The sequence below is a fragment of the Phyllobacterium sp. 22229 genome (genome assembly GCF_052056495.1).
GTDB lineage: Bacteria > Pseudomonadota > Alphaproteobacteria > Rhizobiales > Rhizobiaceae > Phyllobacterium > Phyllobacterium myrsinacearum.
The window spans coordinates 222,533-277,584 of sequence record NZ_JBQEPA010000005.1 but is presented as its reverse complement, the minus strand read 5'-3'; the positions used below and the strand labels follow the sequence as shown (position 1 = coordinate 277,584).

General features: G+C 61.0%; 59 protein-coding genes and 1 other RNA gene (2 of these 60 running past the window's edge). 24 read left to right on the top strand and 36 right to left on the bottom strand.

The window, feature by feature from the left end; translation table 11 throughout:
* The 16 genes from ftsH to ACTJJ7_RS08510 all read right to left on the bottom strand — a co-directional run.
* Positions 1-1,634: the 5' portion of an ATP-dependent zinc metalloprotease FtsH gene (gene ftsH / locus ACTJJ7_RS08585; RefSeq protein WP_105734455.1), read on the bottom strand. Its footprint begins 301 nt before the window's first position; the window shows 1,634 of its 1,935 coding nt (coding positions 1-1,634); it begins with the start codon at positions 1,632-1,634; its stop codon lies off the left edge, out of view.
* Between the two features lie 96 nt (positions 1,635-1,730).
* On the bottom strand, positions 1,731-3,095 hold the full coding sequence (tilS, locus tag ACTJJ7_RS08580; protein ID WP_440966554.1) for a tRNA lysidine(34) synthetase TilS: 1,365 nt from the start codon (positions 3,093-3,095) through the stop codon (positions 1,731-1,733).
* Positions 3,076-4,086, bottom strand: a complete 1,011-nt coding sequence (gene ybgF / locus ACTJJ7_RS08575) for a tol-pal system protein YbgF (RefSeq protein WP_105734453.1) — start codon at positions 4,084-4,086, stop codon at positions 3,076-3,078. Before ybgF ends, tilS begins: the two co-directional genes overlap by 20 nt.
* 164 nt (positions 4,087-4,250) lie before the next feature.
* Positions 4,251-4,754 carry a peptidoglycan-associated lipoprotein Pal gene (gene pal / locus ACTJJ7_RS08570; protein ID WP_105734452.1) on the bottom strand — a complete coding sequence of 168 codons (504 nt, stop codon included), beginning with the start codon at positions 4,752-4,754 and terminating at the stop codon, positions 4,251-4,253.
* A 233-nt stretch (positions 4,755-4,987) separates the two neighbouring features.
* A complete protein-coding gene (gene tolB / locus ACTJJ7_RS08565) occupies positions 4,988-6,304 on the bottom strand; it encodes a Tol-Pal system beta propeller repeat protein TolB (RefSeq protein ID WP_130270978.1) in 1,317 nt (438 codons plus the stop codon).
* 38 nt (positions 6,305-6,342) lie between these two features.
* On the bottom strand, positions 6,343-7,443 hold the full coding sequence (locus tag ACTJJ7_RS08560; RefSeq protein WP_130270980.1) for a cell envelope integrity protein TolA: 1,101 nt from the start codon (positions 7,441-7,443) through the stop codon (positions 6,343-6,345).
* A 6-nt stretch (positions 7,444-7,449) separates the two neighbouring features.
* Complete coding sequence (tolR, locus tag ACTJJ7_RS08555; protein ID WP_105734449.1) at positions 7,450-7,896, bottom strand: protein TolR; 447 nt, start codon at positions 7,894-7,896, stop codon at positions 7,450-7,452.
* Between the two features lie 33 nt (positions 7,897-7,929).
* Positions 7,930-8,640 (bottom strand): protein TolQ, encoded by a 711-nt coding sequence (gene tolQ, locus ACTJJ7_RS08550; RefSeq protein WP_105734448.1) that lies wholly within the window; start codon positions 8,638-8,640, stop codon positions 7,930-7,932.
* A gap of 365 nt (positions 8,641-9,005) precedes the next feature.
* Positions 9,006-9,473 (bottom strand): tol-pal system-associated acyl-CoA thioesterase, encoded by a 468-nt coding sequence (gene ybgC / locus ACTJJ7_RS08545; protein WP_440966550.1) that lies wholly within the window; start codon positions 9,471-9,473, stop codon positions 9,006-9,008.
* A gap of 62 nt (positions 9,474-9,535) precedes the next feature.
* On the bottom strand, positions 9,536-10,576 hold the full coding sequence (gene ruvB / locus ACTJJ7_RS08540; protein WP_105734447.1) for a Holliday junction branch migration DNA helicase RuvB: 1,041 nt from the start codon (positions 10,574-10,576) through the stop codon (positions 9,536-9,538).
* A gap of 40 nt (positions 10,577-10,616) precedes the next feature.
* A complete protein-coding gene (gene ruvA, locus ACTJJ7_RS08535; protein WP_440966547.1) occupies positions 10,617-11,234 on the bottom strand; it encodes a Holliday junction branch migration protein RuvA in 618 nt (205 codons plus the stop codon).
* A complete protein-coding gene (gene ruvC / locus ACTJJ7_RS08530) occupies positions 11,231-11,758 on the bottom strand; it encodes a crossover junction endodeoxyribonuclease RuvC (RefSeq protein ID WP_105734445.1) in 528 nt (175 codons plus the stop codon). Before ruvC ends, ruvA begins: the two co-directional genes overlap by 4 nt.
* 95 nt (positions 11,759-11,853) lie before the next feature.
* A complete protein-coding gene (gene rcdA, locus ACTJJ7_RS08525; RefSeq protein ID WP_105734444.1) occupies positions 11,854-12,384 on the bottom strand; it encodes a protease adaptor protein RcdA in 531 nt (176 codons plus the stop codon).
* Positions 12,385-12,743: 359 nt separating this feature from the next.
* Positions 12,744-14,390, bottom strand: a complete 1,647-nt coding sequence (locus ACTJJ7_RS08520) for an acyl-CoA synthetase (RefSeq protein WP_440966545.1) — start codon at positions 14,388-14,390, stop codon at positions 12,744-12,746.
* Positions 14,391-14,490: 100 nt separating this feature from the next.
* A complete protein-coding gene (locus ACTJJ7_RS08515; RefSeq protein ID WP_440966543.1) occupies positions 14,491-15,714 on the bottom strand; it encodes an OpgC family protein in 1,224 nt (407 codons plus the stop codon).
* Positions 15,715-15,854: 140 nt separating this feature from the next.
* Positions 15,855-16,622, bottom strand: a complete 768-nt coding sequence (locus ACTJJ7_RS08510) for a sulfite exporter TauE/SafE family protein (protein WP_130270990.1) — start codon at positions 16,620-16,622, stop codon at positions 15,855-15,857.
* Between the two features lie 235 nt (positions 16,623-16,857).
* On the opposite strand from ACTJJ7_RS08510, the gene ACTJJ7_RS08505 reads away from it, so the two are divergent.
* The 7 genes from ACTJJ7_RS08505 to ACTJJ7_RS08475 all read left to right on the top strand — a co-directional run bounded on the left by ACTJJ7_RS08505 (position 16,858) and on the right by ACTJJ7_RS08475 (position 23,623).
* Positions 16,858-17,514: a thiamine phosphate synthase gene (locus ACTJJ7_RS08505; RefSeq protein ID WP_105734441.1), complete on the top strand. Its 657-nt coding sequence runs from the start codon at positions 16,858-16,860 to the stop codon at positions 17,512-17,514.
* A gap of 4 nt (positions 17,515-17,518) precedes the next feature.
* Entirely contained in the window at positions 17,519-18,628 is a 1,110-nt protein-coding gene (locus ACTJJ7_RS08500; protein ID WP_440966541.1) for a sel1 repeat family protein, read from the top strand.
* A gap of 50 nt (positions 18,629-18,678) precedes the next feature.
* A complete protein-coding gene (locus ACTJJ7_RS08495) occupies positions 18,679-19,842 on the top strand; it encodes a M20 aminoacylase family protein (protein ID WP_105734440.1) in 1,164 nt (387 codons plus the stop codon).
* A 149-nt stretch (positions 19,843-19,991) separates the two neighbouring features.
* The gene (gene efp / locus ACTJJ7_RS08490; RefSeq protein WP_105734439.1) at positions 19,992-20,555 is read left to right on the top strand and encodes an elongation factor P; all 564 of its coding nucleotides are present in this window, start codon (positions 19,992-19,994) and stop codon (positions 20,553-20,555) included.
* A gap of 68 nt (positions 20,556-20,623) precedes the next feature.
* Complete coding sequence (locus ACTJJ7_RS08485; protein ID WP_105734438.1) at positions 20,624-21,415, top strand: inositol monophosphatase family protein; 792 nt, start codon at positions 20,624-20,626, stop codon at positions 21,413-21,415.
* Positions 21,416-21,566: 151 nt separating this feature from the next.
* Positions 21,567-22,589, top strand: a complete 1,023-nt coding sequence (locus tag ACTJJ7_RS08480; RefSeq protein WP_130270992.1) for a MotA/TolQ/ExbB proton channel family protein — start codon at positions 21,567-21,569, stop codon at positions 22,587-22,589.
* A gap of 2 nt (positions 22,590-22,591) precedes the next feature.
* Positions 22,592-23,623 carry a peptidoglycan -binding protein gene (locus ACTJJ7_RS08475; RefSeq protein ID WP_440966538.1) on the top strand — a complete coding sequence of 344 codons (1,032 nt, stop codon included), beginning with the start codon at positions 22,592-22,594 and terminating at the stop codon, positions 23,621-23,623.
* 3 nt (positions 23,624-23,626) lie between these two features.
* On the opposite strand, the gene ACTJJ7_RS08470 is transcribed toward ACTJJ7_RS08475, so the two are convergent.
* The gene (locus ACTJJ7_RS08470; protein ID WP_440966536.1) at positions 23,627-23,977 is read right to left on the bottom strand and encodes a DUF1304 domain-containing protein; all 351 of its coding nucleotides are present in this window, start codon (positions 23,975-23,977) and stop codon (positions 23,627-23,629) included.
* A 98-nt stretch (positions 23,978-24,075) separates the two neighbouring features.
* Here ACTJJ7_RS08470 and ACTJJ7_RS08465 point away from each other — a divergent pair, with 98 nt between their 5' ends.
* Positions 24,076-25,734 carry an FAD-binding dehydrogenase gene (locus ACTJJ7_RS08465; protein ID WP_440966534.1) on the top strand — a complete coding sequence of 553 codons (1,659 nt, stop codon included), beginning with the start codon at positions 24,076-24,078 and terminating at the stop codon, positions 25,732-25,734.
* Between the two features lie 3 nt (positions 25,735-25,737).
* On the opposite strand, the gene ACTJJ7_RS08460 is transcribed toward ACTJJ7_RS08465, so the two are convergent.
* On the bottom strand, positions 25,738-27,543 hold the full coding sequence (locus tag ACTJJ7_RS08460; protein WP_440966533.1) for an ABC transporter transmembrane domain-containing protein: 1,806 nt from the start codon (positions 27,541-27,543) through the stop codon (positions 25,738-25,740).
* A 206-nt stretch (positions 27,544-27,749) separates the two neighbouring features.
* Between ACTJJ7_RS08460 and rpmE the strand changes: the two genes are divergently transcribed.
* Both rpmE and ACTJJ7_RS08450 read left to right on the top strand, forming a co-directional pair.
* On the top strand, positions 27,750-27,971 hold the full coding sequence (rpmE, locus tag ACTJJ7_RS08455; protein WP_105734432.1) for a 50S ribosomal protein L31: 222 nt from the start codon (positions 27,750-27,752) through the stop codon (positions 27,969-27,971).
* Positions 27,972-28,057: 86 nt separating this feature from the next.
* The gene (locus ACTJJ7_RS08450) at positions 28,058-28,528 is read left to right on the top strand and encodes a GNAT family N-acetyltransferase (RefSeq protein ID WP_440966531.1); all 471 of its coding nucleotides are present in this window, start codon (positions 28,058-28,060) and stop codon (positions 28,526-28,528) included.
* An 85-nt stretch (positions 28,529-28,613) separates the two neighbouring features.
* Here ACTJJ7_RS08450 and ACTJJ7_RS08445 read toward each other — a convergent pair whose 3' ends face one another.
* The 6 genes from ACTJJ7_RS08445 to ssrS form a co-directional block, all read right to left on the bottom strand.
* Positions 28,614-29,363, bottom strand: coding sequence for a YebC/PmpR family DNA-binding transcriptional regulator (locus tag ACTJJ7_RS08445; protein ID WP_105734430.1), 750 nt, complete (start codon positions 29,361-29,363; stop codon positions 28,614-28,616).
* A 219-nt stretch (positions 29,364-29,582) separates the two neighbouring features.
* Positions 29,583-30,164, bottom strand: coding sequence for a biotin transporter BioY (locus tag ACTJJ7_RS08440; RefSeq protein WP_440966528.1), 582 nt, complete (start codon positions 30,162-30,164; stop codon positions 29,583-29,585).
* Between the two features lie 48 nt (positions 30,165-30,212).
* Positions 30,213-30,956: a TerC family protein gene (locus tag ACTJJ7_RS08435; RefSeq protein WP_105734428.1), complete on the bottom strand. Its 744-nt coding sequence runs from the start codon at positions 30,954-30,956 to the stop codon at positions 30,213-30,215.
* Positions 30,957-31,042: 86 nt separating this feature from the next.
* On the bottom strand, positions 31,043-31,867 hold the full coding sequence (locus ACTJJ7_RS08430; protein WP_130271008.1) for a TIGR00282 family metallophosphoesterase: 825 nt from the start codon (positions 31,865-31,867) through the stop codon (positions 31,043-31,045).
* A 61-nt stretch (positions 31,868-31,928) separates the two neighbouring features.
* A complete protein-coding gene (locus ACTJJ7_RS08425) occupies positions 31,929-32,516 on the bottom strand; it encodes a 5-formyltetrahydrofolate cyclo-ligase (protein ID WP_245421097.1) in 588 nt (195 codons plus the stop codon).
* A 54-nt stretch (positions 32,517-32,570) separates the two neighbouring features.
* Positions 32,571-32,727: non-coding RNA, 6S RNA (gene ssrS / locus ACTJJ7_RS08420), on the bottom strand.
* 663 nt (positions 32,728-33,390) lie between these two features.
* On the opposite strand from ssrS, the gene ACTJJ7_RS08415 reads away from it, so the two are divergent.
* Positions 33,391-34,230: an AAA family ATPase gene (locus ACTJJ7_RS08415; protein ID WP_105734426.1), complete on the top strand. Its 840-nt coding sequence runs from the start codon at positions 33,391-33,393 to the stop codon at positions 34,228-34,230.
* 82 nt (positions 34,231-34,312) lie between these two features.
* Complete coding sequence (locus tag ACTJJ7_RS08410) at positions 34,313-35,503, top strand: vWA domain-containing protein (RefSeq protein ID WP_440966526.1); 1,191 nt, start codon at positions 34,313-34,315, stop codon at positions 35,501-35,503.
* On the opposite strand, the gene phoB is transcribed toward ACTJJ7_RS08410, so the two are convergent.
* From phoB to ACTJJ7_RS08380, 6 genes are all read right to left on the bottom strand, one after another.
* Positions 35,504-36,190 carry a phosphate regulon transcriptional regulator PhoB gene (phoB, locus tag ACTJJ7_RS08405; protein ID WP_162700294.1) on the bottom strand — a complete coding sequence of 229 codons (687 nt, stop codon included), beginning with the start codon at positions 36,188-36,190 and terminating at the stop codon, positions 35,504-35,506.
* A gap of 20 nt (positions 36,191-36,210) precedes the next feature.
* A complete protein-coding gene (phoU, locus tag ACTJJ7_RS08400; protein WP_105734424.1) occupies positions 36,211-36,936 on the bottom strand; it encodes a phosphate signaling complex protein PhoU in 726 nt (241 codons plus the stop codon).
* A gap of 23 nt (positions 36,937-36,959) precedes the next feature.
* Positions 36,960-37,733, bottom strand: coding sequence for a phosphate ABC transporter ATP-binding protein PstB (gene pstB, locus ACTJJ7_RS08395; protein WP_223614121.1), 774 nt, complete (start codon positions 37,731-37,733; stop codon positions 36,960-36,962).
* A gap of 66 nt (positions 37,734-37,799) precedes the next feature.
* Positions 37,800-39,119: a phosphate ABC transporter permease PstA gene (gene pstA / locus ACTJJ7_RS08390; RefSeq protein ID WP_105734422.1), complete on the bottom strand. Its 1,320-nt coding sequence runs from the start codon at positions 39,117-39,119 to the stop codon at positions 37,800-37,802.
* The gene (pstC, locus tag ACTJJ7_RS08385) at positions 39,116-40,582 is read right to left on the bottom strand and encodes a phosphate ABC transporter permease subunit PstC (protein WP_105734421.1); all 1,467 of its coding nucleotides are present in this window, start codon (positions 40,580-40,582) and stop codon (positions 39,116-39,118) included. Before pstC ends, pstA begins: the two co-directional genes overlap by 4 nt.
* A gap of 90 nt (positions 40,583-40,672) precedes the next feature.
* Positions 40,673-41,719 carry a substrate-binding domain-containing protein gene (locus ACTJJ7_RS08380; protein ID WP_105734420.1) on the bottom strand — a complete coding sequence of 349 codons (1,047 nt, stop codon included), beginning with the start codon at positions 41,717-41,719 and terminating at the stop codon, positions 40,673-40,675.
* Positions 41,720-42,290: 571 nt separating this feature from the next.
* On the opposite strand from ACTJJ7_RS08380, the gene ACTJJ7_RS08375 reads away from it, so the two are divergent.
* The 9 genes from ACTJJ7_RS08375 (at position 42,291) to ACTJJ7_RS08335 (ending at position 49,254) form a co-directional block, all read left to right on the top strand.
* Complete coding sequence (locus ACTJJ7_RS08375) at positions 42,291-42,851, top strand: RNA polymerase sigma factor (RefSeq protein ID WP_105734419.1); 561 nt, start codon at positions 42,291-42,293, stop codon at positions 42,849-42,851.
* Positions 42,848-43,258 carry a hypothetical protein gene (locus tag ACTJJ7_RS08370; RefSeq protein WP_440966522.1) on the top strand — a complete coding sequence of 137 codons (411 nt, stop codon included), beginning with the start codon at positions 42,848-42,850 and terminating at the stop codon, positions 43,256-43,258. Before ACTJJ7_RS08375 ends, ACTJJ7_RS08370 begins: the two co-directional genes overlap by 4 nt.
* The gene (locus tag ACTJJ7_RS08365) at positions 43,259-43,729 is read left to right on the top strand and encodes a periplasmic heavy metal sensor (protein WP_440966520.1); all 471 of its coding nucleotides are present in this window, start codon (positions 43,259-43,261) and stop codon (positions 43,727-43,729) included.
* 75 nt (positions 43,730-43,804) lie between these two features.
* Positions 43,805-45,196, top strand: coding sequence for a DUF1800 domain-containing protein (locus ACTJJ7_RS08360; protein ID WP_440966518.1), 1,392 nt, complete (start codon positions 43,805-43,807; stop codon positions 45,194-45,196).
* A 2-nt stretch (positions 45,197-45,198) separates the two neighbouring features.
* Entirely contained in the window at positions 45,199-46,347 is a 1,149-nt protein-coding gene (locus tag ACTJJ7_RS08355; protein WP_440966516.1) for a DUF1501 domain-containing protein, read from the top strand.
* 30 nt (positions 46,348-46,377) lie between these two features.
* Complete coding sequence (locus ACTJJ7_RS08350; RefSeq protein ID WP_440966515.1) at positions 46,378-46,707, top strand: hypothetical protein; 330 nt, start codon at positions 46,378-46,380, stop codon at positions 46,705-46,707.
* Positions 46,708-46,809: 102 nt separating this feature from the next.
* Positions 46,810-47,487, top strand: coding sequence for a FadR/GntR family transcriptional regulator (locus tag ACTJJ7_RS08345; RefSeq protein ID WP_440966513.1), 678 nt, complete (start codon positions 46,810-46,812; stop codon positions 47,485-47,487).
* Positions 47,484-48,785 carry a CynX/NimT family MFS transporter gene (locus ACTJJ7_RS08340; protein ID WP_440966511.1) on the top strand — a complete coding sequence of 434 codons (1,302 nt, stop codon included), beginning with the start codon at positions 47,484-47,486 and terminating at the stop codon, positions 48,783-48,785. The genes ACTJJ7_RS08345 and ACTJJ7_RS08340 overlap by 4 nt, the downstream gene beginning before the upstream one ends.
* An 82-nt stretch (positions 48,786-48,867) precedes the next feature.
* On the top strand, positions 48,868-49,254 hold the full coding sequence (locus ACTJJ7_RS08335; protein ID WP_130271026.1) for a hypothetical protein: 387 nt from the start codon (positions 48,868-48,870) through the stop codon (positions 49,252-49,254).
* 74 nt (positions 49,255-49,328) lie between these two features.
* Here ACTJJ7_RS08335 and ACTJJ7_RS08330 read toward each other — a convergent pair whose 3' ends face one another.
* The 3 genes from ACTJJ7_RS08330 to ACTJJ7_RS08320 all read right to left on the bottom strand — a co-directional run bounded on the left by ACTJJ7_RS08330 (position 49,329) and on the right by ACTJJ7_RS08320 (position 51,737).
* The gene (locus tag ACTJJ7_RS08330) at positions 49,329-50,678 is read right to left on the bottom strand and encodes an MFS transporter (RefSeq protein ID WP_130271028.1); all 1,350 of its coding nucleotides are present in this window, start codon (positions 50,676-50,678) and stop codon (positions 49,329-49,331) included.
* A 223-nt stretch (positions 50,679-50,901) separates the two neighbouring features.
* Positions 50,902-51,333: a DUF3995 domain-containing protein gene (locus tag ACTJJ7_RS08325; RefSeq protein ID WP_440966509.1), complete on the bottom strand. Its 432-nt coding sequence runs from the start codon at positions 51,331-51,333 to the stop codon at positions 50,902-50,904.
* A complete protein-coding gene (locus ACTJJ7_RS08320) occupies positions 51,330-51,737 on the bottom strand; it encodes a hypothetical protein (protein ID WP_165401871.1) in 408 nt (135 codons plus the stop codon). The genes ACTJJ7_RS08325 and ACTJJ7_RS08320 overlap by 4 nt, the downstream gene beginning before the upstream one ends.
* An 88-nt stretch (positions 51,738-51,825) precedes the next feature.
* Between ACTJJ7_RS08320 and ACTJJ7_RS08315 the strand changes: the two genes are divergently transcribed.
* Positions 51,826-52,416, top strand: coding sequence for a TetR/AcrR family transcriptional regulator (locus ACTJJ7_RS08315; protein WP_440966508.1), 591 nt, complete (start codon positions 51,826-51,828; stop codon positions 52,414-52,416).
* Between the two features lie 93 nt (positions 52,417-52,509).
* On the opposite strand, the gene ACTJJ7_RS08310 is transcribed toward ACTJJ7_RS08315, so the two are convergent.
* From ACTJJ7_RS08310 to ACTJJ7_RS08300, 3 genes are all read right to left on the bottom strand, one after another.
* Positions 52,510-52,779, bottom strand: a complete 270-nt coding sequence (locus ACTJJ7_RS08310; protein ID WP_175540565.1) for a DUF2312 domain-containing protein — start codon at positions 52,777-52,779, stop codon at positions 52,510-52,512.
* A gap of 135 nt (positions 52,780-52,914) precedes the next feature.
* Entirely contained in the window at positions 52,915-53,220 is a 306-nt protein-coding gene (locus ACTJJ7_RS08305; RefSeq protein ID WP_440966506.1) for a DUF1244 domain-containing protein, read from the bottom strand.
* 2 nt (positions 53,221-53,222) lie between these two features.
* Positions 53,223-54,017, bottom strand: a complete 795-nt coding sequence (locus ACTJJ7_RS08300; protein WP_440966504.1) for an N-formylglutamate amidohydrolase — start codon at positions 54,015-54,017, stop codon at positions 53,223-53,225.
* Between the two features lie 176 nt (positions 54,018-54,193).
* Here ACTJJ7_RS08300 and ACTJJ7_RS08295 point away from each other — a divergent pair, with 176 nt between their 5' ends.
* Positions 54,194-54,697, top strand: a complete 504-nt coding sequence (locus tag ACTJJ7_RS08295; protein WP_425350453.1) for a DUF1036 domain-containing protein — start codon at positions 54,194-54,196, stop codon at positions 54,695-54,697.
* Positions 54,694-55,052, top strand: the start of a protein-coding gene (gene pyk, locus ACTJJ7_RS08290; protein WP_440966502.1) for a pyruvate kinase. The gene runs 1,078 nt beyond the window's last position; only the first 359 of its 1,437 coding nucleotides appear in the window; the start codon lies at positions 54,694-54,696; the stop codon falls past the right edge of the window. The genes ACTJJ7_RS08295 and pyk overlap by 4 nt, the downstream gene beginning before the upstream one ends.

The window sequence follows — 55,052 nt, the reverse complement described above, 5'->3', positions numbered from 1 at the left end:
TCCTCGGACACATTCTGCGTCCGGGCAACGGAGTGGCCGAGGAACACTTCCTCCTGGTTTTCGCCATAGGCGACCTGGCCGAGCTTGTCGGAGAAGCCCCAGCGGGTCACCATCGCCCGGGCAAGCTTGGTGGCCTGCTCGATATCCGACGATGCGCCCGAGGTGATGTTCTCCTTGCCGAATTTCAGTTCTTCGGCAATACGGCCGCCCATCATGATCGCCAGACGCGAGATCATCCACTTGTAGCTCATGGAATAGCGGTCGGCTTCCGGCAGCTGCATGACCATGCCAAGCGCGCGGCCGCGCGGAATGATCGTCGCTTTGTGCAGCGGATCGGCCATCGCCACGTTCAGCGCCACGATGGCGTGACCGGCTTCGTGATAGGCTGTCAGTTCCTTTTCCGCCTGGGTCATGGCTGTCGAGCGGCGCTCGGCACCCATCATGATCTTGTCCTTGGCGTCTTCGAATTCGAGCATGGTGACGAGGCGCTTGTTGCGGCGCGCGGCCATCAGAGCGGCTTCGTTGACCAGGTTCATCAGATCGGCACCGGAGAAACCGGGTGTGCCGCGGGCCAGAATCTTCAGATCGACATTGGGGGCGAGCGGAACATTGCGGGCATGAACCTTCAGAATCTTTTCGCGGCCGGTAACATCCGGGTTGGGCACGACGACCTGACGGTCGAAACGGCCCGGACGCAGCAGCGCAGGATCGAGAACATCGGGACGGTTGGTCGCGGCAATCAGGATGACGCCTTCATTGGCCTCGAAACCATCCATCTCGACCAGCAGCTGGTTGAGCGTCTGCTCGCGTTCGTCATTGCCGCCGCCCAGACCAGCGCCGCGATGACGGCCGACCGCATCGATTTCGTCGATGAAGATGATGCAGGGCGCATTCTTCTTCGCCTGTTCGAACATGTCACGCACACGCGATGCGCCGACACCGACGAACATTTCCACGAAGTCCGAACCGGAGATGGTGAAGAACGGCACATTGGCTTCGCCGGCGATGGCGCGCGCCAGAAGCGTCTTACCGGTGCCGGGAGGGCCGACGAGCAGCACGCCGCGCGGAATGCGTCCGCCAAGCCGCTGGAATTTCTGCGCATCGCGCAGGAACTCGACGATTTCCTCCAGATCTTCCTTGGCTTCGTCAACGCCCGCCACGTCCTGGAACGTCACGCGGCCGTGCGCCTCGGTGAGAAGCTTGGCCTTCGACTTGCCGAAACCCATGGCGCCCCGCGAGCCGCCCTGCATCTGGCGCATGAAGAAAATCCACACGCCGACGATCAGGATCATCGGCAGCCAGTTGATCAGCATGCCGACAAACGACGTCGAGCCATCGGTCTCGGGCCGGGCAGCAATCTGGACATTCTTGCTCTCGAGGCGGCCGACAAGGCCGGCGTCCCCAGGCGAATAGGTCTGGAATGTCGCATTGTTGTCGGCATAGGTGCCGGTGATGCGGTTGCCGGCAATGGTGACGGTTTTCACGCGGCCATTATTCACATCGTTGATAAACGTCGAATAAGGCACATCACTGGATGCCGAACGCTGGGAAGGGCTTTGAAAAAGGTTGAACAACGCGATCAGCAGCAAAGCGATAATCGCCCACAGTGCGAAGTTCCGGTAGTTAGGATTCATTATCGGGTCCCATCAATCACAACCGCAAGGACGCGGAATTTACACGTAACATAGGTTCGAAGCGTGGCCTTGCCAAGGCTGGCAATCAAACTGAGATCAATTCTTATCAATCTGGTTTACAGAAAATCGCTTGTAATCCTGCAAACCAAACAATTTTGCCACGCTGGCGGCAAGTATTTCATCATAGCCTGAAAGGATATGATCGAACAGGGCGGCGTGCCTCGTCACTGCAACCCCCGCAGGCACATTCGCGTGATGCACCGCCGCCGGAACGGCAGCAATCCGGCCCTCGACCAGGAGAGCGGGGCTGGATCTGACCGAAGCCCGGTGGATTCCATCCCCGCAGCCGCCTGCCTGCAGGAATGCCACCCCGTCATCGCCCGCAGCCCTGATCCGCAGCGGCGCCTGCGCGCCATTCGACACGCGGTAGCGCCCGTCCCAGACAATGCCGGTTCCAGGCGCCACCGCGGCATCGGGAATCGAACGCATTTCACGGTATATGGTTACGCCTGTCTTAACCCGCTGGATGATGCAGCGGCCAAGGCTCATGCGCCGGGGGCCGTCCGTGGCGGTGAGATGCCGCACGGCCGTGCCGCACTCCTGCATGGACGGCAGGAACGGCAACCCGCCCATGACGGCGAGCAGAACCCCCATGGCAAGACGCTGGCCATCATCACCGGAGGAACTGAAACCTGCGGCATTCAACTCGGCCCTGATGCCGTCCGTCACCACGACATGATCCAGCAAGAGTGAAGCCGCCTCGCTGTTGACGGCAAGCCGCTGCGCGCCTTTGCGGGCAATACGCGCCGGAATATCGCCACTGCCCTGTTCCTGCAGCGCCGTCCTCACCTGCACCCGTTCGGATTGCGGATTGGCATTGGAGGGATCGTCGCGCCAGGCGATCCCCCGCATGCGCAGATAGGCGCGCAATTCCTCGCGCCGGATGCCAAGCAGCGGCCTGACCAGCCATATCTCCCGCTCAAGCAGGGTAACCGGGGCCATAGCGGCAAGGCCGCGTTCCCCGCCGCGCGCGGCGCGCATCACGAAGGTCTCGTTCTGATCGTCCAGCGTATGCCCGGTCAGGATCACGTCGGTTTCCGCTTCTCCGGCGGCGTCGCGAAGCAGCCGGTAGCGGGCCTCACGCGCCTTGGCGGACAGCCCGGTGGCGGGCTTGGCTCCGGTCCAGTTGACAATGCGGTGGCCAAGGCCCGCCGCCTTGCAGAGGCCGGCGACATACAAGGCTTCCTCCGCTGATTCCGCCCGCAACCCATGGTCGATGGTGACGGCAACAATATGCGGGAAAACCGCCCGGCTTTTGCGCAGATCGTCGAGCAGGAAAAGCAGCGCGAGAGAATCGCTGCCGCCGGAAACGGCGACGACGACCGCCGTCAGCCGGCCAAAATCGATTCCAGCGAAAATCTCGTCCGGATCGAGGCGATGGTCAGCATTTGTTGGCGGCACGTTCATTCTTCACGCGCTCTTTGAGCGCGACCGAGAGATTGGGATAGCGTGAGCTCACCGTTGCAAAGGTGGCGCAGGCAACGTCATGGTCCTTCATCTTCGCCAGCGTCATGCCAAGCTTGAGCAGATTTTCCGGGCTTTTCTTGGAATCGGGAAACTGCTTGTGATTGTCGATGAAGACCGATGCGGCTTCCTGATAGCGTTCCTGGCCGTACAGCGATTCACCGAGCCAGTAGCGCGCATCGGGATCGGAGGGGTCTTTCGGGAACCGCTCGATATGGCTGCGGAAGGCAGCTTCGGCATTGCGGTAATCGCCGGACAGGAACAATTGATAGGCCTGCCGGTACAGCGCATTGGGATCATCCGTCTGCGGCAGAGAAGCAAGGCTGGGATTGGCGGCCGGAGCCGGACTGTCGTTCTTGGTTTCACCGATTACGTTGCCATTGGCATCGAACTCAATCTGCCCGAGCGCGCGCGGCGGTTCGCCGACCTGCGGAGACTGCGGAGCGTTGGGCTGAGGGTCAATAGCAGCGGAATCGGTGCTGTCGGATGGGGATGTCTGCGACGGCGCCGCAGGGTAAGCGGAGGCATCTGGCGATGCCTCCCCCGTTGTCCGAGAAGGCGCGGCACCGGCGACCGTCCGGTCGCCCCTGCCGCCGGCATCGGTTTTCTTGCCGCCGCCCTTCTTTTCCAGTTCCTGAAAACGGAACTCATTGTCTTCCTGAACCTTGCGCATCTGCTCCTGCATTTGCAGCAACTGGAAATTAAGGTCTTCGATCTTGCCTGTCAGCTGCCTGATCTGCTCTTCCAGCTGGCTGACACGCGGATCGCCTGCCTGAGCCATAAGGATCGGCGCGTCACTTTTCCCGACATTTGCCTTCGGCGCAGCCGGAAAAAAGCTGCCATCAAGGTTCGAGGCATGGCTGGCGCCGGTTGCCAGAAAAGGCAGCACCGCCACAGCCATAACCAATCTTTTCAGTCGTTTGTTCATTCCTTTACCGCCCCTGATATGGGAATTTAACCACCGCAACGATTTACGGCGAACCTATCTAACACGAGCAACGCGACTTCGGCCAAATTTTGTTGTGATCAGGGGTGAGACAAAAAAAGCGGCCCGAAGGCCGCTTTTCTGCAATCAGATCATTGCGGTATGGCTTAGCTGCCAGCGCCGCCGAGAACCGTAACGGCACGGCGATTCTGCGACCAGCAGGAGTCGGCATCGCAAACGGCAACCGGACGTTCGTTACCATAGGAGACCGTCTTGATGCGGGCAGCCGGCAGGCCGCGCGAGGCAAGGAAGTTGCGCGCTGCAGCGGCGCGGCGCTGGCCGAGAGCCAGATTGTATTCGCGTGTGCCGCGTTCGTCCGCATGGCCTTCAACGGTGATGGTGTAGTTGGGGTAGCGCTGCAGCCACTGGGCCTGCTTGGAGAGCGTCTGCTGGGCATCCGCACGGATGACGGAGGAGTCGACATCGAAGAAAATGCGATCGCCAACATTGACCGTGAAGTCCTGGGTCGAACCCGGACGGGCGCTGCCGGCACCGTTCAGGCCGAGATCACCGGCACTGTTGATGGGTTTCTTGGCACAGCCCGCAATGGCAAGAGCCATGAAAAGGGCGACGACAACTGGACTGCGGGCGATCATTTCGAAGCGGCGCATAGCCTGGACTCCTTAAGAATTGAATTGTTTCGGTGAACAAGCAGTAACCATATCGAGGTTAAGGCCGGTTCAAGAAACAGGGTTAATCCACTCTTAACACCAGGATTAACAGCGAAATCAGTGAATGTCTTGCATCCTTAATGCAAACAATGCGGCGGAAAAACGACATTCGCGGCAATGTTGAGATAACATCGCCGCGAATGGTCTTAAATCATCGATTGATCAGGCTGCGGTCACTCAAGCAGCGGTGACCATGCCGGATCGGATGCCAGATTGGGTGTCTGGATCTGGCGCAGGTTGCGGCCCGTCAGATCGATCGTGAACAAATGCGGGCTGTTCGATCCGGGAGGGAAGCGGTAGAACATCAGGACACGGCCGTTCGGAGCCCAGGTCGGGCCTTCATCATGGTAACCGCTGGTCAGGATACGTTCACCCGAGCCGTCCGTCTTCATGACGCCGATGGAGAACTGTCCGCCCGACTGTTTGGTAAAGGCGATGAGATCGCCGCGCGGCGACCAGACCGGGGTGGAATAGGAACCGTCGCCGAACGAGATGCGCTGCGGGTTCGAACCATCCGCGCCCATCTTGTAGATCTGCGGCCGGCCGCCACGGTCGGATCCGAACACAACCTGCGCATTATCGGGCGAGTAGGATGCACCGGTATCGATGGCGCTGGTGCTGGTCAGGCGGGTTGTCGTGCGGCTGCGCACATCCATGGCGTAGATATTGGCGCTGCCATCGTCCTGCAGAAGGCTCATGGCCACTTTCTGCCCGTCGGAGGAAAAGCGCGGCGCAATCGTCATGCCGGGGAAATTGCCGACGAGTTCACGCTGTCCGGTCTCCAGTTGCAGGAGATAGACCTGCGGCTTGGCGCCTTCGAACGACATATAGGTGATTTCCTGGCGGCTCGGCGAAAAGCGCGGTGTCAGCACCAGGTCCTTGCCATTGGTCAGATAGCGCACATTGGCACCGTCCTGATCCATGATGGCCAGACGCTTGACGCGCTTTTCCCGCGTGCCGGATTCATCGACGAACACGACGCGCGTGTCGAAGTAGCCCTTTTCACCCGTCAGGCGCTGATAAATGGCGTCGGCAATGATATGGGCGACGCGGCGCCAGCTGTCGGGAGAGGTGAAGAACTGCTGCCCGTCAAGCTGCTGGCCGGCGAATGTATCCCACAGGCGGAATTCCGCCTTGAGCCTGCCATCCGGCTGCTTGGTGACACGGCCGGTGACAAGTGCCTGCGCATTGATGACTTTCCAGTCCTCGAAACGCGGAGCGGCATCGGGATTGGAAATCTTTTCGATGAACGCGCCCTTGTCGATCGGAGCGAAAAGGCCGGACCGTTCCAGATCGGCAGCAATGACGCCCGAAATATTGGCACCGAGCTGATCGCCGGACAGGAAATCCGTGATCGCGATAGGCATAGGCTCGACATTGCCCTTGCTGAAATCAAGTTTCAAGTCCGCGCGTGCGGACACGGTAGTTATTGCTGCGATCGCTATAATCACAGCAAAAGCTGAAAAAACTGTCCGGATCATTTTATTCATCAGTTCGGGGCCCTTTTGTTGCTGGCCAATTGCTTTTCTCAATCTTCTGCGCCTGGATGGAACGTGTAGTCATTTCTTGCCCAGTCTTGGTATTTATCCTGAGGCAAATTGAAGGGAAGCGATTTTAGTACGGCCCGACGAGCGCCCTCAATTGCGGTTCTCAGAAGAGTCGGATCACCACCACTTCCAGAGACTTCGGGCGCACCATCGATACTGCCATCTTGGTTGAGGCGAAACTTAACCCTAACGATCATGTCGGGATAATCTTGTGCGCCTACCGGTTTGTTCCAGTTTCCTTGTATTAGGGCACGTATCTGTTCAATCTCGCTATTGCTCAATTTTGAACCACCGGTTGCTTTGTTAGCCCCCAATGATGCCTGATCCGTTGAACGCTTTGCACCGCCGCCGGAGGCCTTTTCACGGTTGAGCAAATCTGCAACCTGATCGGCAATTCCGTTCTTCTCCTTCGAGGGAGTCGGAGCGGTCTTCGTTGGCTTTGGCGTTTCCTTGGTTTCCTTGCGCTCCGGCGTCGTCGCAGTCTGCGCCTGCGCCGGCTTGGGCTTGTCCTCGGGCTTCGCCACGTTCTGCGGAAGCTTGAAAGCTTCCTCGGCCGGCTTTTCCGCCTGCGGCGTTGGCTCGACCTTCGGCGCATCGGGTGTCGGCGCCGGTTTGGAATCATTGATCGCGGCGGTAATCGGATCCGGCGTGACGTCCTGCTTCGGCTTTGCCTCGGGCGCCACTTCCGTCGCCGGAACCGGAACCGGCTTCGTTTCCGGCTTTACCTCCGGCTTCGGATCCGGCTTGGCAACAGGCACGTCCGAAGGTTTCGGAGCCTCCGCCGACTCTACCACTTTCGGTTTGGTCGAGGGGATAGGCTTGGACTCGACATCATTTTCACTGTCCCCGATATTTTGAGCATCGGGTTTTGTCTGCGGCTTTTCTGTCGGCTTTGGAGCGGATTTCTCAGCTTTCGGAGCCTTAACGTCACCCTTCTGCAGTTGTGTCGTGTCAGAGATAAGCTCAACGGGCAACGATTCGGAATTGGCCAATTCCATCGGAGTTGGCGCAGAAAAGGTCAACAGCCCCCAGCCGAGGATAACGGCGTGGATAATGGCGGAGGATGTAACGCTCGCCCTCATGACTTATCAGCTGCCTTCCGGAAGGCTGACAAGACCGATATTTTTGAATCCGGAACCGGAAATGCGCGCCATGACCTTCATGATCGTGCCGTAGTCGGCAGCCTTGTCGCCTTTGACGAAAATGCGCTCTTCATAGCCGGTCTTGGCGATCGCCTGGAGTTTCGGGACGATTTCCTCGATCGGGATTTCGGTTTCCTGCAGGAAGACCTGGCCCTTCTGGTTGATCGTCACATAGATCGGGTTGGTTTCGCTGTTCAGCGCCTTGGCCTGGGTTTCCGGCATGTCGATGGGCACGCCCACCGTCATCATCGGTGCCGTCACCATGAAAATGATCAGGAGCACGAGCATGACGTCGACCAGCGGCGTCACGTTGATTTCACTCATCAACGCCTTGCTGGCACGGCCGCGCCGGCCGCGTCCCCCTGAACCCTTGTTACCAACAGACATGCCCATGGCATTCAATCCCGCACTTGTAAAATCAGTTGCTTAAGAACGCGGCGCCAGCTTCTCATCGATTTGCCGCGAGAGTATGGCGGAGAACTCGTCCGCAAAGCCTTCCATGCGTGCCGTCAGTTTGCCCGCATCGCTTGACAGTTTGTTGTAGGCGATAACCGCCGGGATGGCGGCAACGAGGCCAATGGCCGTCGCCAGCAGCGCTTCGGCGATACCGGGCGCGACAACCGCAAGGCTGGTGGACTTCGAACCGGCAATGCCCATGAACGATGTCATGATGCCGATGACCGTGCCGAACAGGCCGATGAACGGGCCAGCCGAACCGATGGTCGCCAGAAAGCCGAGGCGGGCGGCGAGAATATCACTTTCGCGTGAAAGGGCGACATCCATCGCCTTGTCGATACGCATCTGCAGGGCGATGGGGGAACGGGCGCCCTTTTCGAAGGACTTTTTCCATTCGCGCATGGCGGCGATGAAAATCGAGCCCATGCCGGTCGTACGCTTTTCGCCCAGATTGCGGTAAAGCTCTTCCAGCGACTGGCCGGACCAGAAAACCTGCTCGAAACGGTCAAAGGCGCGCTTGGCGCGGCCGTAGCCGAGAACCTTGTCGATGATGATCGCCCAGGTCCAGATGGAAGCACCCAGAAGGCCGATCATGACCAGCTTGACGATGAATCCGGCCTGCCAGAACAATCCCCAGAGGGAGACGTCCGATGTCTGAACAGCAACCGCTAAATTTTCCATATCCACTACCCTCGAATCCGAAAACCCGGTATTTCAACCGGGCTGCAATCGTCTCTCATACCCGTGCTTGGTCCACCGAAGTATAAATGGTCCGGCAATACGACCACGCGCCACTTTATTTCTTTGGAACCCGGCCGAACGCCTGACCGGCATCCATCGTCGCTCACTAAATTTCGAAAGCCACGTTCTGAGACCGGACTTTTTCCAGTATTCATACCGCGGCTTCTCACGGTTAATTTTGGTAAAACGAAGGCGTTAACGCAAAACGCCCCGTTTCATGGCCTTATTCATGGTTTGTTATGGTTAAGGATCCGTTATGATTCAGCGCCTGTGCATCATTTAGAGCGGTTTGCGGCCATATTGGATTAGGATTCCGGCTGAAACAGCTTGATCCATTCCGCCGGGAACCGGCGCGGCCGTCCGGCGCTGTTGATCAGCGCCGCTTCGACAGTGGCTGAAATCAGGAGATCATCGCCCCGCCTGATGGTCTGGGCCATCTTGACCCGCGCACCGGAGATTTCCGCCGTGCGGGTTTCGATGGTCAGCACGTCGTCGATGCGGGCAGCCCCCCGGAAATCGATTTCCATGCGCCGCACCACCCAGACAATGCTTTCGCCATGCTTGCCGTCGGCAAGTTCCGAGTGGTGAACCCCCAGCAGGCGCAGATAATCGGTGCGGCCCCGCTCGAGAAATTCCAGATAGCGCCCGTGATAGACAATGCCGGAGAAATCCGTATCGGCATAATACACCCGCGCCAGAAGACGGTGGCCGAAGGCAGTGAGTTCACCGGCAAGGCCGCCAGCAGGCGGCAGGGAAGGATTGTTTTCGCTCATGATCCCTCCTTTTGCCGGTACAGCCTGTGTTTTGTCCAGTGTGATGACGAGCAAAACCTGCGCTAATCCTCGTCTTCCTGGAACAGGCTGATCTGCTGGATGATGTCGGCCGGTGCGTTGAGACCCAGATGTTTCCAGGCATTGGCGGTCAAAACGCGTCCGCGCGGCGTGCGCTGGATAAAGCCCTGCTGGATCAGGTAGGGTTCGATAATATCCTCGATCGCATCGCGCGGTTCGGAAAGCCCGGCAGCGATGGTTTCGATACCAACGGGGCCGCCGCCGAAATTGTGCGCGATCATCGAGAGGTAGCGCCGGTCGAGCTGGTCGAGCCCCAGCGCATCGACCTCAAGACGCAAGAGCGCGGAATCCGCCGTCTGGCGGTCGATGGAATCCTTGCCGTCGACAATGGCAAAGTCGCGCACCCGGCGCAGAAGCCGCCCGGCAATGCGCGGTGTGCCGCGGGCGCGCCGTGCCACCTCAAGCGCGCCATCATCGGTCATGCCTATGCCCATGATGCGCGCACCGCGCCGGACGATATGCTCAAGCTCCTCGACCGTATAGAAATTGAGCCGGACGGGAATACCGAAACGGTCCCGCAGCGGCGTTGTCAGAAGCCCGAGGCGCGTCGTCGCCGCCACCAGCGTGAACTTGGCCAGATCGATCTTGACCGAGCGCGCCGCCGGCCCCTCGCCGATGATCAGGTCGAGCTGATAGTCTTCCATGGCCGGATAGAGGATTTCCTCCACCGCCGGATTGAGACGATGGATTTCGTCGATGAAAAGAACGTCGTTTTCTTCCAGATTGGTCAACAGCGCAGCCAGATCGCCCGCCTTGGCAATCACCGGCCCCGACGTCGAGCGGAAATTGACGCCGAGTTCCTTGGCCATGATCTGCGCCAGCGTCGTCTTGCCGAGGCCGGGCGGCCCGACAAAGAGCACATGGTCCAGCGCCTCGCCGCGTGACTTGGCGGCTTCGATGAAGACCTTCAGATTGGCGCGCGCCGCCGCCTGCCCGACGAAATCGTTCAGCGTCTGCGGGCGCAGCGACGTGTCGGCGTCTTCGCCGCGTTTGTCGGGGGTTATCAATCGGCTGACATCACTCATGCGGATGTCCTCGCACAGTGTGCGGCATCAGGCAACCGGATCACCGGGAAAGCTCCTTCAGGCCGAGCCGGATCAGCTTGGCGGAATCGGCCTCCTCGCCCGCATCGCGCAGCGCAGCGGCAATGGCATTGGCCGCCTGGTCACGCGAATAGCCGAGATTGGTCAGCGCCGACACGGCATCGGCCACCGGTGCCGGGGCGACGCCCTCGCCCAGTTCCTGCTTGAGGCCGATGCTGCCCATCGCCTCGCCGGCAAAGGCGGGCGCCTTGTTCTTCAGTTCAATGACGATGCGCTCGGCCACCTTCTTCCCGACGCCCGGCGCCCGGCTGACCATGGCGATATCACGCAGCGCAATCGCATTGGCGAGATCAGAGGGCGACAGGGTTCCCAGAACGCTCAGCGCGACTTTGGCACCGATGCCCTGCACGCTCTGCAGCAGGCGGAACCATTCGCGTTCCAGCGCCGTGCCGAAGCCGAACAGGCGGATCAGGTCTTCCCGCACATAGGTTTCGATGAGCAGCACCGCGGCTTCCCCCGGCCCCGGCATGTTCGACAGCGTCCGCGCCGAGCAATAGGCGACGTAGCCGACACCGTGCACATCGAGGATCACGTGATCCTCGGCGATTTCATCGACAGTACCCTTGAGTTTTCCGATCATAGCTGTGCCGCCAGTTTCCGTTCGATGGCAATGCGGCCGATGGCGCTTTGCCGGTGATGCGCGTGACAGATGGCAACTGCCAGCGCATCCGCCGCATCATCCGTATCGAACGTTGCCTTGGGCATCAGCACTTTCACCATCATGTGAATCTGTTTCTTTTCCCCGTGCCCGACGCCGATCACCGCTTTCTTGACCGCATTGGGCGCATATTCGGCAACGGGCAATCCCGCCAGCGCGGGAACAAGCAGGGCGATACCGCGCGCCTGGCCGAGTTTCAGCGTCGCCGTGGCATCCTTGTTGACGAAGGTGTGTTCAACCGCTGCCTCGTGCGGCATCTGGCCATGAATGATTCCGGCAAGGCCGTCATGCAGCTGGCAAAGGCGCGAGGCGAGATCAAGCTTGGCGTCGGAAAGGATCGTACCCGAAGCGACAAAGCGCAGCGAATTGCCGAGCGTTTCAATGATGCCCCAGCCCGTGCGGCGCAGGCCGGGATCAATGCCAATGATGCGAATCGCTTCTTTCATGTCGGGACCTTATCGAGCTGTCAGGGAACTTGACAGCAGAAAGGTGAACAAAAGAGAAACAAAACACGCCGTTGTGCACGATTATCGCGCATTCATCAGCGATGGGCGAAGGCTGTGGCCAGCAGACTGATCTGATCCGAGACCGGATTGGTCGTCAGCATCCGCCTCTGGCTGCTGCTGGCGCCTTCGTTATAAATCTCGTCATCCATCTGGCGGACACGGGCCTGCAGGCGCAGCGAACGGTGCACCAGATCGCAGTAATCAAAGGGAATCTCGTCCCAGCCTTCGACGGTTTCCGGGGCGGAATCCGTATCGAGCCGCACTTTCGCCTTTTCGGACAGCACCTGTTCCTGGGTCATTTCTCCGCTGCGCGATGCCCGCTGCAACAATAGCCACGAGGCGACCTGCATGAGACGCGTGGTCAGCCGCATGGATTCGGCCGCATAGAGCGTGGCGGCAACCCGGCTCAGCCGCTTGGCTTCCGCCCGGCCCTCGCCATCAAGATAGGCAGCCGCCTCCTCGACCAGGCCCATGCCTTCATCATAGATATGATTGAACGTTTCCGAGCGGACCATGCGGTCGGCCAGCCGGATTGTATTGTCAGCGTGGTATTCCTGTTCAACCATGTCATGCCCTGTCATTAAAAATCCGCTGATTCTCAAAGCAGCGCTCTCTTACTGGGACAGCAAGCGGATCACCACAACGGCCAACGGACTGTATTCCCCATCAACCTGCCCGTATGCACACATGAGCGCAAGTTTATCCTTAATAAAGGGTTAACGTCAGGGCCGCCGCAGAGATATGAACATAAAAAAAGAGCCGCAAAACGTGGCGGCTCTCAGGAGTCTAACAGGGAGGCGTCAAACAAAGTGGCCAAACCACTTGGTAAGAATCCAGAAAACTGGATGATCAATTTATAGCTTGTAATGCTTAACGAATGGTTAATGCCGACAGTACAGTTGCAATCAATCCGCCCCGCATGGCCTCAATCCCCCATCAGCCTGGCGCGTTTGCGCAGCTCGAACTTCTGGATTTTTCCCGTTGAGGTCTTCGGTATGTCTTCGAACAGCACGTGCCGCGGCACCTTGAAACGGGCGAGCAGGGTGCGGCAATGGGCGATGAGTTCCTCTTCCGTCGCCGCCTGGCCCGGCTTCAGCTCGACGAAGGCGAGCGGCGTCTCGCCCCATTTGTCGTCCGGCCGTGCGACCACCGCGCAGACGCTCACGGCCGGGAACTTGTAGAGCGCGTCTTCCACCTCGATGGATGAAATGTTTTCGCCGCCGGAAATGATGATGTCCTTCGAACGGTCCTTCAGCTGGATATAGCCGTCCGGATACATGACGCCGAGATCGCCGGAGTGAAACCAGCCGCCTGAAAAGGCCGCATCGCTGGCCGGGCGGTTTTTCAGGTACCCCTTCATGACGATATTGCCGCGGAACATCACCTCGCCGATGGTCTCGCCATCGGCCGGCACGGGCTGCATGGTTTCGGGATCGAGCACCGTCAGGTCTTCAAGCGCCGCATAGCGCACCCCCTGCCGCGCCTTCTTGGCGGTGCGCGAGGATGCCTCCAGCGCATCCCATTCATCCTGCCATTCATTGACGACGGCGGGACCGTAGGTCTCCGTCAAACCGTAGAGATGCGTGACGGCAAACCCGGCCTCGGCCATGCCGGCCAGGACGGATTCCGGCGGCGGTGCGGCAGCGGTGTTGAACGTCACCATCTGCGGGAAATCGCGCTTGTCCCTGTCAGCCGCATTGATCAGCACCGACATGACGATCGGCGCCCCGCACAGATGCGTAACGCCGAGATCGGCTATGGCATCGTAGATCTGTTTTGCCCGCACCCAGCGCAGGCAGACATGGGTGCCGAACTGCAGGGCCAGCGTCCACGGAAAACACCAGCCGTTGCAGTGAAACATCGGCAACGTCCACAGATAGACGGGATAGCGCCCCATGCCGGAGGCGACCACATTGCCATACCCCATCAGTGCCGCGCCGCGATGATGATAGACAACCCCCTTGGGATCGCCCGTCGTTCCCGAGGTATAATTGAGCGTGATGGAATCCCACTCGTCGTCGGGCATCGCCCAGGCATAATCCGGGTCGCCGCTTGCAAGGAAGGCTTCGTAGTCCACCGCGCCGAACGGTTCGCCCTGCAGATAGGGTGCATCGGCGGGATATTGCGTGTCGGCGAAATCAATGACCAGCGGCTTGACCCTGGCGAGCGCCAGCGCCTCGCGGAAGACGCCGGAAAATTCCGTATCGACAATGGCAATCCTGGTTTCCGCATGATCGAGCTGGAAGGCGATAACCGCCGCGTCGAGGCGCGTGTTGATCGAATGCAGCACCGCTTTCGTCATGGGCACGCCGAAATGCGCCTCCAGCATGGGCGGCGTGTTGGAGAGCATCACCGTGACCGTATCACCCTTGCCGATGCCGCGGCGCGACAGTGCCGATGCCAGCTGCCGGGTGCGCCGGTAAAACGTGCCGTAGTCAAAGCGCTGCGCACCGTGGATGATCGCCGTTCTCGACGGATAAACCCGCGCCGCCCGCTCCAGGTAGGTCAGCGGCGTCAGCGGCTGGTAATTGGCCGCATTGCGCTCAAGATCACGATCGAAGATTCCACCCATGCACGCCTCCCAACGCTTCGCTTGCGCAAAGCTTAGACCAACGCGGCAAAAGATGGCTATCGGTTTTTCCGAACCGCCCGGCAAAAGCCGGGGCGGGCGGTCAGGAGACCGCCGACTTGGCGGCTCCCGATTTCATGCCTGAACTCATCGCGGCGGCATTGACCGGCCGGCCGGCAATCACCAGCTTCGATTTCGCCGGCTGCGCCTGTTGCAGGGCGGGACGCTTGTTGCCCCATCCGATGCTCGGCAGCCATTCCAGATAATGCGCCAGGGCAAACTGCGCCATGATTCCGCTGGCGATCAGCAGCGTGTCATCCAGCTCGTCGCCGGGGTTCATCACCTTGACGATCTGCGCGACCATGGCAAGGATCGTTCCGGCAACAAACACCGGCAGTGAATGCTTGCCGAGAATGGCAAGCGGGTGATCTTCCGGTGTCCGCGCCAGGTTGGAAATGGCCGGTACAGAGACGATGACATAGGCAATCGCCAGGATATGCGCCAGGCGGGTCAGCGACAGGAAGGTTTTGTCGAAACCGGTGATCACCATGGGCAATCCCATCGATGTATTGACGCCCCACAGCGGCACCCGCACCCAGATCAATGCCAGCAGGATATAGCCGGCCGCAACGCCGAACAGGTATTTGTTGAACGGGATTTGCCCGCCCCGGCGCACATGCATCACACCGGCAATGCCGATGACGAACAGGAACTGCCATGACAACGGGTTGAGGAACCAGACGCCTTCGGTCGGGTAATTCGGCGGTGCGATCCGGTAGACACCCGACACCAGCCACAGGATCCCGGACACCCCAACCATCAACGACAGGTTGATATTGGCAAGAAACAGGAACAGCGGCAGCATGAGCAGCAGCACGCCGTACATGGACAGGATATTGTTGTAGCCGAGCTGATGCCCCATCGTCGCAAGGCCAATGAGCGCCTCGGCCGGACTGTCCATCAACGGCCCGATATTGATGAAGGACATGAATTCCGGGCGGTTGAGATAAAGCCCTGCGGCGCAGAAAATCGCCAGCGTGGCGACTGTCGTCAGGATATGGGCGCTGTACAGCGTCGCCGCCCGCCGCCATGCCTTCAGCGTGATCAGGAAGCGGCTGCCCGGTTCAAATTTGGCCCCATAGGCAAGACCGACGGAAATGCCGGAGATCAGCACGAAGGCCTCTGCCGAATCGGAAAACCCGAAATTCCTGTGGGTGAGATGCTCGAAAACGGTTCCCGGCACGTGATTGATGAAGATGGTCAGCAGTGCCAAAGCCCGGAAGACATCAATGCGGGTATCCCGCTGTTTGAGCTGCGTCTGTGTCATAGCGTTCACCCATTCCTGTCATGCAATATTCAATCACAGCACTCCCGGCCTCGTGAGGGAGCGGTACGTCCGACGGTTGCAGTTGATAATGTTTACATAGTCCGAAAGTTGCGATTCGGCTGATCAACTTTCGTTCATAATTATAACAAGGCGGCTAATCCATCGTAGGAAAGCTTCAATCCCATCAACAGGATCATGATGTACATGAAGGGATAGAACACCTCCGGCCGCATGCGTTTGACGATCCACGCGCCGGCGAAGGTGGCCAGCGGTGCGATGGGCACCAGGACCGCCGCCGCCTTGAGGTTTTCGGCATCGAACTGCCCCAGCGCAAAATACGGGATGACCTTCACGGCGTTGACGATCGCGAAGAAAATCACGCTCGTGCCATTATAAACTTTCGGATCCTGGCGCAGCGGCAGGGCATAGACCTGATAGGGCGGGCCGCCCGCATGGGCGACGAAACTTGTGAACCCGGCGATGGTCGACCAGAAGGTTGCCGCCGCCGCGTTGTGCGGCTGCGCGGCTGCACGCTTGGCCGCGCTTGCGAAGAAATAGCGGGCGAAAAAGATGATCGCGACAGCGCCGACAATGAGCTTGACCATGTCGTCGGTCACCACGGATGCGGTCAGCCAGCCAATGCCAATGCCGAGGAAGGCGCCCGGCAGCATCAGCTTGAGGGTTTTGGCATCACGGTAGCCGCGCCAGCTCCACAGGCTGGCGACATCCATGATGATGAGGATCGGCAGCATGATCGCGGCCGCCTGCACCGGCGGCATCACCAGCGCCATCAACGGCACGCCCACCTGCCCCATGGCCCCGCCAAGGCCGCCCTTCGACAGCCCGATCAGGATCGTGGCCGGAACGGCGGCAGCATAGAACCACGGGTTCAACAGGAGATCGTGCATGATGTAAATCCGCAAGGAGGGTCGCTCATCCTTACCCGATGCCATCGGCACTTGAAAAATGCTTTTTGCGGACAACCACCTGTTTGCTACTAAGTAATTACGTCGTAAGACTAATATGCAACAGGGTGTGATAGGCACGGCATTGAAAAGACTGTTCAAATGAACGGCCATCCTCTATGCCCGAATTCCATCACGATTGCCCATTCTATAGAGAACGATTGTAAGGTTGCAGCTCATGAACAACGAACAAACACCCCAACGCTGCCGTATCGTTCTGATCGCGCCTCCGGCCGCGACTGCCGACGAACTGGCCGGGAAACTCAGCGAAGCCTTGTCGGGCGGCGATGTCGCTTCGGTGCTGCTGCCTGCCTACGAGACGGACGAAACCCTGTTCCAGAGCATGGCCGAAGCCGCGGTTCCGGTCATTCAGAATGCGGGCGCTGCCGCCATCATCGTCGGCAACACGCAGATTGCCGGACGGGTCAAGGCCGACGGCCTGCATCTTGAAGGCCCAGCCGCCGACCTTGCCGCCAATGTCGAGCGCTTTTCGCCCAAATTGATTGTCGGGACCGGCAATATCAAGAACCGTCACACGGCGCTCGAAATCGGCGAAGCCCAGCCGGATTATGTCCTGTTCGGCAAGATCGGCGCGGACACGACACCCGAAGCCCATCCGCGCAATGTCGAGCTGGCGGACTGGTGGGCATCAATGATCGAGATCCCCTGCATCGTCCAGGCGGGCAACACGCTGGAAAGCATCGCCGATGCGGCCGCCACCGGTGCGGAGTTCATCGCCCTCGGCGCCGCGGTTTTCGGCAACGACAAACCGGCGGATGCCATCAGGGAAGCGAACCGGCTGCTCGACGAGCACGCGCCGCGATTTGAGGAATAGGCCCATGGGAGCAAAATCCGCAAACCTCGTTTGCGCCGTCGCGGCCGTGCTTGCAGCCTTCCCGCTCCTGATGCAGGGCGCGACAGCCCAGACGGTGCCGGCGCCGGCAGCCCAGGAATCGCCGGTTCCCCCCGCCCCGGCAACAAGCCAGGCGCCATCGGTGACATCCGCGCCGACCGACGCGCCCCAGCATCTGGAAACGCCGCAGACAACGCCCAAGCAGGACCGGCCGAAGCTTGCCAGCGATCCCGCCGCCGACATCGTCAACCCGACGCGCTTTGGCAAGGGAGCGGTGGACGAGGCATTCGGCGCCTACCAGCGCGGCCTCTACAAGACCGCCTACAATCTCGCCCTGCCCCGCGCCGAAAATGGCGACGGCGCCGCCCAGGTGCTGGTTGCCGATATGCTTGCCCGTGGTCTCGGCATACCGGTCAACCTGCCTGAATCGGCCAAATGGTACGGCAAGGCCGCCGACCAGGGCGTTCCGGAAGCCCAGTTCCGCTACGGCGCGATCCTGCTCCAGGGCAAATATGCGCCCAAGGACCCGGCCAGGGCCAAGACGCTCATGAAGGCAGCCGCCGATGGCGGCAATGCCATGGCCCAGTTCAATTACGGCCAGATACTGATGCAGGAGCATCCCGGCTCCACCGGTCTCGACAGTGCCTATCCCTGGTTCCTGAAGGCGGCGGCACAGGGTTTGCCCGATGGCAGCTATGCGGTCAGCCAGATTCTGGCCAACGGTACGCTCGCCGTTCCGCGCGACGACGCCAGGGCCCGCGAATATCTCGCCAAGGCGGCAAACCGCGGATACGACACGGCGCAGCTCGATCTCGGCCGCTGGCTGGTCGAGGGACGCGGCGGCCCGCGCGATTATGTGTCGGGTTTCGGCTGGACCCTGCGCGCTGCCGTAGGCGGTAATGTCGCAGCACAGGCACAGCTGGCAAAGCTTTACTATCAGGGCCTCGGCGTGGAAGGTGACAGCGTCAAGGCAGCCGCCTGGTACATGGTTGCCAGACGCGCCGGATTGACCGATCCCGAACTTGACTCTTTCATGGACGGCCTTGACGACGACCAGATAAAGGCTGCCCTGACCGAAGCCAATAAAATGCGCTGACCGGCAGCCGGGCTTTTAGTGCGCCACACGATCAGAAAGGGAACTTCACCATGCCGTTGATCAACCGAGTTCATGAAATGCAACCTGATGTCGCCGAATGGCGCCGGCATCTGCATGAGAATCCGGAAATCCTCTACGACGTGCATGAGACCTCCCGCTTTGTCGCGGAGAAGCTGCGCTCCTTCGGCTGCGACAGCGTCGAGACCGGCATCGGCCAGACCGGCGTGGTCGGGATCATCCGCGGCCGCCATGGCGACGGGCCGGTGATCGGCCTGCGTGCCGACATGGATGCCTTGCCCATCCTTGAAGCCAGCGGCAAGCCATGGGCCTCGAAGACCAAGGGCAAGATGCATGCCTGCGGCCATGACGGCCATACCGCCATGCTGCTCGGCGCGGCGCAGTACCTTGCCGAAACCCGCAATTTCAAGGGTTCGGTCGCGGTCATTTTCCAGCCCGCCGAAGAAGGTGGCGCCGGAGCGCTGGCCATGATCAATGACGGCCTGATGGACCGGTTCTCGATCAAGGAAGTCTATGGCATGCACAATGCGCCGGGCTTGCCCGTCGGCCAGTTCGCCCTGCGCAAGGGCTCCATCATGGCGGCGACCGACGAATTCGAGATCAAGGTCATCGGCCGCGGCGGCCATGCCGCCAAGCCGCATACCACAATCGACCCCGTGGTCGTCTCCGCCCATACGGTTCTCGCCCTGCAGTCATTGGTGTCACGGGAAACCGACCCGCTCAAATCGCTGGTCATCTCGGTGGCGATGATTCACGGCGGCGATGCGACCAATGTCATTCCCAACGCCGTGACGCTTTCGGGTACGGTGCGCACGCTCATGCCGGAAGTGCGCGACTTCGCCCGCAAGCGCGTGACCGAAGTGGCCGAAGCGACGGCTGCCATTTTCGGTGCGCGCGCCGAAGTCAAATATGATCAGGGCTATCCGGTGACGTTCAACCATGACCGCGAGACGGATTTTGCCACGGGCGTCGCACAGCTGATTGCCGGCGACAGCGCCGTGAACACCAACATGCCGCCAGTCATGGGTGCCGAGGATTTTTCCTACATGCTGGAAAAGCGCCCCGGCGCCTTCATATTCCTTGGCAATGGCGACACGGCGGCCCTGCACAATTCGGCCTATGATTTCAATGACGATGCCATTCCCTACGGCATCAGCTATTGGGTTTCCGTGGCGGAAACGGCGCTCGCAGCCTAGTCTTGGCGGTTTAGCCGCGAAAAGGGCCGCAACCGGCTCTTTTTGCGCTTTCTCTTGCCTATCGCGCGATTTTGTGGTCTTGGAGGCGCCAATATCGGCTGCCGCCGAGACGTCGGCGCCCGGTTTCCAACACCAATCCGGATAAACAAATGAAAATCAACGGCAATGAAATCCGTCCTGGCAATGTGATCGAACATGATGGCGGCCTGTGGGTGGCCGTCAGGACGAACGCGGTCAAGCCCGGCAAGGGCGGCGCCTACAATCAGGTCGAACTGAAGAACCTCATCAACGGCACCAAGCTCAACGAGCGCTTCCGCGCCGCTGAAACCGTCGAAAAGGTCCGCCTCGAACAGAAGGATTTCTCCTTCCTCTACGAACAGGGCGACGCGCTTATATTCATGGACACCGCCAGCTACGAGCAGCTCGAGCTGCAGAAGGATTTCGTCGGCGACCGCGCCGCGTTCCTGCAGGACGGCATGATGGTAACCGTTGAACTCTACGACGAACGTCCGATCGGCATTTCCCTGCCGGACTATGTCACGCTCGCCATCACCGAGGCAGACCCGGTCGTCAAGGGCCAGACGGCGGCGTCGTCCTACAAGCCGGCCGTGCTTGAAAACGGCATTCGCGTTCTGGTTCCGCCGTTCATTTCGTCGGGCGAACGCATCATCGTCGACACCAACGAACTGACCTACGTCCGCCGCGCTGACTAAGCCGGCTTTACCGGGCGCTGCATCGGCCAGCGCCCGCATCAACGAATTCAGACGGAGAATGACCTGAAATGGCGCGTTCAGCGATCCTCAATGTAATGGTGCAGGCTGCTATGAAGGCCGGCCGCTCCCTGGCGCGCGATTTCGGCGAAGTGCAGAATCTGCAGGTCTCGCTCAAGGGTCCCGGCGACTATGTCAGCCAGGCCGACCGCAAGGCCGAGGAAATCATCTATGCGGAACTGCGCCGGGCGCGTCCCGACTACAGTTTCCTGATGGAAGAAACCGGCGCGGTCGAGGGCAGCGACAGCCAGCACCGCTGGCTGGTCGATCCGCTCGACGGCACCACCAACTTCCTGCACGGCATTCCGCTGTTTGCGGTTTCCATCGCGCTCGAACGCCAGGGCCAGATCGTTGCCGGCGTGATCTTCAATCCTGCCATGGATGAGCTTTACACCGCAGAACGCGGCGGCGGCGCCTTTCTCAATGACCGCCGTCTGCGCGTCTCCGGCCGCATCAAGCTGGTCGATTCCGTCATCGGCACCGGCGTGCCGCATCTCGGCCGCGGCCATCACGGCGATTATCTCGTGCAGCTGCGCAACGTCATGGGCGAAGTCTCCGGCATCCGCCGCATGGGTGCCGCAGCGCTTGATCTGGCCGCTGTCGCGGCGGGCCGCTTTGACGGCTTCTGGGAAGACGGCCTGTCCCCCTGGGATACGGGTGCGGGCATCATCATGGTGCGCGAAGCCGGTGGTTTTGTCACCGATTTCGATGGCAGCCAGGATGTGGTTGAAAGCAAATCGATCGTTGCCGGCAATGAAGCCATCCAGCGGGCGCTGCTGAAGACATTGAAGAAGCCGATCTGAACAATATCCGGCCCTCCGGCCGCATTGTACCTTCCATTTTTACCTTGATTTCGGTTAGGGTCGCACAAACCGATTTGGGTTTGTGCGATTTCCGTTCGTCCACTGACGCGAACGAGGTTGCTTGGCGCGTGGCGAATGCGGAGACGATGCAATGGCTGATTTCAGTTCAACCCGCCGGGTCATGGACGGTGACGATTATGATCCGTACCGGCTTTCCAGCCCGCGGCTTGTGCTTTTGTCGATGGCGATCTTCCTGGCCATCGTCGCCTTTCTCGCCGCTATTCTCTTTCGCCAGATTTCCGTGTTCTTCACCACAAATCCCGGCCTCAACGGCCTGATCATCGGCGTTTTGGTCGTCGGCATTCTCCTCGCCTTCGGTCAGGTCATCCGGCTCTTTCCCGAGGTGCGCTGGGTCAATTCCTTCCGCCGCGGCAATTCCGATCCCAACACCAAGCCGGTCATGCTTGCTCCCATGCGTGCCCTGATCGGACGGCGCCAATCCATGGCGCTGTCGACCAATGCCATGCGCTCCATGCTCGACTCCATCGCCACGCGGCTCGATGAAACGCGCGATGTCTCGCGCTACCTCATCGGCCTTCTGGTGTTCCTCGGCCTGCTCGGCACGTTCTGGGGTCTTCTGGAAACCATCGGCTCCATCGGCCAGACCATCCAGTCGCTCGATCCGCGTGCGGGCGATGCGAATGGTGTTCTCGATGCGCTCAAGGCCGGCCTGCAATCGCCGCTCAAGGGCATGGGCACGGCATTCTCGTCGTCGCTGTTCGGCCTTTCCGGTTCGCTTGTCCTCGGTTTTCTCGATCTGCAGGCGGGCCGCGCCCAGAACCGCTTCTACACCGAGCTGGAAAACTGGCTGTCCAGCGTCACCGATCTCGGATCGGACCTGCATGCGCTCGATGGTCTTAACAGCGGCACCACGGACGAGCTGCGCTCGCTCTCCGAACGGCTGCAGAACATCCAGGAAACGGGCGGCTCCAGCCAGCGCACAACCGCAGCGCTCGCAAGCCTGGCCGAAGGCATCCAGGGTCTGGTCAAGAACATGCGCTCCGAACAGCAGATGATGCGCGACTGGGTGGAAAAACAGGCCGAAGAACAGAAATCCATGCGTGAAACGCTCGCCAGGCTTAGCGATAGCGTCGCCCGCCGCAGGGACAACTGAGAATGGCGCTCGGTCGCACCCGCCGCGCCATCCGCCATGTGGACTACTGGCCGGGCTTCGTCGATGCCCTGTCGACGTTGCTGCTGGCGATCATGTTTCTCCTGTCGGTTTTCGTTCTGGCGCAGTTCCTGCTCAGCCAGGAAATCACCGGCAAGGATGCCGTGCTCAACCGCCTGAACTCGCAGATCAATGAATTGACGCAGATGCTGTCGCTCGAACAGGGCAACAAGCAGGATCTGGAAGACACCATCGCCAACCTGCAGGCATCGCTGACCAAGGCGCAGAGCGAGCAATCGCGGCTGCAAGCGATGCTGTCGCAGGGTGCGGGCGCCGGTGCAGCCGCGGAAGGCAAGATCAGCGACCTCACCGCCGGTCTTGAAAACGAAAAACAGCTGAGTGCGCGTGCCCTGTCCCAGGTGGAAATTCTCAACCAGCAGATCCTGGCATTGCGCAAGCAGATTGGCGCGCTGGAGGAAGCCCTCAACGCTTCGGAATCCCGCGACAAGGAATCCAATGCCAAGATTGCCGATCTCGGCAAGCGGCTGAACGTTGCCCTCGCCCAGCGCGTGCAGGAGCTCAACCGTTACCGCTCCGACTTTTTCGGCCGCCTGCGTGAAATCCTCTCCGACCGCGAAAATATCCGCATCGTCGGCGACCGCTTCGTCTTCCAGTCCGAAGTGCTGTTTCCCTCGGGTCAGGCCGTGCTGAACGAAGCGGGCAGCGAGGAAATGAAGAAGCTGGCCTTGGCCTTGATCGATCTGCAGAAGGAAATTCCCGACGACATCAACTGGGTTCTGCGCGTCGACGGCCACACGGACACTGTGGCGCTTTCGGGCACCGGCCAGTTCAAGGACAATTGGGACCTTTCCGCCGCGCGCGCCATTTCCGTGGTCAAATTCCTCATCGCCAACGGCGTTTCCGCCAACCGCCTCGTGGCGGCGGGCTTCGGTGAATTCCAGCCGCTGGAGCCGGGCGATACGCCGGAAGTGCGCTCGCGCAACCGCCGTATCGAGCTCAAGCTGACCGAACGCTGATCCCTAAAGAAGGATGAGGGCCGCCAGCGCGACGATCGCCGGCAGGCCCTGCACGAAGAAGATGCGGCGGTTGACCGTGAGCGCGCCGACGATCCCGGCGACAGCAACGCAGCCGAGAAAGAAGACCTTGATGGCAAAGCCCGCTTGGCCGAGCCACAGCCCCCAAGCCAATCCGGCAACGAGAAAGCCATTATAGAGGCCCTGGTTGAGCGCAAGCGCTTTGGATGCGGCGGCGAATTCCGGCGTCAGCCGGAAGGTTTTCAGCCCCAGCGGCTTATCCCACACCATCATTTCCAGATACATGAAATAGACATGCAGCAGGGCAACCAGCCCGATGAGAATGTTCGCAATCATCCCTGTCCCCTTTTCGCCCCTTGCTGTCCCAATTTCCACCCTTGCGTGCCAACCTTAGCCGCGCAATCATGCCACGAGAAAAGCACTGGGAGGGGCGAATGGCAATGGATGCCGATGCGATCATCGTTGGAGCCGGGTTGTCGGGGCTTGTGGCCGCAAACGAATTGGCACAGGCGGGCAAAAAAGTCATTCTCCTCGAACAGGAGGGCGAGAATTCGGTCGGCGGGCAGGCCTTCTGGTCGCTTGGCGGCCTGTTTTTCATCGACAGCCCCGAACAGCGCAGGCTCGGCATCAGGGATTCCTTCGAACTCGCCCGGCAGGACTGGCTGGGTTCGGCACAGTTCGACCGGGCCGAGGACCACTGGCCGAAACAATGGGCCGACGCCTATCTGCAGTTTGCCGCCGGTGAAAAGCGCAGCTGGCTGCATTCGCTCGGCATGCGCTGGTTCCCGGTTGTCGGCTGGGCCGAGCGCGGCGGCGCGCTGGCGAATGGCCATGGCAATTCCGTCCCGCGCTTTCATCTGACCTGGGGCACGGGGCCCGGTGTGGTCGCACCCTTCGAACGCCTGCTGCGTGAGGCTATTGCCAAAGGCCTGATCACGCTCAAATGCCGCCACCGCGTCAATGCCCTGACGACAACCAATGGCGCCGTGACGGGGGTCAGCGGCGATATACTGGAACCATCGAAGGTGGAGCGCGGCCAGCAGTCGGGACGCGGGGCGGCGGGCAGTTTCGAGCTGTCCGCGCCGGCCGTGATCGTCACCTCAGGCGGTATCGGCGGCAATCCCGAACTGGTCAAGCGCAACTGGCCGCGCGACAGGCTTGGCAATCCGCCCGAAAATATGGTCGTGGGCGTTCCCCACCACGTGGATGGCCGCATGATCGATATCACGGTGAAAGCCGGCGGCAGCGTCATCAATGCGGATCGCATGTGGCACTATACCGAGGGCCTGAAGAACTGGAATCCCATCTGGCCGAACCACGGCATCCGCATTCTGCCCGGTCCCTCGTCGCTGTGGTTTGACGCCAAAGGCAATCGCTTCCCGGCGCCTTACTTTCCGGGCTTCGATACGCTGGGAACGCTCAAGCACATTCTGTCGACCGGATACGGCTATTCCTGGTTCGTGCTGACGCAGAAGATCATCGAGAAGGAATTTGCCCTGTCCGGTTCCGAGCAGAACCCCGACATGACCGGCAAGGACTGGAAACTGCTCCTGAAGAACCGCCTCGGCAAGGGGGCGCCGCCGCCGGTGGAGGCCTTCAAACAGCACGGCGAGGATTTCGTGGTGCGTGACAACCTGCAGGATCTGGTCAAGGGCATGAACGCGCTGACCGGCGACAATCTGATCGACCACGACCATCTCAGATACCAGATCGAGGCGCGCGACCGCGAGATCAGCAACAAATATTCGAAGGATGCCCAGATCACCGCGATGCGCGGCGCGCAGAATTATATCGGCGACCGGCTGACCCGCATTGCCAAGCCGCACCGGATACTCGATCCGAAAGCTGGCCCGCTGATTGCCGTGCGGCTCAACATCCTGACCCGCAAGACGCTGGGCGGATTGCACACCAACCTGAAATCGCAGGTCCTGGATGCGGCGGGCGCGCCTGTTCCCGGCCTCTATGCGGCAGGCGAAGCCGCCGGTTTCGGCGGCGGCGGCTATCAGGGCTACAACGCGCTGGAAGGCACGTTTCTTGGCGGCTGCATCTTTTCCGGCCGGTCCGCCGGACGGGCCGCCGCAGGCAGGGGCTGAACCCTACTCGGCCGCGCCCCTGAAGGCGTCCGCGCCCGCTTCGAACTGCAGCTTGGCAAGGTTCGCGTAGATCCCGTTCTTCTTGACGAGGCTCTGGTGCGTGCCTTCCTCGACGATACGGCCGTTCTCCATGACAAGGATGCGGTCCGCCTTGAGGACCGTCGCCAGCCGGTGCGCGATGACCAGTGTCGTGCGCCCCTGCATCAGGTGTTCGAGACCCTTCTGCACCAGAATTTCGCTTTCCGCATCGAGCGCCGACGTGGCCTCATCGAGCAGCAGGACCGGTGCATCGCGCAGGATCGCCCGCGCAATGGCGATGCGCTGGCGCTGGCCGCCGGACAGCGTCACGCCGCGTTCGCCGACCTGCGTCTCATAGCCATGGTCGAGTGCCTCGATGAAGTCGTGGGCGAGCGCCGCCCTGGCCGCCGCCTCGATGTCCGCGGTGCTGGCACCGGGCCGGCCGAAGCCGATATTCTCCCGCGCTGTCGCGGCAAAGATGGTGGTATCCTGCGGCACGATGGCAAGACGCCCCCGGACCGCTGCAGGATCGGCATCGCGCAGGTCGACGCCATCCACCCGGATGCTGCCCGACACGGGATCGTAATAGCGCAGCAGCAGCGAAAACACCGTGCTCTTGCCGGCACCGGAGGGGCCGACAATGGCGACGGTTTCGCCCGGCTTGATCTCGAAATCGAGGCCGCGCAATGCCGGTGCATCGGGCCGCGTCGGATAATTGAAGTGGACATCCCTGAAAACAACGGAGCCAACAGGCGGTTCCGGCAGCGAAACGGGGTTGAGCGGCGTAGCAATGGCGGGCTTTTCCGCCATGATCTCCATCAGCCGTTCTGCCGCTCCGGATGCCTGCGACAGCTCGCCCCAGACTTCCGACAGCGCCCCGAGCGCCCCGGCGGCAAACACCGCATAGAGCAGGAACTGACCGAGCGTGCCCGGCGTGATGGTTCCGGCCAAAACGTCGCGCGAGCCGAACCAGAGCACGGCCACCACACTGGAAAAGATCATGAAAATCGCAAAGGCGGTCAACACGGCGCGCGCCTTGACCGAGGAACGGGCCGCAGCAAAGGCATCCTCGACGGCGGAGCCGAACCGCCCCGTCGCCAGCGCCTCATTGGTGAAGGCCTGCAGGGTGCGCACGGAGATGATGGATTCGCTGGCATAGGCCGTGGCATTGGCCAGCGTGTCCTGGGCATTGCGCGAGCGGCGGCGCACCGACCGGCCGAAGGCGACCAGTGGAATGATGATCACGGGAATGGCGGCAATCACCAGTCCGGAGAGTTTGGCGCTGGTGATGACCATCATGACGATCGCGCCGAAGGCCAGAATGAGATTGCGCAGGGCAATGGAGGCCGTGGCACCCACCGCCGATTTGATCTGCGTGGTATCGGCCGTCAGCCGCGAAACGATTTCACCCGACTGCGTGCTGTCGAAAAACGCGGGTGACAATGTGGTGAGGTGCGCGAAAACATCGCGGCGCAGATCCGAGACAATGCGCTCGCCGAGCGTAATGACGAAATAATAGCGCCCGGCGGATGCGACGGCGAGCGCGGCGGCCAGAACAATCAGCATGCCGAAATAATTGTCGATAAAGGCGCCGTTCGAACCGGAAAAGCCGTGATCGATCATCCGGCGCACCGCCAGCGGAAGGATGAGCGTGGTCACCGCTGCAATGCTCAGCGAGATCAGGGCGCCGATCACCATCCCCCTGTAACGGGACATATAGGGGAAGATGCGCTGCAGCGGCTTGAGCGAGCGCCGCTTCTTTTCTGCTTCTGCGTAAGCCGTGTCGGCCATATTTTTCAAGTCTTCCTGTATCGCATCGTGACTTTGCTGCCGGATGGCCTTGTTATTGTTTTAAGGCTGATGTATAGGCTCGCCAACAGTTTTGGAAGCCCACGTTTCTGTGACGTTTGGCTTCATCTCTACCAATCGGCTCCGAACCGGCCCTCCGCACCCTGTGTGGCTCTGGTTTTGTGCCCCTTAAGTTCAGGATAAGACAGATGAGAGCCAATATTCATCCAGACTACCACACCATCAAGGTTGTGATGACAGACGGCACCGAATACACAACCCGTTCCACATGGGGCAAGGAAGGCGATACGATGAACCTCGATATCGATCCGACCACGCATCCGGCATGGACCGGCGGTTCGCAGCAGCTCACCGACCGTGGCGGCCGCGTTTCCAAGTTCAAGAGCCGTTTCGCCAATCTGGGTATTTAATCCCTTCGGCATACCGGATTTCAAAACGGCTCTGCTCACGCGGGGCCGTTTTGCTTTGTGAGGGGATCGTGAAGCGCGGAGGAAACATGCGGAACGGACACGAAAAACTCGTACGGGCCACCATGGGCGATGCAGATGCCGTACGCAGCCTCGTGCGCTCGGCCTATGCCAAATGGATACCGGTGATTGGCCGTGAACCCAAGCCAATGGGCGCCGACTACGAACATGCGGTCCAGCACCATCTTGTCGATCTGCTCTATGCCGATGGCGAACTGGCGGGCCTCATCGAAATGATCCGGGAAACCGGTTGTCTCCTGATCGAGAATGTCGCTGTCGCGCCAGCCTTTCAGGGCCGCGGCTATGGCAGGTTGCTTCTGACCCACGCGGAGGCTCTGGCCGGTTCGCTCGGTTTGCGTGAAATACGGCTTTACACCAACAAGATGTTTGCCGAAAACATCGCGCTTTATCTCAAGCTTGGCTACGCCATCGACCGCGAAGAGCCGTTTTTGGGCGGTATTGCCGTGCATATGCGCAAACCCATCCCCCGCTACGCCTGAACCCTTCCACCGCATCCCCCTTAAGCGCAAATAAAAGCCCGCTAGTCTGGGACCAGCGGGCTTTTTTGTAAACCTCGTCAGACAATCAGGCGGCGCTGAGCTTGGCCAGAACCTCGTCGCTGACTTCAAAATTGGCATAAACGTTCTGCACGTCGTCGTCGTCGTCAAGCGTTGCGATCAGGCGCAGAACGGACTGGGCCTTTTCCTCATCGACCGGCGCCGTGGTCTGCGGCTTCCAGATGGCCTTGATGGATTCGGCTTCGCCGAGCGCGCTTTCCAGCGCCTTGGACACATCGCCTATGTCTTCGAATGCGCAAAGGATGGTGTGGCCGTCTTCATCGGTCTGCGCGTCATCCGCACCGGCCTCGATCGCCGCATCCATGATCTTGTCGGCGCTGCCGGCTTCCGGCTTGTAGGTGATTTCGCCGACACGGCTGAACATGAAGCCGACCGAACCGGTTTCGCCCAGCGCACCGCCTGATTTGGTAAACGCAGCACGCACATTCGATGCGGTGCGGTTGCGGTTATCCGTCAGCGCCTCGACGATGACAGCGACGCCGCCCGGACCGTAGCCTTCATAGCGCACTTCTTCGTAGTTATCGCCGTCGCCGCCCGCAGCCTTCTTGATGGCGCGTTCGATGTTGTCCTTCGGCATCGACTGGGCGCGCGCGTTCTGCACCGCAAGGCGCAGGCGCGGGTTCATTGCCGGGTCGGGCAATCCCTGTTTGGCGGCCACGGTGATTTCGCGTCCGAGCTTGGAGAAAATCTTCGACCGAACGGCGTCCTGACGCCCTTTGCGGTGCATAATGTTTTTAAACTGTGAATGGCCTGCCATGGCACCCCTGCGTGCTTAGATATGGTTCTGCCGTTTCCCTTGGAAGCCTGCGAACCAAGTCTGCAGGCTGTTCTGGCGGAAACAGGCGTCTGGAATGGCGCCCTTATAGGTAAAAACCGGCGTCTCGTCCAGCACCCGCGCGATCACAATGGGGGAAGTTGCAACCGCGTATCGCCATAGCCGGCATGCACGCAAGATGACGCGCATGCCGGCCGATGGTTAAAACAGGCGCGCGGCGATGCCCGAGCGGCGGAGCATTTCGATTGCCGCCGCAGCCAGCGCCGACTTCAGCACGGCACCGGTCAGGAACGGAGCAACGCCGGAAGCCCAGGCGGCGTCGATGCCGAAGAGATGCGCCAGCCACGAAGCGCCAAGAACGAGGCAGAGCAGGTTACCGGCCAGCATGACCGCAGCCGATACGAACGGGTTGCGGGTCAGGCCGCGTTCAGCCAGGAAGCCGACGGCGGCGGCAACGACCGGGAAGGCCGCGAGATAACCGGCGGTCGGCCCGGCAAAATAAAGCAGGCTGCCAGCGCCGCCGGCCAGAACCGGCATGCCGATCATCGCTTCGCCCAGCCAGGCAAGCACGGTCAGGCCGCCCAGACGCCAACCGTAAAGCGCGCCGACCATCGTCACGGCAAAGGTCTGCATGGTGACGGGCACGGGAAACATCGGCACTTCGATCCACGAGCTGACGGCAAGAAAGGCCGTGCCGATCAGAACGGCCAGAGCCTTGAAGGCAATGGAGCGTTCCGCCAGCCTCAGCGGGACGAAAGCGGCGGGGAAAGTGGTCTGGGTCATGGAAGTTCTATCCTCAAACGTATGTTACAGAAACGGGCGCGGTTGGCTTCAACGCTTTTTTCTAGCCTTGCGTGCCAGCATGTTAAGCGCTTCGACCAGCGCCGAGAAGCCCATAGCCGCGTAAATATAGCCTTTGGGCACATGAAAACCGAAGCCATCGGCAATCAGCGTCATGCCGATCATCAGGAGGAAACCGAGGGCCAGCATGACAATCGTCGGGTTGGCGGCGATGAATTTCGACAGCGGCTCGGCGGCCAGCAGCATGACCGTGACTGCGGCGATGACGGCAATGACCATGATGGCGATCTCGTCGGTCATGCCAACCGCAGTGATGATGGAATCGACGGAGAAGACCATGTCGAGCAGCAGGATCTGGAACACCGCCGCGCCCAGGCCGAGCGTCACGGCCTTGCCGATCATATCCTCCTTGGCATCCTCCGGGTCGACCGTGTGGTGGATTTCCTTCGTTGCCTTCCACACCAGAAACAGGCCACCGGCGATCAGGATGAGATCGCGCCACGAGAAGCCGCGGCCGAAAGCCTCGAACACCGGTTCCGTCAGCTGCACGATGATCGAGATGGTGAACAACAGGATGAGGCGCAGGATCAGTGCAGCGCCGATACCAATGCGGCGGGCTCGGGCCTGCTGCTCCTGCGGCAGCTTGTTGGTCAGGATGGAGATGAAAATCAGGTTGTCGATGCCGAGCACGACCTCCATGACCACCAGCGTGACCAGCGCTATGAGACCGGATGGCTGATAGATGAAGTCGAAGTGGGAGATGAGCGTTTCCATGGGGCCGTTCCTAGGGTGTTAGAGACCGGATGGCAGCAGTGCAGGCAGGTGACCCGGCGCGATGGGTTGCGCCGGGTTGTATTCATCTATTTCCAGAATGCGGGAATGGTTTCCTCCAGCCGCGGACCGATCCGCAACGGTGAAATCCTTTCAGCAAGCCCGGTGCGGTCGGAAATATCCACGCCGACACCACAGATCGTCGCCTTGCCGCTGGCGGCTTCAAACCGGCCCTTCGGCACCTTCGACAGAAAGCGGTTCAGCGGCTCTTCCTTGTCCATGCCGAGTGATGAATCGTAATCGCCGCACATGCCGGCGTCGGACATATAGGCCGTTCCGCCATTGAGGATCTGCGCATCGGCAGTCGGCACGTGGGTATGCGTGCCGACAACGAGGCTGGCGCGGCCATCGACGAAATGACCAAAGCACTGCTTCTCGCTGGTGGCTTCCGCATGGAAATCGAACACCACGGCATCGGCCTGTTCGCCGAGCGGACAGGCGGCGAGAATCTCCTCGCCGATGGTGAAGGGGTCATGCAGGTCCGGATGCATGAAGACGCGGCCCATGATGTTGGAAACCAGCACGCGCGCGCCGTTCTTGGCAAGAAACACCCCAGATCCCTTGCCGGCCGTGCCGAGCGGGAAATTCGCCGGGCGCAGGAAACGCTGCTCGCGGGAGGCGAAAACCAGTGCTTCCCGCTGGTCCCAGACGTGATTGCCCGTCGTGACCACATCGGCCCCGGCATTGATCGTGTCGTGAAAGATTTCCTCGGTGATGCCGAAGCCGCCCGCCGCGTTCTCGCCGTTGACGATGACGAAATCGAGCTTGAGATCAGATATCAGCCCCGGCAGCCGCTCGTAGACCGCCGTCCGGCCCGAACGCCCCACCATATCCCCAAGAAACAGTAATCTCACGCGCACATCCTGAAAGAGAGCCCCGGTCCTTGCCAGAGCCTGAAATGATCGATTTATCCGTCTAGCGGAAGCGGCGCAACCCGCTTTCCGTCAGGATCGCCTCCAGCGGCACATCATGCGGCTCATCGGGCACGGTTTCAACCTGCTGGCAATCAAACGCCACCCCGATCAGGCGCGGGTTCACACCCTTGACCTGCAGATGCGCGATGGCCCGGTCGTAATAGCCCGCGCCATAGCCGATGCGATGTCCTCTGACGTCGAAAGCCGCCAGCGGCACCAGCATGAGCGACGGGTCGAGTACGGCGGCATCTTCCGGCGGCCCCGCCGTACCGAAGCCCGTATCGATCATCGGCGCACCGCGCACCAGTTCGCGGAAAAGGATCGTCTGCTTGTCGATGATGGCGGGCAGGCAGAGCCGTGCACCGCGCTCGCGCAGACCGAAAAGCAGCGGGCGCAGATCCACCTCCGAGCGGATCGGCCAGAACCCCGAGACAATCGTGCCCGCATCGATGGCCAGCGCCGCCAGGCCGAAATCGGCAATGCGCATCGAGGCTTCGATGCGGAATTCCGCTGTCAGCGCATCGCGGCGGCCAAGAGCCTCCAGGCGCAGTTTCTTCTTCAGTTCCTTGATGGGGGAGTGGTGCTGCACGGGCTTGATTTCATGAGGCGCCGGCACGCGAACCGGCTCGGGATGAAACAAAAGTGGCGTCCACACAACCGATGGAGAAGTCGATCCCGGGAACCTACAAAGTAGGTGGGTGCCGTGTGAAGAAGCCCACGGGCCTCCTCAGGGACAGCTCCCTAAGGGATCATTAAGGCCCCGGGGAATATGTCTCTCCTGTCGAGAAGCGCAGAGCGCCGATCTGAATATAGGACGGATGCCGGCATTGCACCAGTGCGCAGCAACCGATTTTCCCTCCCCGCACAATCTTTGTCGCATAATGATTGTGGATGCTTGGGTCACCCCCCTCTGTCCTGCCGGACATCTCCCCCACAAGGGGGGAGATCAGCTGTCATTGCTGTTTCAGCTAATCTTCAAAGGTGAAAGCTGAGCGAGATGATCGATGCCAATGTGATCTCCCCCCTTGTGGGGGAGATGGGCGGCAGCCCAGAGGGGGGTGAAATGTCATTTGGATAAAACTTATCCACGTTCTCCCAACTCAAGTTATCCTTCTCCTCGTCCTTTCCGGCGGGAATGCTTCCGGAAACTTTCGAAAGTCGGGAAAGGATCGGCGCTTTGGCCATGCAGGGAGGAAAACCTGTGCGGCCGGGGAGGTTTGGCCCAATGGTGAAACATCGGGTGAAAACTTGAAAACGCCGGGGCGGGTGGTCCTTGGATCGCAAGCATCGCATATAGACTACCCCAAGACCCGCGTTCCAAGGACCGCCCGTCATTCTCCTCTCTCAACAGCCAGACGCAAAAGCGGGCGTGGCAACGGGGAAACCGTATTCCCCCATCCCCGGCGCCTCTTGCCCTCCTCCCGCACGCCCCCTAATCTTCCACGATCACGAAAGGGAATGCGATGCGGTTTGAAGGTACAGCGGCCTATGTGGCCGACAAGGATCTGATGGTGGCGGTCAATGCGGCGATTGCGCTTGAACGGCCGCTGCTGGTCAAGGGCGAGCCCGGCACCGGCAAGACCGAGCTTGCGCGGCAGATTGCGGCAGCGCTCGATCTGGAACTGGTCGAATGGAACGTCAAATCCACCACCAAGGCACAGCAGGGCCTCTACGAATATGATGCCGTCAGCCGGCTGCGCGATTCGCAGCTCGGCGATGCGAAATTCAACGACATCGCCAACTACATCAAGCCCGGCAAGCTGTGGCATGCCTTCACGACGGACCGCAAAGTCGTGCTGCTGATCGACGAGATCGACAAGGCGGATATCGAATTCCCCAACGATCTCCTGCAGGAGCTCGACCGCAACGAATTTCACGTCTACGAAACCGGCGAGACGATCCGCGCCGTGCACCGGCCGATCGTCATCATCACCTCCAACAATGAGAAGGAGCTGCCCGATGCGTTTCTGCGCCGCTGTTTCTTCCACTATATCCGCTTTCCCGATGTCGACACGCTGACGAAAATCGTCGCGGTGCATTATCCCGGCATCAAGCAGAACCTCGTGCGCGCCGCGCTTACCCAGTTCTATGAGATCCGCGATGTGCCTGGCCTGAAGAAGAAGCCGTCGACCTCCGAAGCGCTGGACTGGATCCGCCTGCTGGTTGCCGACGATATCGCGCCGGAAGACTTGCGCGCCGACCCGAAGAATGCCTTGCCGAAACTGCATGGCGCCCTGCTGAAGAACGAGCAGGACGTGCATCTGTTCGAGCGGCTGGCCTTCATGGCGAGGAGGCAGGGATGAGTGGTGCTCACCATCAGCCCCGGCGCAAAAGCCGGATCGGCGAACTGACGCCGTTCATCGAATACAACAAGCGGGTCTAGCCATGTTCCTTCCCTTCTTCCTCGAACTCAAGGCGGCAAAAATCCCCGTATCGCTGCGGGAATATCTGACGCTGCTTGAAGGGTTGGACGCAGGGCTGGTAACCTATGATGTCGAGGGGTTCTATTATCTCGCCCGCTCAACCCTGGTGAAGGACGAGCGCCACATGGACCGCTTCGACCGGGTCTTCGGCCATGTGTTCAAGGGGCTGGAACTGCCGGGCGGCGACAATGGTATCGACGTTGCCAATCTGCCCGAGGAATGGTTGCGGCGGCTGGCCGAAAAACACCTGACCGACGAGGAAAAGAAACTGATCGAAGCGCTGGGCGGTTTTGAAAAACTGATGGAAACCCTGCGCCAGCGGCTTAAGGAGCAGAAGGGCCGGCATCAGGGCGGATCGAAATGGATCGGCACCGCCGGAACCTCGCCCTTCGGCGCCTATGGCTATAATCCGGAAGGCGTGCGCATCGGCCAGGACGAGAGCCGCAACCGCCGTGCGGTCAAGGTGTGGGACAAGCGCGAGTTCAGGAATTTTGACGACAGTGTCGAGCTGGGCACCCGCAACATCAAGGTTGCGCTCAAACGGCTGCGCCGCTGGGTGCGCGAAGGCGCCGATGACGAGCTTGACCTGTCGGGCACCATCAGGTCAACCGCCGAACACGGCTATCTCGATGTGCAGACCCGGCCCGAACGGCGCAATCACGTCAAGCTGCTGATGTTCTTCGATGTCGGCGGCTCCATGGACGAGCACATCCGGATCGCCGAGGAACTGTTCTCTGCCGTGCGCTCCGAGTTCAAGCACATGGAGTATTTCTACTTCCACAATTGCCTTTATGAGGGGGTGTGGAAGGACAACCGCCGCCGCCATGCGGAGACAATACCGACACTCGACCTCATCCATAAATACGGAGCGGACTACAAGGTCATCTTCGTCGGCGATGCCGCCATGGCGCCCTACGAGGTTTCCCACGCCGGTGGATCGGTCGAACACTGGAACGCGGAGGCAGGCGCAGTCTGGCTTGGCCGGGTGCTCGACCACTGGAAGAACGCCGCCTGGCTTAATCCGTCAAAGGAACAGTACTGGGACTACACCGCCTCGACGGCGATGATCCGCAAGATTTTCGCGCATCGCATGTATCCCATGACCCTGGCGGGCATCGAGGGGGCGACGCGCGAACTCTCGCGCCGGCACTGATTACCCGAACGAATAGCCGGCACCACGCACGGTGCGGATCGGATCGATCGAGCGGCCGATATTGATGGCCTTGCGCAGCCGCCCCACATGCACGTCGACGGTGCGGTCGTCCACATAGATGTCGGCGCCCCAGACATTGTCGAGGAGCTGGCCGCGCGAGAACACCCGGCCGGGGGACTGCATCAGGAATTCCAGCAGGCGGAACTCGGTCGGCCCGAGCTTCAACTCGCGCTCCTTGCGGAACACGCGGTGCTGCTCGCGGTCGAGCTTCAGGTCGCCGAAGCTGAGCACATGCGACAGCAGGCTTGGATTGACCCGGCGCAGCATGGCCTTGATGCGGGCAAGCAGTTCCGGGGTGGAGAACGGCTTGACCATGTAGTCATCGGCACCGGTGGCAAGGCCGCGCACCCGCTCGCTCTCTTCGCCGCGCGCCGTCAGCATGATGATCGGCAGGATTTCGGTCTCGCGCCGCGCCCGCAGGCGGCGGCAGAGTTCGATGCCGGAAAGGCCCGGCAGCATCCAGTCGAGAATGAGCAGATCCGGTACTTTTTCACGCAGCGCAATTTCGGCCTCGTCACCGCGTGCGATTGTCTCGACGACATAGCCTTCGGCTTCAAGATTGTACCGGAGAAGGACGCTGAGCGCTTCCTCGTCTTCGACAACAGTGATTTTGGGAGCTATCGCCATTGCTGGGATCCTGATTCTGTTTAAGGCTGTCTGGCTTCATCGACGATGATGCTGTGGGTCTGGTCTTCCTTGGGCCGTTCGGCCGGAAGCTGGGCACCCGTCACGATGTAGTAGACCGTTTCAGCAATGTTCGTCGCATGGTCTCCGATGCGCTCGATGTTCTTGGCGCAGAAGAGAAGGTGCGTGCAGGCGGAAATGTTGCGCGGATCTTCCATCATGTAGGTCAGGAGTTCGCGGAACAGCGAGGTATAAAGCGCATCGATTTCGTCATCGCGCTCGCGCACGATGTTGACCTGCTGCACGGAGCGCGTGGCATAGGCATCGAGCACGTCCTTGAGCTGCGTCAGGGCGAGTTCCGCGATGGTCTGCAGGCCGCGATAGACCGACAGCGTCTGGCGCGTATCGGTGACGGCGACAACGCGCTTGGCAATGTTTTTGCCGAGGTCGCCGACCCGTTCGAGGTCGGAGGAAATGCGGATGGCGCCGATGATTTCACGCAGATCGATCGCCATGGGCTGGCGCTTGCCGATGATGGTGATGGCCTTCTCATCGATCTCGCGTTGTCCGGCATCGAGGATGAGATCGTCCGAAATGACGCGCTGGGCCAGCGCGTTGTCGGAATTCACCATGGCGGTGACGGCCTGTTCGACCATGCGTTCGGCATGGCCGCCCATTTCGGCGATCTTGTGCGTCAGGAACTTCAGTTCGTCGTCATAGGAACGGACGGTATGCTGCGACTCGGTCATATTCTTATCCCTGTTTCCCGTGATTAGCCGAAGCGTCCGGTGATGTAGTCCTGCGTGCGCTTTTCCGTCGGATTGGTGAACATCATTTCCGTATCGCCCACCTCGACGAGGTTTCCGAGATGGAACATGGCGGTGCGCTGCGAAACGCGGGCCGCCTGCTGCATCGAATGGGTAACGATGACGATGGTGTAGTTCTGGCGCAGTTCGTCGATCAGTTCCTCGACCTTTGCCGTGGCGATCGGATCGAGCGCCGAGCAGGGTTCGTCCATCAGGATGACTTCCGGACTGACGGCAATGGCGCGGGCAATGCACAGGCGCTGCTGCTGGCCGCCGGAAAGGCCGGTGCCGGCTTCGTGCAGGCGGTCCTTGACCTCATCGAACAGGCTGGCGCGGCGCAGGCTCTTCTCGACGATTTCCTCCAGCTCATGCCGGTTCTTGGCGAGGCCATGGATGCGCGGGCCATAGGCGACGTTCTCGAAGATGGATTTCGGGAACGGATTGGGCTTCTGGAAAACCATGCCGACGCGGGCGCGCAGCTCGACCACGTCGATCTTCGGATTGTAGATATCCTCGTCGTCGAGCGTGATCTTGCCGCCGATCTTGCAGCCTTCGATCGTATCGTTCATGCGGTTGAGCGAGCGCAGGAAGGTGGACTTGCCGCAACCGGACGGGCCGATCAGCGCCGTCACCATCTTTTCCGGCACGTCGAGGCTGACACCGAACAGGGCCTGCTTTTCACCATAGTGAACGGTGACATCCTTGCCCTGCATTTTGATCGTATTGACCTGTGCACTCATTTTGTCGTTTACCGCTTTTTCGAGAGATCGTTCTGTCATGAGATTCATAATTCGCTCCCGTTTTACCTACCAGCGCCGCTCGAAGCGGCGACGCAGAATGATGGCTCCGATGTTCATGACTGCAAGAAACAGAAGCAGCACGATGATAGCGCCTGACGTGCGCTCGACAAAGGCCCGCTCCGCTTCATTCGCCCACATGTAGATCTGCACCGGCAGCGCCGTGGACGGATCAAGCGGCGTGACCGGATAATTGGCGACGAAAGCGACCATGCCGATCAGCAGCAGCGGTGCGGTCTCGCCCAGCGCATGGGCAAGGCCGATAATCGTGCCGGTCAAGATGCCGGGCGCGGCCAGCGGCAGCACATGGTGAAACACCATCTGCGTCTTCGAGGCGCCGATGCCCAGCGCTGCGGACCGGATCGACGGCGGCACGGCGCGCAGGGCCGCGCGGGTGGCGATGATGATCGTCGGCAGCGTCATCAGCGTGAGGACCAGGCCGCCGACCAGCGATGCGGAGCGCGGCAGGCCGAAGAAATTGATGAACACGGCCAGCCCGAGCAGACCGAAGACGATGGACGGCACCGCGGCCAGATTGTTGATGTTGACCTCGATGATATCGGTCAGGCGGCTCTTCTTGGCGTATTCTTCCAGATAGATCGATGCGGCCACGCCGATGGGCAGGGAAAGGCAGAGGACAATCAGCATCATGTAGAGCGAGCCGATGAGCGCGACACCAAGACCCGACGTTTCCGGACGGCTCGATGCGCCGAAGGTGAACAGGCCGCTGTTGAAGCGCTGTGCCATGGCGCCTTCCTTGGCCAGCGTGTTCATCCAGGCAACCTGACGGTCCGACACCTTGCGGTTGGCCTGATCGACACTCAGGTCGATCTGACCCTTGAAGGCCGAGTCGATGTCGCCGCCGGTCAGCACCCAGAGGGTCTGCGTCGTGCCGATCAATGCCGGGTTTCCCGCAACCAGTTCACGCAGCTGGCTGCGCGAGCCGTCGGAGACAAGCTTGCTCAGTTCGCGGATCGCCGGCTTGTCGTCAAGGCTGACGCCCAGCTTTTCGGCAAGGGCATTGCGCACCAGGATCGGATAGTTCGCGGTGAGCAGAACGGTCGGATCGGTCGCGCGCTTGTTCGTGGGGTCGATCACCTTCTCGTCAAGCTTGACCGAAAGGCTCACTTCCGTCTGCCAGAATGCCGTGTAGCCGTTGGATATCACCGAATAGAGCAGCGCAACCAGGAAGAACAGGCCGATGGCAATCGCGGTGATGCCGTAAATCTTGAACCGACGCTCGGCCGCATAGCGGCGCTTCAGACCGATGTCGCGCCGAACGACCTTTGCCGGAGCAACTGCAGCAGGATTGAGTGTTGTGTCGGTCATTCGTACTGCTCCCGGTACTTACGCACGATGTAAAGCGCGAAAATGTTCATCGCCAGCGTGATGAAGAAAAGGGTGAGGCCAAGGGCGAATGCCACCAGCGTCTGCGGTGAATTGAATTCAAGATCGCCGGTCAGCTGATTGACGATCTTCACGGTGATGGTCGTCATGGCGTCGAACGGATTGATGTTGAGGTTCGCCGCAACACCGGCCGCCAGAACCACGATCATGGTTTCGCCGATGGCGCGCGATGCGGTGAGCAGCAGCGCACCGACAATACCCGGCAGGGCGGCGGGCAGCACCACGCGCCGCACGGTTTCCGATTTGGTCGAACCGAGGCCGAGCGAGCCGTCGCGCAGCGAGCGCGGCACGGCCGTGATGATATCGTCGGACAGGGACGAGACGAACGGGATCAGCATGACGCCCATGACGATACCGGCTGTGAGCACGCTCTGCGCCATGATGAAGGGATAACCGCCCGAGATAGCCGCACTGAGGTCGCGCAGGAACGGTCCAACGGTGACAAGGGCAAAGAAGCCGTAGACGATCGTCGGGATGCCCGCCAGCACTTCAAGCAGCGGCTTGACCACCGACCGCACGCTGCGGCTGGCATATTCGGCCATGTAGATGGCGGCGAACAGGCCGACCGGCACGGCAAACAGCATGGCGACCAGCGCGATATAGAGCGTGCCGGCAAGCAGCGGGATGAGGCCGAACTGGCCCTGCGCGCCATTGCCGCCGGCGGCGGAGAAGCGCGGGTCCCATACCGTGCCGAAGAAGAAGCTCGACGGCGTTACGGACTGGAAGAAGGTGATGGTCTGGAACAGCATCGACAGGACGATGCCGACTGTCGTCAGGATGGCAATGGTCGAGGCTGCGAGCAGGCCCCACAGGATGATCCGCTCGACATTGTTGCGGGCCCGTGTGCGGACATTGACACCCGACAGGCCGAAGACGGCACCGGCGAGAGCAAGAACAATGGCAACCACCGCACCGATATTATGCGCGCGCGCCGTGCTCTTGTTCCACTGCACGGCAACGGGAATCATGAAGTCCTGGCCTTCCGTCGCAAGCGCCACGCCCTTGCTCGACAGCAGCGGCCGCAATTCGGAGAAGGTGGTTGGAAGGTTTGCCCGTTCCTGGTCCGTCAGCTTGTCGAGACCGCGCGCAATGCCGGAGACCATGCCAAGCTCGAGGCTCTGGCTGGCAATGACGCTCTCGCTGTTGTGGACCGGCAGGCTGTTGACGGCCTGGCGTTCGATATAAAAACCCGAGCCGATGGCCCAGACCATGATGAAGATGATTGCTGGCAGCACCGAAACCAGAAAAACCCACCAGCCGTGATAATGCGGCAGGGAATGGGCTTTGACACTTCTGTCATCTTTGCTGACGGCACGCTGGCGTCCGAGAAAGAACCCGACGATACCAATGGCAACGACAATTACTATAACCAACATGCTGGACATCAACGCTTCCCCGATCCGTCCTGTAACGAGAGCATAGGCCCCGAGAAATATCCGGCACGGACAGAACCCTGCCCGTGCCGGATATTGGAGTTACTTGCCAGCCATGGTCTTACCGGCGGTGAATGCGGCACGCTGAGCTTCACGCTCTGCATCCGGCGCAGCAACCAGACCGTATTCTACCAGCGGGCTTTCCGGACCGACCATCTGGTCAGCAAGGAAGAAGTCGACATATTCCTTCAGGCCGGGGATGACGCCGAGATGCGCCTTCTTGACGTAGAAGAACAGCGGACGCGATACAGGATACTTGCCGGTGGCAATGGTTTCCGTGCTTGGCTTGATGCCATTGACGGTTGCAACCTTCAGCTTGTCCGCATTGTTTTCGTAGAAGGCCAGACCGAAGACGCCAACGCCGGTCTTGTTGGCATCGATACGAGCCAGCGTTTCCGGATAGTCGCCATCGATGTCGATAGCCTTGCCGTCCTTGCGCACGGCGATACAGGCGGCAGCGGCTGCCTTTTCGTCAAGACCGGCAGCCTTGATCGCATCGGCTGCACCGGTGGCCTTGCAACCGCCAGTCATCAGCTTTTCTTCGAAAACTTCACGTGTGCCGTGCTTTTCGCCAGGGATGTAGGCAGCGATGTCCCAATCGGGCAGCTTCGGGTTAACCTGGTTCCACTTGGTGTTCGGATTGGCAACCAGCTTGCCGTCGACAACGACCTGCGCAGCAAGAGCGGTATAGACGTCCTTTGGCTCCAGCGCCCAGTCGGGGCCCTTGATATCGGTCGCGAACACGATGCCGTCATAACCGATGCGGATTTCTTCAACGTCCTTGACGCCAGCGTCAACGCAGGACTTCAACTCGGTGTCCTTGATCGGACGCGAGGAATTGGCGATATCGATGGTGTTTTCACCAACGCCCTTGCAGAATTCCTTGATGCCTGCACCCGAACCGCCGGACTCAACAACCGGGGTCTTGAACTTGGGGAACGTTTCGCCAAAAGCTTCGGCGACGATCTTGGCATATGGCAGCACTGTGGATGAACCGCTGACCTGAATCTGGTCACGAGCGGATGCGCCAACTGTCGTGGCAATCACGGAGATCGCAATCAGAGCAGTGGTGGAAATAAGCTTGTTCATAGGAGCAGCTCCTGTTGGATTAACTGTGTGACGCCTCCGACGTCGTCTGCCGTCTATAGAACCAATATAACAGTCATATGACACTATTGTTACAGTTCTGTAGCGCAGCCTGTGCATGAGCCGCGCCCGCGGCGGAATCAAAATTCCTTCTAAAACCATCAAGTTAACCGTCTATGGACTTTGCACAGCTTGGCACAGTGAAGATAAGCTCAACGATTCCAGTAGGTTCATGACGCGCAATTGCGACACCCGCGGAAGCAACGCTGCTCCGTGCCGCAGGGGGACAATAGCGTCCCCCCGATGCGGTTTCAAAAAAATTCTGCGTGAGCGACGGATTGTCCCGCTTGCGCCGTTTAATGCGCGACAAATGACAGTCTGCTGAAAGGAAAAGCCTGATGAAATTGCCCGGTGCGGCGGTTCTTCCCGCCATGGTGCCGCTGCCCGCATCGATACACATCATGACGGCTTCATCGATGTGGCGGAAATCGATACTGTAGCAAACAGGAATGCCGCGGACACCGGAAGGTGTGCCACCGGCAATTCACGGGAGTAACGGCAAGCGTGCAAAGCCTTGGACAATCGCAACACGGATGAAGAACTGCTGGTGAAGATCGGCCAGCATGACGATGCGGCCGTCCGAACCATGGTGACACGCAAGCTGCCGCGCCTGCTCGCCCTGGCGGCGCGGATGCTTGGCGACCGCAATGAAGCCGAGGATGTCGCCCAGGAGGCCTTTATCCGGCTGTGGCGGCAGGCGGGCAGCTGGCAGAGCGGCCGGGCGACCTTCGACACATGGCTGCACCGGGTCACGCTCAATCTCTGCTACGACCGCCTGCGCCGGCACCGGGAACAGCCGGTGGCCGAGACGCCCGAAAGCGCCGACCCGGCCCCCGATCCGGAACAGTCGCTTTCAAACCGGGACGAAAGCGACCGGATCAAACGGGCCCTCGCCTCCCTGCCCGACCGGCAGAGGGAGGCCATCGTGCTTCAATATTATCAGGAGTTCAGCAATATCGAGGCAGCGCAGATCATGGATATCAGCATTGAAGCCCTGGAGAGCCTTCTGGCCCGTGCCCGGCGCAATTTGCGGACAGCCCTGGAAGAGACTGCCCAACAGGAGAAGGCCAAATGACCCCGCAACGCTTTCAGGAACTGACGGAGATCTACGGTGGCGAGGTGCGGCGCTGGCCGCCGCCCGAACAGGCTGGCGCCGTCGCTTTCATCCGGGAGCATCCCGATATTGCCCAGCCGGCCCTCAGGCTGGCGGCTGAACTCGACGGCATGCTGGCGCAGTACCGGATCGCCCCGGCGCAGACCGCGCTGCACGAGCATATCATTGCCTCCTCCGGCAAGTCCTGGTCCGGCTGGAAACGCGCCCGCCTCTGGTGGCAGGGCACCGGGTTCGCTGGCATTGGATTGGCGGGCGCAATCACTGGCGCCCTGCTCATCGGCGTCATTCATTCCGCCGAATCGCGCGGATATGAGGACCAGGCCTATGCGGTCACCGCCTTCAACATCTCTGATGAACTGGACGAGTAAATGAGTGAACGGTCACGCAACATTCTTCTTGTCGCTTCGCTTGCCCTGAATGTCTTCATTGCCGGCGGGGTGATCGGCGGCGGTTATATCTGGCACACATTCGGCTATTCCTGGACCAAGGAAAACCGGCGCGGCGTGCGCTTTGCCGCCGAATATCTCACGCCGGAGCAACAGAAGGCCCTGCGGCAAAATCTGGCGGCGGCGCGCAAGGACAACATACCGCTGGCCGATGCCGGACGGGCAAGCCGTGCCGAGATTGCCCGGCTTCTGGCACAGGATGTCATCGATCCCGCTGCGGTCAATGCGGAACTGACCAGGGCGCGCGAGGCTGATTTCGCCCTGCGGACGCGCATCGAGCAGACCATCGTCGCCTTCGCCGAAAGTCTGTCGCCGGAGGACCGCAAGACGCTTGTCGAGGGTTTGAAAAAGCGCAACGTCATCCTCAGGCAGGCGCCGGCAAAAAAACAATGAATGCCCGCGACGGAATTTTCCAGCGCCCCCGTTCAATGACTGTCAATGCCAGACAGGCTGCGAACGGAGAAGACCATGGTTACAACGGCAACAGATGCGACGGCGGTCATTGCGGTCAATCGCTTCGGTTTGGGAAAGCGGGCAAGCGAGCCGCTTCCAGCCGACCCCAGGCGCTGGCTGCTCGATCAGATCGGCCGCTACGATCCGCGCCCGGCAGCCTTTGCCCAGCTCCAGGCCACACCCGAAATCGCAGCGCAATATGCCAGTGACCGGCAAAAACTGCAGGCACTCGACGGCGACGAGAAAATCGCCCTGCGCAAGGAACTGAACAAGGCCGCCCGCCTGCTTTACCGCAGCGAGATCGACGCGCGCAGCCTCAATGCCCTTGCGACACCTGCGCCCTTCCTGGAAGCGCTCGTGCATTTCTGGTCGAACCATTTTGCCGTATCGGCCGACAATCCCGCAATGCTGAGCCTTGCGGGCGCTTTCGAGCGGGAAGCGATCCGCCCCCATGTCACCGGGCGCTTTACCGATCTGCTGCTGGCCGTCGAACAGCATCCGGCCATGCTGATCTATCTCGATCAGGTCCGCTCGGCGGGTCCCGACAGCCCTCTCGCCACGCGCGCCAAGCGGCGCAATGCCGGCAAGCTGCCGGGAATCAACGAGAATCTGGCCCGCGAGATCATGGAACTGCACACGGTCGGCGTCGGGTCGGGCTATACGCAGAAGGACGTGACGGAGTTCGCCCTTGCCCTCACTGGCTGGTCGGCCGGGCGCATGGGCGGCAAGGCGGATACCAGTCAGGCCGGTGTCTTTCAGTATCGCCCCGGCCTGCACCAGCCGGGAAGCCGGCTGATCCGCCACCGCGTCTACGGCGCATCCGGCGAGGATCAGGCGGGCGCCGTCCTGAAGGATCTCGCCAGCGATCCGGCAACGGCGAACCACATCGCCACAAAGCTCTGCCGTCATTTCATCGGCGATACGCCGCCCCAGGGCGCCGTGAACCGGGTCAGCAAGGCGTTTCTTGCCTCCGGCGGCGATTTGCCCGCGGTGTATCAAGCCCTCGTCGACGCACCGGAGGCATGGGCGGTACAGGCTGCCAAGATCAAGACCCCCTGGGAATGGCTGGTTTCGGCCATGCGCGGGCTGGATTATCCCGACCTTGGCAAAGCCAACGCCGCCAACCTGTTGAACCAGCTGGGACAACCGGTCTGGCTGCCGCGCTCACCCGCAGGCTATGACGATATCGCGGCGAGCTGGCTGGCGCCCGATGCGCTGGTGCGGCGCGTCGAGGTTTCGCAACGGCTGGCTGCAAAAGCGGACCGGTCGCTGAAACCGGAAGATCTGGCGCGCAACCTGCTCGCAGACACGCTGACCGGCAGCACGGCTACGGAAATCAACCGTGCCGAATCCGTCCAGACGGGCATCGCCCTTCTGCTTGTTTCACCTGATTTTCAACGGAGATGAGCATGACCAACCGCCGGGATTTTCTGCGTCTGGCCGCCATCGGGGCGGGATCGATGCTCGTGGCGCCGCGTATCGTCTTTGCCAATGTGGCGAGCGACCGCCGCTTCGTCTTCATCATCCAGCGCGGCGCCGCCGATGGCCTCAACATCGTCGTGCCCTATGCCGACCCCGCCTATGCGCAGCTGCGCGGCGGCCTCGCCATCCAGACGGCCGACGCCATCAAGCTCGACGGCATGTTCGCCCTGCATCCTGCGCTCGCTGGCATGGGTACACTCTACGGCAACCGGCAGGCGCTGTTCGTGCATGCCGTCGCCTCGCCCTACCGGGAGCGCTCGCATTTCGACGGCCAGAATGTCCTGGAGACCGGCGGCACCAGCCCCTACCAGATCCGCGATGGCTGGCTGAACCGGCTGGTGACGCTGCTGCCGAAATCGGCCGACAAGGCCATTGCCTTCGCTCCGACCATACCGGCTGCCCTGCGCGGCGCGGCTGATGTAACCTCCTATGCGCCGTCGAACCTGCCGGAAGCATCCGATGACCTCCTGCTGCGGGTGGCGCAGCTCTACGACCGGGACCAGCAGTTTCATCCGGTCTGGAGTGCGGCGATGGAAGCGCGCGGCCTGTTCCACGACATGGAAACCCGCCAGAATCCCGCCACCGCCGGCAGAACCGCCGCCGAGGCGCTTGTCCGGCCCGATGGTCCGCGCATTGCCATGATCGAAACCAGCGGCTGGGATACCCATAGCGGCCAGGAGAACCGGCTCGCCAGCCAGCTCAAGGCGCTCGATGCCATGATCGATGCCATGCGCGACGGGCTTGGCGACGTCTGGCAGCAGACCACCGTTCTCGTGGCAACCGAATTCGGCCGCACCGCCGCCGCCAACGGCACCGGCGGGACCGATCATGGCACGGCGACAACCGCGCTCATCCTCGGCGGCGCCGTCAATGGCGGCCGCATCCTGGCCGACTGGCCGGGCCTTGCTCCGAATGCACTTTATGAAAACCGCGACCTGAAACCCACCATGGATCTCGACGCGCTGATCGCGGCGCTTGCCGCGGAAACCTTTGGTCTCGAACCCGAGCGCACCATGCAAACGCTCTTTCCGGACCGTCCCTTTGACCGGTCCCTGCAGGGGCTGATCAGAACGTGAACCACCAACCAACCCTTTGAAGAGGCTATCATGAGAACCATCCTGAGCATGATTACCGGCGGTCTTGTCGCCATTGCCACGCTTGCCGGAGCACAGAGCGCCAGCGCCCTGCCGCTTGTGCCGGTGCAGGGCGAACACCTGCAATCCCAGGCCGAGCCCGTCTACTGGCGGCACGGCTATTACGGCTGGCACGACGGCTATTACTACAACGGCCACCGCGGCTACGGCTATTACCGGCCGGGCTACCGCTTCTATCGCGGCTACTGGTTCCCGCTGGAAGCATTCGGGCCAAGAACCGTGATCATCGAGCGTCCGGCTCCCATCATCGTTCATCGCCGGCCGATCGTGATCTACCGCTAAGACGCCAGACGTCGCCAGTCTCTATCCATCTGGGGCGCCTTGACAGGCGCCCGGCAGTCCCATAATTATCAAGTCATCAGATGACTTTGGGACTTCTACACCATGCAGCCTGCCGCCCGCACCAATCTGGCCGATACGGCGATTGACAATATACGCGCCGAAATCGTCGGCAACCGCTGGCCGGTCGGCGACCGTATCCCCAACGAGGCTGCCCTTGCCGACATGCTCGGCGTCAGCCGCGGAACCGTGCGTGAAGCGGTGCGGGTTCTCGTTGCGCAAGGGTTTCTGGAGACCAAGCAGGGCTCCGGCACCTATGTCCGCTCGATCATCAATCCGGATGAAAGCCTGCTGCGGATCAGGCGCACCGGCCTGCGCGACCAGGTCGAGGCGCGCTGCGCCCTGGAAGTCGAAGCGGCGCGGCTGGCCGCCCTGCGCCACACTCCGGAGGTGGTTGCCGACCTGCGCCAGCTGCTGGCCGATCGCGGCGAATACGCCACTGCCCGGCACGATCACTATGTCCAGCACGATCTCGCCTTCCACAAGGCGGTGGTGGCCGCATCAAACAATCTGGCCCTCATCGAGGTCTATGAATTCTTCTCCGTTTCCACCCAGGAAGTCATCCGGGCCACGGTCACGGGCGAACTGCCCGAACCCGACATGGCCGCCCATGCAGCCATCATCGACGCGATTGAGACCGGCGACCCGGACAAGGCGGCATCCACCGCCCGCGCCTTCATGGCTCCCCTCCTCATCGAACTTGACCGGTTGCTCGCATCATGAACCAGCATCTTCCGCCTGAACATTCCAGCCGCCTCGCAGCGGATCTCGACATTGCCGCCAAGCAGCTTGTCGATGCCGAGGTGGACAGCGTCCCCCAGCCGCGCGTGCCGGATTTCAAAACCCCCGGCGCGCAGATCCTGTTCGGCCTCAGCCTCGTTCTCATCGCCTACAATCTGCGCCCGGTCTTCTCCAGCGCATCGGCGCTTTTGCCCGAGATCATCGCCCAGACCGGACTGTCATCCTTCGGCGCGGGCGTGCTCACCACGCTGCCGGTGCTCTGCCTCGGCCTGTTTGCCCCGCTGGCGCCGCGTCTTGCCCAGCGGATCGGCGCCGAGCGCACACTGCTCGGCGTTCTCCTCCTGCTGGCGCTCGGCACTGCCCTGCGCGGGCTTCAATCCCTGCCCCTGCTGTTCATCGGCACGGCGCTGGCGGGCGGCTGCATCGCCATCGGCAATGTCCTGCTGCCCGGCCTGGTGAAGCGCGATTTCGCTAGCCGCACCGGCATGATGACCGGCCTTTACACCATGGCGCTGTGCGCGGGCGCGGCCAGTGCCGCCGGCCTGACCCTGCCGGTCCAGAAGCTGCTGGGCGGATCATGGTCGCTGGCGCTCAGTGCCTGGGCCGTGCCGGCGCTGGTTGTCACCGCGATCTGGCTGCCGCAGGCCCTCGCCCGCAAGGTCCGCACCAAACATGCGGGCTTCAAGGTGGTTGGCCTCTGGCGCGACCGCCTGGCCTGGCAGGTCACCCTGTTCATGGGCCTGCAGTCGGCACTCGCCTATTGCGTCTTCGGCTGGCTGGCGCCCATCCTGCGCGATCGCGGCCTTGACGGGACGACCGCCGGTGTCGTGGTTTCCGTGTCGGTCATGGCGCAGGTCTTCACCTGCCTGCTCGTGCCGTCGATTGCCGTGCGTTGCCGCAATCAGAGCCTGATCAATGTGGCGCTGGTCACGATTGCCGTTGCCGGTCTGCTCGGCCTGCTGTTTGCACCGCTCTCCACCGTCTGGCTGTGGGCTGTCGTCCAGGGCATCGGCCAGGGCGGGCTCATCGCCATTGCCATGACGATGATCGTGCTGCGCTCGCCCGACTCGCATGTCGCCTCGCATCTCTCCGGCATGGCCCAATGCGTCGGCTACATGCTTGCCGCCGTTGGCCCGCTGCTTGTCGGCCTGATCCACAGCATCACGGAAAGCTATGCGGCAACCGCCATCCTGTTCGTGCTGCTCGGCATTGGCGTTGCCATTTTCGGCTGGGGTGCCGGCCGTGCCCTGCAGGTGCAGGCCCGGACCATCACCCTGTGAACGGCAGCTAACGACAGCATTCATCACCGGTTCAGCCGGCGGGCTCTATATCTGTGCTCAACGAATTAACGTTGAGGACCGCATGATGAAAAAGATACTCGCTGCTCTTCTGGTTGCTGCCGTTTCGATCAGCGCAATCAGCCTGCCATCGGCTCCGGCCCAGGCCGGCGACTACTATTCTTCCTACGATGATGGCGGCTGGTCCGGCGAGCGCTCCTATCGCGACAGCTACTACCGCGATCGTGGCGATGACTACTATCGTGAACGGGACTACTACCGCAACCGGGACTACCGGTCCGAGCGTTCGGACCGCCGCAAGAACCGCGACACGGCCATTATCGCCGGTGTTGCCGGACTGGCGCTCGGGGCCGTGATCATCGGATCGCTTGCCAAGCAGAATCAGAACCGCGCACCGGTCTATGACCGCCCGGCAAACCGCGACCGCCTGGTCTACGATCCGAACTACTGAATTGTTCATCGCAAAAACAAGGCGCGGCCTGCTCTTCAGCGGGCCGCGCCTTTTTCATTCAGAGACCGGAAATCTCAAGCCTCGATATCGACGTCCTTGGTTTCCTTGCCGATCAGCAATGCGATCAGCGTCAGCACGGCCATGGCCGAAAGGTAGACGCCGACCCAGAACGGGCTGCCGCCGCCCAGTTTCCACAGGGCGACCGCGATGAACGGGGCAACCGCAGCACCGAGGATCGATGAGACATTGTAGGAAATGCCGGACCCCGTATAGCGCATGCTCACCGGGAACAATTCCGGCAGCAGCGCGCCCATCGGGCCGAAGGTCATTCCCATCAGGGCGAAGCCGAGGATCAGCCAGGCCATGACGCCGACGTTGCCCAGAGACAGCATCGGCACCCACAACAGGCCGAACACGATAATGGCAAGCGTGACGCAGATCAGTGTCTTGCGGCGGCCCCAGCGGTCCGCCCATGGTCCGGAGACCATGGTGAAAATACCGAAGAACACCACGCCGACGATCATCATCAGGACGAAGGTCGTGTAATCATAGCCGAGACCGGCAATGGGCCCGGCCGTCGCGGCGCGGCCATAGCTGAGCGAGAATGTGGTCATCAGATAGAACAGTACATAGGTGGCAAGCATGTAGAACGTGCCGAGCACCAGCTCCTTCCAGTGCGACTGGAACACGGAAACCAGCGGCACCTTCTTGATCTCGCCTTTGCTGACGGTTTTCTCGAAGGCGGTGCTTTCGACCAGGTTGAGCCGGACCCACAGGCCGACGATCACCATGACGGCGGAAAACAGGAACGGAATCCGCCAGCCCCAGTCGAGAAATGCAAGCGACGGCCGCGACGGATCATCCGACGGCAGGATGGCCGCGATGATCAGGAACAGGCCATTGGCAATGATGAAGCCGATGGGTGCGCCCAGTTGCGGAAACGTGCCGAAGATCGCGCGCTTGCCCTCGGGTGCATTTTCCGTGGCGACCAGGGCCGCACCGCTCCATTCACCGCCGAGCGCAAACCCCTGCGCCAGCCGCAGCACGACCAGCAGGGCCGGGGCAAACCAGCCGACCGTTGCAAAGGTCGGCAGAACACCGATGAGGAAGGTGGCGATACCCATGGTCAGAAGCGCGCCGACCAGCGTGATCTTGCGGCCGCGCTTGTCGCCGAGATGGCCGAAGAAGATCGCGCCGAGCGGGCGCGCCACCATGGCCGCGCCGAAAATGGCGAAGGAGGACAGAAGGGCCGTCGTTTCGTTGCCGGGCGGAAAGAACAGATGCGGGAAGACCAGCACGGCGGCGGTCGCATAGACGTAGAAATCGTAGAATTCGATGGTGGTGCCAATCAGGCTGGCCAGGATGACACGGGACCGCGAATTGGCGGGCGCCTTCATGGACAGCTGCGCTGTGGTTACGGACATTGATTTTACTCCCTGACGGCTGAGGCGGCTGCCCCAGCGCGAATGCCGGCAGATCACATCAGTCGGAAGAGAAATGGATCATGAAAAGATAGATGGGCAGCGAGACGATTATACCCGTCACCCCGCCAGTTCAAGAAATTTAAAGCCATTCGCAATGCTTCATGTGAAGTTTAATATCGCGCAGCGCCCTTCAAACGTTCAAAGGCAAAAAAGCGCGGCGCATTCAGGCGAACAGCAGCACGGCGAAACCCGCCCCGATGGCGAGGCACAGCGGGCCGTAATAGCGGCGGTCCAGCGTCAGGAAAGGCTCCTCGGCCTGCCGGTTGCGGAAAAACGCCGTGAAGCTGAGGCTGCCGCGCGCAAGGAATATGACCGTCAGCACCAGTATGCCGAAACGGAGCAGCCCGGCGGGCAACAGCGCCGGAATGATGGACAACTGCATCGGGGCGAGAACACCGGCGGTGAAGATCAGGACGGCAACGACAACTGTCACCCCGCGCGACGGCATTCTGGCAATTCCCTTCGACCCGACCACCGCCCGGGCCAGGGACAGCGGATCGCGTGCCGGCCACAGGCCGCCGAAGCCCCAATAGAGATGCAGGGCCGCGACAATGGTCAGCACGATGAAGACAAGCCATGCCAGAACGTGCGTCATGATCTGCGGGCCCCTGCACGTGCGGCGACAGGGCTGCCGGCTGTTCCCATGAGGGCCAGCGCCGATATCGCAATGAAGACAAGCCACTGCGGCATGTCGGACAGCGTTCCAAGATTGACCAGCGGATAGGCAACGAACAGGGCGGCATAGGCCAGATATTGAAGGACAACGACCCATACGAGCGGGCGGCGCATGGGCGCGCTCACGGCTGCAACAGCGAGCGCAACACTGTTGACGAGCAGGACGGCCGTCGAGGCATGCCAGATCACCGACACGTAGGTCTTGAGGATAACCGGTATATCAGCCGCAAGCAGCGCGTCGTGAACCTCCGGCCCTCCTGCACGGACGTGGATGACCATCGTGACCAGGGATACGAATGCAGCGGCTGCAATCCATTTGCTCATGATACGTCCTTCAATCCAGTCGACCATACGGTGGCGTATATAAACATTGGCGCTTGCCCTCGTCAATACGCCAGCGTATGGAATAGGGATGCCAACCCGAAAGACACTCTCCGCCGAAGACTGGATCAGCGCCGCCTTCCGCGCCCTGGGCGAGGGCGGCGTGCAGGCAATCCGGGCCGAGGCGATTGCCCGCGACCTCAAGGTCAGCAAGGGATCGTTCTACTGGCATTTCAAGGATGTACCGGCGCTGAAGGCGCAGATGCTGGCGCACTGGCAGCATCTGGCCACCGATGCCATCATCAGTGATGTCGAAGCCATCGGGACAACGCCCCGGGCGCAGTTGCAGGCACTGGTGATCGAAGCAACCGGCGTGCCAAGTTCGGCCTATGGCGGCGACCGGACGGAAAGCGCCATCCGCGAATGGGCCCGCCATGACGCCACGACCGCGGCAATCCTCAAATCGGTGGATGAGCGGCGCCTGGCCTATCTCGTGCAGCTTTTCCGGAAGTGTGGCCAGTCCGCAGAGCGGAGCGGGACAAATGCCCGGATTCTCTACGGCGCGCTGATCGGCCTGGAAATTCTGGCATCGCAGGGCCTCGCCGATGTCCGGGCGAGCATGCTTGAACTGCTTGCATATCTTCTGGGGGAAAATCCCGCGGGCAGGACTTCGCCGGGGTAGTCTCGAGCGAGCAGCTGATCATACGGGATTGGATAGGGTGCAGCACTGTCTGCACATCCAATCCCGTTTCAGCTGCCGTTCGTCTTTAAAGGGTCAGACCATGCCGAGGGCGTTCATGTACAGTTCGAGGATCGCCTCTTCTTCCTTGCGCTCGTTCGCATCCTTCTTGCGCAGGCGGACGATCGTGCGGATGATCTTGGTGTCGTAGCCGCGGCCCTTGGCTTCCGCCATCACTTCCTTGATGTCGTCCTGAAGCGTGGTCTTTTCTTCCTCAAGGCGCTCGATGCGCTCGATGAACTGCCGCAATTCCGCAGCCGCAACACCCTCGACACCACCCTGCGGCGCTACATCATCCATGCTCATATCTTGCTCCGTAAAAATTGATTGTGCGACTCGCAAACGCCGCCTCTGCGGTTCCGATGCCCGACCACAGCGCAATGAGTCAAGACAATAGAGTCGGGATGAAGGCGGTTTCGGCCGCCGCTGCGGCGTGGTTCGTCAATGCGACGGCTTGTTGACCTCAAAGGCAGCCTTCTGCGCATCGCTGGCCTCGCGCTGGTGCTTGGCCTGCCATTGCGCATAGGGTTCGCCATAGATGATCTCACGTGATTCATCCTTCGACAGCGGCGCGCCCGCCGCATCCGCCGCCTCGCGGTACCAGTTGGACAGGCAGTTGCGGCAGAAGCCGGCCAGATTCATCAGGTCGATGTTCTGCACGTCGCTGCGCGCGCGCAGATGCTCCAACAGCCGCCGGAACGCGGCCGCTTCCAGCGCGATACGCTGTTCTTCGCTGACATTGCTCATGATCAAACCTCTTCCAGTGGGCCGGTGCGCGAGCCGTATTGCCTGATGACATGTATATCGGGATCGGCGTTGATGGCGTCAAGGATCGGGGCAAGCCGGTCTGCCCACTCCTCGACCCCGGCCTCATCGGCGATCAGGTCCTGCCGCACTTCGATCAGCGCATGGGCAAGGCCCGGCACAATGCAATGCTTGAACATCGTATCGTTGCGCAGCGCGCCGTCATAGGGCTCATTGTCTCCAACCACCAGCTGCGGGTCGGCCTGCAGCGCCGCGATCAGCGGCACGACAGCGCGCGGATCGCTGTCCCAGAGAATGCCCGCATGCCATGGCCGCGGCGCCGTTTTCCAGAAAGCGGTGAACGAGTGAATGGAAATGACCAGCGGTGCCTTGCCGCTCGCCCCGGCAACCCTGTCGATCATGGCCGAGACGGCCGCGTGGTAGGGGCGATAGAAATCATTCACGCGTTTTTGATGCTCGGCCGTCGGCATCGGGTTATTCCCTGGAATGACCGCCCCGTCGGACAGGCGCATGATCAGCGTGGGATCGTCTTCGCCGCGGTTCGGATCGATCAGCAGCCGGGAAAACCCGCCCAGGACAGCCGGAACATCAAGCATTTCAGCCAGTTTGCGCGTCAACGGCTCGACACCGATATCATAGGCGATATGCCGCTCGAACTGCTGCGGCGGCAGGCCGAGCGAGCCGTATTCCTCCGGCAGATCCCGGCGGGCGTGATCGGCCAGAAGCACCAGTCCTTTGTCATTGCTGCCAGGGACGAGATGAAAGGGGGAAAACGGCATGGGAACGTTCTCTTGCGCGATTATTCGGGAGAATTTTTTGTGTTTCATGCCCTGATCGGGAATGCAACCATCAATCTTTTGTCACAGGTCCGCAGGAACGGCATGTTCCGCCCATTAGCGCGTTGACAATGCACGTGAAACTGCGGAAAAGGAGTCTAAGACGGACGGAGGCAATATTGCGCAGGGGCATCATTTTCCGCGCTGACCAGCATCAGCGGACGCGATGGAGCAGCTTTCTAGCGGCTTTTTTATTCATTTTCGCAGCAGGCAGTGTCTTTGCGCCGGAGGAGGCCCATGCGGATTTCCGCGTGTGCAACACCACGCAGAATCTCGTCGGTGTCGCGCTCGGCTACCGGGCGAAGACCGGCTGGATCACCGAAGGCTGGTGGCATGTCAACGCATCCTCCTGCACCACGCTGGTCGTCGGCCCGCTGACCTCGCGCTATTACTACCTTTATGCCGAGGACGCCCAGAGCGGCGGCCGCTGGGATGGCAAGGTCAACATGTGCGTGGCGGAAAACCAATTCAAGATTACCGGTATCAATGACTGTTTTGCGCGCGGGTTTCAGCGGGCGGGATTTCAGGAGTATGATACCGGCGAACAATCAAGCTGGATGGTCCAGCTTACGGAAGAAAATCCTCCCTCAGCTCCAATTGTAACGGATACCCCTCCTCGATGAGACGCCGCCGTAAGGTCAAAATCCTCGCCACACTGGGTCCCGCTTCATCCGACGAAGCGATGATTCGCAAATTGTTCGAAGCCGGTGCCGACGTGTTCCGCATCAACATGAGCCATGCCAGCCATGAACTCATGCGCGAACTGGTGCGCCGCCTGCGCAATGTCGAGAAGGAAGTGGGCCGCCCGATCGGCATTCTCGCCGATCTGCAGGGTCCGAAGCTGCGCGTCGGCAAGTTCGCCGAGGGCAAGGTCGACCTCGTTCCCGGCCAGGTCTTCACGCTCGACAACAATGAAGCGCTGGGCGACAACACGCGCGTCTTCCTGCCGCATCCGGAAATCCTCGAAGCCGTCGAAGC

Excerpts from the sequence above, each read along its gene's own strand:
- ybgF (WP_105734453.1), bottom strand. The coding sequence starts at position 4,086 with ATGAACAAACGACTGAAAAGATTGGTTATGGCTGTGGCGGTGCTGCCT.
- pal (WP_105734452.1), bottom strand. The coding sequence starts at position 4,754 with ATGCGCCGCTTCGAAATGATCGCCCGCAGTCCAGTTGTCGTCGCCCTT.
- tolB (WP_130270978.1), bottom strand. The coding sequence starts at position 6,304 with ATGAATAAAATGATCCGGACAGTTTTTTCAGCTTTTGCTGTGATTATA.
- ACTJJ7_RS08560 (WP_130270980.1), bottom strand. The coding sequence starts at position 7,443 with ATGAGGGCGAGCGTTACATCCTCCGCCATTATCCACGCCGTTATCCTC.
- tolR (WP_105734449.1), bottom strand. The coding sequence starts at position 7,896 with ATGGGCATGTCTGTTGGTAACAAGGGTTCAGGGGGACGCGGCCGGCGC.
- tolQ (WP_105734448.1), bottom strand. The coding sequence starts at position 8,640 with ATGGAAAATTTAGCGGTTGCTGTTCAGACATCGGACGTCTCCCTCTGG.
- ybgC (WP_440966550.1), bottom strand. The coding sequence starts at position 9,473 with ATGAGCGAAAACAATCCTTCCCTGCCGCCTGCTGGCGGCCTTGCCGGT.
- ruvB (WP_105734447.1), bottom strand. The coding sequence starts at position 10,576 with ATGAGTGATGTCAGCCGATTGATAACCCCCGACAAACGCGGCGAAGAC.
- ruvA (WP_440966547.1), bottom strand. The coding sequence starts at position 11,234 with ATGATCGGAAAACTCAAGGGTACTGTCGATGAAATCGCCGAGGATCAC.
- ruvC (WP_105734445.1), bottom strand. The coding sequence starts at position 11,758 with ATGAAAGAAGCGATTCGCATCATTGGCATTGATCCCGGCCTGCGCCGC.
- rcdA (WP_105734444.1), bottom strand. The coding sequence starts at position 12,384 with ATGGTTGAACAGGAATACCACGCTGACAATACAATCCGGCTGGCCGAC.
- ACTJJ7_RS08520 (WP_440966545.1), bottom strand. The coding sequence starts at position 14,390 with ATGGGTGGAATCTTCGATCGTGATCTTGAGCGCAATGCGGCCAATTAC.
- ACTJJ7_RS08515 (WP_440966543.1), bottom strand. The coding sequence starts at position 15,714 with ATGACACAGACGCAGCTCAAACAGCGGGATACCCGCATTGATGTCTTC.
- ACTJJ7_RS08510 (WP_130270990.1), bottom strand. The coding sequence starts at position 16,622 with ATGCACGATCTCCTGTTGAACCCGTGGTTCTATGCTGCCGCCGTTCCG.
- ACTJJ7_RS08505 (WP_105734441.1), top strand. The coding sequence starts at position 16,858 with ATGAACAACGAACAAACACCCCAACGCTGCCGTATCGTTCTGATCGCG.
- ACTJJ7_RS08500 (WP_440966541.1), top strand. The coding sequence starts at position 17,519 with ATGGGAGCAAAATCCGCAAACCTCGTTTGCGCCGTCGCGGCCGTGCTT.
- ACTJJ7_RS08495 (WP_105734440.1), top strand. The coding sequence starts at position 18,679 with ATGCCGTTGATCAACCGAGTTCATGAAATGCAACCTGATGTCGCCGAA.
- efp (WP_105734439.1), top strand. The coding sequence starts at position 19,992 with ATGAAAATCAACGGCAATGAAATCCGTCCTGGCAATGTGATCGAACAT.
- ACTJJ7_RS08485 (WP_105734438.1), top strand. The coding sequence starts at position 20,624 with ATGGCGCGTTCAGCGATCCTCAATGTAATGGTGCAGGCTGCTATGAAG.
- ACTJJ7_RS08480 (WP_130270992.1), top strand. The coding sequence starts at position 21,567 with ATGGCTGATTTCAGTTCAACCCGCCGGGTCATGGACGGTGACGATTAT.
- ACTJJ7_RS08475 (WP_440966538.1), top strand. The coding sequence starts at position 22,592 with ATGGCGCTCGGTCGCACCCGCCGCGCCATCCGCCATGTGGACTACTGG.
- ACTJJ7_RS08470 (WP_440966536.1), bottom strand. The coding sequence starts at position 23,977 with ATGATTGCGAACATTCTCATCGGGCTGGTTGCCCTGCTGCATGTCTAT.
- ACTJJ7_RS08465 (WP_440966534.1), top strand. The coding sequence starts at position 24,076 with ATGGCAATGGATGCCGATGCGATCATCGTTGGAGCCGGGTTGTCGGGG.
- ACTJJ7_RS08460 (WP_440966533.1), bottom strand. The coding sequence starts at position 27,543 with ATGGCCGACACGGCTTACGCAGAAGCAGAAAAGAAGCGGCGCTCGCTC.
- rpmE (WP_105734432.1), top strand. The coding sequence starts at position 27,750 with ATGAGAGCCAATATTCATCCAGACTACCACACCATCAAGGTTGTGATG.
- ACTJJ7_RS08450 (WP_440966531.1), top strand. The coding sequence starts at position 28,058 with ATGCGGAACGGACACGAAAAACTCGTACGGGCCACCATGGGCGATGCA.
- ACTJJ7_RS08445 (WP_105734430.1), bottom strand. The coding sequence starts at position 29,363 with ATGGCAGGCCATTCACAGTTTAAAAACATTATGCACCGCAAAGGGCGT.
- ACTJJ7_RS08440 (WP_440966528.1), bottom strand. The coding sequence starts at position 30,164 with ATGACCCAGACCACTTTCCCCGCCGCTTTCGTCCCGCTGAGGCTGGCG.
- ACTJJ7_RS08435 (WP_105734428.1), bottom strand. The coding sequence starts at position 30,956 with ATGGAAACGCTCATCTCCCACTTCGACTTCATCTATCAGCCATCCGGT.
- ACTJJ7_RS08415 (WP_105734426.1), top strand. The coding sequence starts at position 33,391 with ATGCGGTTTGAAGGTACAGCGGCCTATGTGGCCGACAAGGATCTGATG.
- ACTJJ7_RS08410 (WP_440966526.1), top strand. The coding sequence starts at position 34,313 with ATGTTCCTTCCCTTCTTCCTCGAACTCAAGGCGGCAAAAATCCCCGTA.
- phoB (WP_162700294.1), bottom strand. The coding sequence starts at position 36,190 with ATGGCGATAGCTCCCAAAATCACTGTTGTCGAAGACGAGGAAGCGCTC.
- phoU (WP_105734424.1), bottom strand. The coding sequence starts at position 36,936 with ATGACCGAGTCGCAGCATACCGTCCGTTCCTATGACGACGAACTGAAG.
- pstB (WP_223614121.1), bottom strand. The coding sequence starts at position 37,733 with ATGAGTGCACAGGTCAATACGATCAAAATGCAGGGCAAGGATGTCACC.
- pstA (WP_105734422.1), bottom strand. The coding sequence starts at position 39,119 with ATGACCGACACAACACTCAATCCTGCTGCAGTTGCTCCGGCAAAGGTC.
- pstC (WP_105734421.1), bottom strand. The coding sequence starts at position 40,582 with ATGTCCAGCATGTTGGTTATAGTAATTGTCGTTGCCATTGGTATCGTC.
- ACTJJ7_RS08380 (WP_105734420.1), bottom strand. The coding sequence starts at position 41,719 with ATGAACAAGCTTATTTCCACCACTGCTCTGATTGCGATCTCCGTGATT.
- ACTJJ7_RS08370 (WP_440966522.1), top strand. The coding sequence starts at position 42,848 with ATGACCCCGCAACGCTTTCAGGAACTGACGGAGATCTACGGTGGCGAG.
- ACTJJ7_RS08365 (WP_440966520.1), top strand. The coding sequence starts at position 43,259 with ATGAGTGAACGGTCACGCAACATTCTTCTTGTCGCTTCGCTTGCCCTG.
- ACTJJ7_RS08360 (WP_440966518.1), top strand. The coding sequence starts at position 43,805 with ATGGTTACAACGGCAACAGATGCGACGGCGGTCATTGCGGTCAATCGC.
- ACTJJ7_RS08355 (WP_440966516.1), top strand. The coding sequence starts at position 45,199 with ATGACCAACCGCCGGGATTTTCTGCGTCTGGCCGCCATCGGGGCGGGA.
- ACTJJ7_RS08350 (WP_440966515.1), top strand. The coding sequence starts at position 46,378 with ATGAGAACCATCCTGAGCATGATTACCGGCGGTCTTGTCGCCATTGCC.
- ACTJJ7_RS08345 (WP_440966513.1), top strand. The coding sequence starts at position 46,810 with ATGCAGCCTGCCGCCCGCACCAATCTGGCCGATACGGCGATTGACAAT.
- ACTJJ7_RS08340 (WP_440966511.1), top strand. The coding sequence starts at position 47,484 with ATGAACCAGCATCTTCCGCCTGAACATTCCAGCCGCCTCGCAGCGGAT.
- ACTJJ7_RS08335 (WP_130271026.1), top strand. The coding sequence starts at position 48,868 with ATGATGAAAAAGATACTCGCTGCTCTTCTGGTTGCTGCCGTTTCGATC.
- ACTJJ7_RS08330 (WP_130271028.1), bottom strand. The coding sequence starts at position 50,678 with ATGTCCGTAACCACAGCGCAGCTGTCCATGAAGGCGCCCGCCAATTCG.
- ACTJJ7_RS08325 (WP_440966509.1), bottom strand. The coding sequence starts at position 51,333 with ATGACGCACGTTCTGGCATGGCTTGTCTTCATCGTGCTGACCATTGTC.
- ACTJJ7_RS08320 (WP_165401871.1), bottom strand. The coding sequence starts at position 51,737 with ATGAGCAAATGGATTGCAGCCGCTGCATTCGTATCCCTGGTCACGATG.
- ACTJJ7_RS08315 (WP_440966508.1), top strand. The coding sequence starts at position 51,826 with ATGCCAACCCGAAAGACACTCTCCGCCGAAGACTGGATCAGCGCCGCC.
- ACTJJ7_RS08310 (WP_175540565.1), bottom strand. The coding sequence starts at position 52,779 with ATGAGCATGGATGATGTAGCGCCGCAGGGTGGTGTCGAGGGTGTTGCG.
- ACTJJ7_RS08305 (WP_440966506.1), bottom strand. The coding sequence starts at position 53,220 with ATGAGCAATGTCAGCGAAGAACAGCGTATCGCGCTGGAAGCGGCCGCG.
- ACTJJ7_RS08300 (WP_440966504.1), bottom strand. The coding sequence starts at position 54,017 with ATGCCGTTTTCCCCCTTTCATCTCGTCCCTGGCAGCAATGACAAAGGA.